Annotated in this window: 56 protein-coding genes; 39 read left to right on the top strand and 17 right to left on the bottom strand. The window is 57.8% G+C overall.

Annotated features, from left to right (window positions below; genetic code table 11):
• Positions 1–2: 2 nt before the first annotated feature.
• Complete coding sequence (locus CKK19_RS07105) at positions 3–362, bottom strand: DUF2500 domain-containing protein (protein WP_022649671.1); 360 nt, start codon at positions 360–362, stop codon at positions 3–5.
• A 129-nt stretch (positions 363–491) separates the two neighbouring features.
• Between CKK19_RS07105 and CKK19_RS07100 the strand changes: the two genes are divergently transcribed.
• Positions 492–1118 carry a lysoplasmalogenase gene (locus CKK19_RS07100; protein ID WP_022649672.1) on the top strand — a complete coding sequence of 209 codons (627 nt, stop codon included), beginning with the start codon at positions 492–494 and terminating at the stop codon, positions 1116–1118.
• Positions 1119–1194: 76 nt separating this feature from the next.
• A complete protein-coding gene (gene zntA, locus CKK19_RS07095) occupies positions 1195–3366 on the top strand; it encodes a Zn(II)/Cd(II)/Pb(II) translocating P-type ATPase ZntA (protein WP_063148116.1) in 2172 nt (723 codons plus the stop codon).
• A gap of 89 nt (positions 3367–3455) precedes the next feature.
• Here zntA and CKK19_RS07090 read toward each other — a convergent pair whose 3' ends face one another.
• The 4 genes from CKK19_RS07090 to tusA all read right to left on the bottom strand — a co-directional run bounded on the left by CKK19_RS07090 (position 3456) and on the right by tusA (position 6725).
• Positions 3456–4742, bottom strand: a complete 1287-nt coding sequence (locus tag CKK19_RS07090) for a TRAP transporter large permease (RefSeq protein ID WP_022649674.1) — start codon at positions 4740–4742, stop codon at positions 3456–3458.
• Positions 4743–4752: 10 nt separating this feature from the next.
• Positions 4753–5262: a TRAP transporter small permease gene (locus CKK19_RS07085; RefSeq protein ID WP_023298808.1), complete on the bottom strand. Its 510-nt coding sequence runs from the start codon at positions 5260–5262 to the stop codon at positions 4753–4755.
• A 12-nt stretch (positions 5263–5274) separates the two neighbouring features.
• Positions 5275–6246, bottom strand: coding sequence for a TRAP transporter substrate-binding protein (locus CKK19_RS07080; protein WP_022649675.1), 972 nt, complete (start codon positions 6244–6246; stop codon positions 5275–5277).
• A gap of 236 nt (positions 6247–6482) precedes the next feature.
• On the bottom strand, positions 6483–6725 hold the full coding sequence (gene tusA, locus CKK19_RS07075) for a sulfurtransferase TusA (RefSeq protein ID WP_000130627.1): 243 nt from the start codon (positions 6723–6725) through the stop codon (positions 6483–6485).
• A 169-nt stretch (positions 6726–6894) separates the two neighbouring features.
• Between tusA and CKK19_RS07070 the strand changes: the two genes are divergently transcribed.
• The 20 genes from CKK19_RS07070 (at position 6895) to acpT (ending at position 23546) form a co-directional block, all read left to right on the top strand.
• Positions 6895–7560: a 7-cyano-7-deazaguanine/7-aminomethyl-7-deazaguanine transporter gene (locus CKK19_RS07070; protein WP_022649676.1), complete on the top strand. Its 666-nt coding sequence runs from the start codon at positions 6895–6897 to the stop codon at positions 7558–7560.
• A gap of 72 nt (positions 7561–7632) precedes the next feature.
• On the top strand, positions 7633–8190 hold the full coding sequence (locus tag CKK19_RS07065; RefSeq protein ID WP_022649677.1) for a DcrB family lipoprotein: 558 nt from the start codon (positions 7633–7635) through the stop codon (positions 8188–8190).
• A 135-nt stretch (positions 8191–8325) separates the two neighbouring features.
• Positions 8326–9375 carry an AI-2E family transporter gene (locus tag CKK19_RS07060; RefSeq protein WP_003861270.1) on the top strand — a complete coding sequence of 350 codons (1050 nt, stop codon included), beginning with the start codon at positions 8326–8328 and terminating at the stop codon, positions 9373–9375.
• A 125-nt stretch (positions 9376–9500) separates the two neighbouring features.
• A complete protein-coding gene (locus tag CKK19_RS07055) occupies positions 9501–10223 on the top strand; it encodes a beta-ketoacyl synthase chain length factor (RefSeq protein WP_023307137.1) in 723 nt (240 codons plus the stop codon).
• Entirely contained in the window at positions 10220–11035 is an 816-nt protein-coding gene (locus CKK19_RS07050) for a lysophospholipid acyltransferase family protein (protein ID WP_058677289.1), read from the top strand. The genes CKK19_RS07055 and CKK19_RS07050 overlap by 4 nt, the downstream gene beginning before the upstream one ends.
• Complete coding sequence (locus CKK19_RS07045) at positions 11016–11273, top strand: phosphopantetheine-binding protein (RefSeq protein ID WP_003861263.1); 258 nt, start codon at positions 11016–11018, stop codon at positions 11271–11273. Before CKK19_RS07050 ends, CKK19_RS07045 begins: the two co-directional genes overlap by 20 nt.
• An 11-nt stretch (positions 11274–11284) precedes the next feature.
• Positions 11285–11536, top strand: a complete 252-nt coding sequence (locus CKK19_RS07040; RefSeq protein WP_003861262.1) for an acyl carrier protein — start codon at positions 11285–11287, stop codon at positions 11534–11536.
• Positions 11508–12107, top strand: coding sequence for a hypothetical protein (locus tag CKK19_RS07035; RefSeq protein WP_063853837.1), 600 nt, complete (start codon positions 11508–11510; stop codon positions 12105–12107). Before CKK19_RS07040 ends, CKK19_RS07035 begins: the two co-directional genes overlap by 29 nt.
• Positions 12100–13446 (top strand): AMP-binding protein, encoded by a 1347-nt coding sequence (locus CKK19_RS07030; protein ID WP_063853838.1) that lies wholly within the window; start codon positions 12100–12102, stop codon positions 13444–13446. Before CKK19_RS07035 ends, CKK19_RS07030 begins: the two co-directional genes overlap by 8 nt.
• Positions 13433–13783, top strand: coding sequence for a (3R)-hydroxymyristoyl-ACP dehydratase (locus CKK19_RS07025; protein ID WP_022649683.1), 351 nt, complete (start codon positions 13433–13435; stop codon positions 13781–13783). The genes CKK19_RS07030 and CKK19_RS07025 overlap by 14 nt, the downstream gene beginning before the upstream one ends.
• Entirely contained in the window at positions 13774–15465 is a 1692-nt protein-coding gene (locus CKK19_RS07020) for a glycosyltransferase family 2 protein (protein WP_045308781.1), read from the top strand. The genes CKK19_RS07025 and CKK19_RS07020 overlap by 10 nt, the downstream gene beginning before the upstream one ends.
• A 3-nt stretch (positions 15466–15468) precedes the next feature.
• Positions 15469–15891 carry an acyl-CoA thioesterase gene (locus CKK19_RS07015; RefSeq protein WP_023298814.1) on the top strand — a complete coding sequence of 141 codons (423 nt, stop codon included), beginning with the start codon at positions 15469–15471 and terminating at the stop codon, positions 15889–15891.
• Entirely contained in the window at positions 15888–16493 is a 606-nt protein-coding gene (locus CKK19_RS07010; protein WP_063150766.1) for an outer membrane lipoprotein carrier protein LolA, read from the top strand. Before CKK19_RS07015 ends, CKK19_RS07010 begins: the two co-directional genes overlap by 4 nt.
• Positions 16462–18783, top strand: a complete 2322-nt coding sequence (locus CKK19_RS07005; RefSeq protein ID WP_063853839.1) for an MMPL family transporter — start codon at positions 16462–16464, stop codon at positions 18781–18783. Before CKK19_RS07010 ends, CKK19_RS07005 begins: the two co-directional genes overlap by 32 nt.
• On the top strand, positions 18780–19358 hold the full coding sequence (locus CKK19_RS07000; protein ID WP_022651978.1) for a DUF3261 domain-containing protein: 579 nt from the start codon (positions 18780–18782) through the stop codon (positions 19356–19358). The genes CKK19_RS07005 and CKK19_RS07000 overlap by 4 nt, the downstream gene beginning before the upstream one ends.
• A 1-nt stretch (position 19359) precedes the next feature.
• The gene (locus tag CKK19_RS06995) at positions 19360–20526 is read left to right on the top strand and encodes a beta-ketoacyl-[acyl-carrier-protein] synthase family protein (protein ID WP_046620697.1); all 1167 of its coding nucleotides are present in this window, start codon (positions 19360–19362) and stop codon (positions 20524–20526) included.
• On the top strand, positions 20526–20999 hold the full coding sequence (locus tag CKK19_RS06990) for a 3-hydroxy-fatty acyl-ACP dehydratase (RefSeq protein ID WP_045308798.1): 474 nt from the start codon (positions 20526–20528) through the stop codon (positions 20997–20999). Before CKK19_RS06995 ends, CKK19_RS06990 begins: the two co-directional genes overlap by 1 nt.
• Entirely contained in the window at positions 20993–21724 is a 732-nt protein-coding gene (locus tag CKK19_RS06985) for a 3-ketoacyl-ACP reductase FabG2 (RefSeq protein WP_063853840.1), read from the top strand. The genes CKK19_RS06990 and CKK19_RS06985 overlap by 7 nt, the downstream gene beginning before the upstream one ends.
• A complete protein-coding gene (locus CKK19_RS06980) occupies positions 21721–22950 on the top strand; it encodes a beta-ketoacyl-ACP synthase (protein ID WP_023298820.1) in 1230 nt (409 codons plus the stop codon). Before CKK19_RS06985 ends, CKK19_RS06980 begins: the two co-directional genes overlap by 4 nt.
• A gap of 2 nt (positions 22951–22952) precedes the next feature.
• Positions 22953–23546 (top strand): 4'-phosphopantetheinyl transferase AcpT, encoded by a 594-nt coding sequence (acpT, locus tag CKK19_RS06975; RefSeq protein ID WP_022649693.1) that lies wholly within the window; start codon positions 22953–22955, stop codon positions 23544–23546.
• A gap of 59 nt (positions 23547–23605) precedes the next feature.
• Here acpT and CKK19_RS06970 read toward each other — a convergent pair whose 3' ends face one another.
• The gene (locus CKK19_RS06970; RefSeq protein WP_022649694.1) at positions 23606–24112 is read right to left on the bottom strand and encodes a phenolic acid decarboxylase; all 507 of its coding nucleotides are present in this window, start codon (positions 24110–24112) and stop codon (positions 23606–23608) included.
• Positions 24113–24211: 99 nt separating this feature from the next.
• Here CKK19_RS06970 and CKK19_RS06965 point away from each other — a divergent pair, with 99 nt between their 5' ends.
• The 3 genes from CKK19_RS06965 (at position 24212) to CKK19_RS06955 (ending at position 26689) form a co-directional block, all read left to right on the top strand.
• Complete coding sequence (locus tag CKK19_RS06965) at positions 24212–25093, top strand: LysR family transcriptional regulator (protein ID WP_023298821.1); 882 nt, start codon at positions 24212–24214, stop codon at positions 25091–25093.
• A 32-nt stretch (positions 25094–25125) separates the two neighbouring features.
• A complete protein-coding gene (locus CKK19_RS06960; RefSeq protein WP_022649696.1) occupies positions 25126–25920 on the top strand; it encodes an SDR family NAD(P)-dependent oxidoreductase in 795 nt (264 codons plus the stop codon).
• Positions 25921–26026: 106 nt separating this feature from the next.
• On the top strand, positions 26027–26689 hold the full coding sequence (locus CKK19_RS06955) for an HAD family hydrolase (RefSeq protein ID WP_063201337.1): 663 nt from the start codon (positions 26027–26029) through the stop codon (positions 26687–26689).
• An 83-nt stretch (positions 26690–26772) separates the two neighbouring features.
• Here CKK19_RS06955 and CKK19_RS06950 read toward each other — a convergent pair whose 3' ends face one another.
• On the bottom strand, positions 26773–27798 hold the full coding sequence (locus tag CKK19_RS06950) for a TerC/Alx family metal homeostasis membrane protein (RefSeq protein ID WP_063853841.1): 1026 nt from the start codon (positions 27796–27798) through the stop codon (positions 26773–26775).
• Positions 27799–28126: 328 nt separating this feature from the next.
• Here CKK19_RS06950 and CKK19_RS06945 point away from each other — a divergent pair, with 328 nt between their 5' ends.
• Entirely contained in the window at positions 28127–29461 is a 1335-nt protein-coding gene (locus tag CKK19_RS06945) for an MFS transporter (protein WP_045308786.1), read from the top strand.
• Positions 29462–29497: 36 nt separating this feature from the next.
• Here CKK19_RS06945 and CKK19_RS06940 read toward each other — a convergent pair whose 3' ends face one another.
• On the bottom strand, positions 29498–30235 hold the full coding sequence (locus tag CKK19_RS06940; RefSeq protein ID WP_032674096.1) for an IclR family transcriptional regulator: 738 nt from the start codon (positions 30233–30235) through the stop codon (positions 29498–29500).
• A 169-nt stretch (positions 30236–30404) separates the two neighbouring features.
• On the opposite strand from CKK19_RS06940, the gene CKK19_RS06935 reads away from it, so the two are divergent.
• Together CKK19_RS06935 and CKK19_RS06930 are read left to right on the top strand one after the other, a co-directional pair.
• Positions 30405–31097, top strand: coding sequence for an RraA family protein (locus CKK19_RS06935; protein WP_022649701.1), 693 nt, complete (start codon positions 30405–30407; stop codon positions 31095–31097).
• Positions 31097–32041: a hydroxyacid dehydrogenase gene (locus CKK19_RS06930; RefSeq protein WP_063853842.1), complete on the top strand. Its 945-nt coding sequence runs from the start codon at positions 31097–31099 to the stop codon at positions 32039–32041. The genes CKK19_RS06935 and CKK19_RS06930 overlap by 1 nt, the downstream gene beginning before the upstream one ends.
• Before the next feature lie 30 nt (positions 32042–32071).
• Here the strand turns inward: CKK19_RS06930 and CKK19_RS06925 are convergent, their stop codons facing one another.
• Entirely contained in the window at positions 32072–33268 is a 1197-nt protein-coding gene (locus CKK19_RS06925) for an NAD(P)/FAD-dependent oxidoreductase (RefSeq protein ID WP_063853843.1), read from the bottom strand.
• Positions 33269–33496: 228 nt separating this feature from the next.
• Here CKK19_RS06925 and pitA point away from each other — a divergent pair, with 228 nt between their 5' ends.
• The gene (gene pitA, locus CKK19_RS06920; protein ID WP_022649706.1) at positions 33497–34996 is read left to right on the top strand and encodes an inorganic phosphate transporter PitA; all 1500 of its coding nucleotides are present in this window, start codon (positions 33497–33499) and stop codon (positions 34994–34996) included.
• 54 nt (positions 34997–35050) lie between these two features.
• On the opposite strand, the gene uspB is transcribed toward pitA, so the two are convergent.
• On the bottom strand, positions 35051–35386 hold the full coding sequence (gene uspB, locus CKK19_RS06915; protein ID WP_003861224.1) for a universal stress protein UspB: 336 nt from the start codon (positions 35384–35386) through the stop codon (positions 35051–35053).
• A 283-nt stretch (positions 35387–35669) separates the two neighbouring features.
• On the opposite strand from uspB, the gene uspA reads away from it, so the two are divergent.
• Positions 35670–36107 carry a universal stress protein UspA gene (gene uspA / locus CKK19_RS06910; RefSeq protein WP_003861223.1) on the top strand — a complete coding sequence of 146 codons (438 nt, stop codon included), beginning with the start codon at positions 35670–35672 and terminating at the stop codon, positions 36105–36107.
• A gap of 92 nt (positions 36108–36199) precedes the next feature.
• Here uspA and rsmJ read toward each other — a convergent pair whose 3' ends face one another.
• A complete protein-coding gene (gene rsmJ / locus CKK19_RS06905; RefSeq protein ID WP_032671543.1) occupies positions 36200–36952 on the bottom strand; it encodes a 16S rRNA (guanine(1516)-N(2))-methyltransferase RsmJ in 753 nt (250 codons plus the stop codon).
• Positions 36953–36959: 7 nt separating this feature from the next.
• Positions 36960–39002: an oligopeptidase A gene (prlC, locus tag CKK19_RS06900; RefSeq protein ID WP_063163701.1), complete on the bottom strand. Its 2043-nt coding sequence runs from the start codon at positions 39000–39002 to the stop codon at positions 36960–36962.
• Between the two features lie 208 nt (positions 39003–39210).
• On the opposite strand from prlC, the gene CKK19_RS06895 reads away from it, so the two are divergent.
• The 3 genes from CKK19_RS06895 to CKK19_RS06885 all read left to right on the top strand — a co-directional run bounded on the left by CKK19_RS06895 (position 39211) and on the right by CKK19_RS06885 (position 43309).
• Positions 39211–40053: a 23S rRNA (adenine(2030)-N(6))-methyltransferase RlmJ gene (locus tag CKK19_RS06895; RefSeq protein ID WP_022649709.1), complete on the top strand. Its 843-nt coding sequence runs from the start codon at positions 39211–39213 to the stop codon at positions 40051–40053.
• A 71-nt stretch (positions 40054–40124) separates the two neighbouring features.
• Positions 40125–41477: a glutathione-disulfide reductase gene (gorA, locus tag CKK19_RS06890; RefSeq protein ID WP_022649710.1), complete on the top strand. Its 1353-nt coding sequence runs from the start codon at positions 40125–40127 to the stop codon at positions 41475–41477.
• A 182-nt stretch (positions 41478–41659) separates the two neighbouring features.
• Positions 41660–43309 carry an alpha,alpha-trehalase gene (locus CKK19_RS06885; RefSeq protein WP_063152548.1) on the top strand — a complete coding sequence of 550 codons (1650 nt, stop codon included), beginning with the start codon at positions 41660–41662 and terminating at the stop codon, positions 43307–43309.
• A gap of 110 nt (positions 43310–43419) precedes the next feature.
• On the opposite strand, the gene CKK19_RS06880 is transcribed toward CKK19_RS06885, so the two are convergent.
• Positions 43420–45006: an STY4199 family HEPN domain-containing protein gene (locus CKK19_RS06880; RefSeq protein WP_063853844.1), complete on the bottom strand. Its 1587-nt coding sequence runs from the start codon at positions 45004–45006 to the stop codon at positions 43420–43422.
• 146 nt (positions 45007–45152) lie between these two features.
• On the opposite strand from CKK19_RS06880, the gene CKK19_RS06875 reads away from it, so the two are divergent.
• Positions 45153–45692: a GNAT family N-acetyltransferase gene (locus CKK19_RS06875; protein WP_225455083.1), complete on the top strand. Its 540-nt coding sequence runs from the start codon at positions 45153–45155 to the stop codon at positions 45690–45692.
• 71 nt (positions 45693–45763) lie between these two features.
• Complete coding sequence (locus CKK19_RS06870) at positions 45764–46102, top strand: lysozyme (RefSeq protein WP_022649714.1); 339 nt, start codon at positions 45764–45766, stop codon at positions 46100–46102.
• Here CKK19_RS06870 and CKK19_RS06865 read toward each other — a convergent pair.
• On the bottom strand, positions 46081–46683 hold the full coding sequence (locus CKK19_RS06865; protein ID WP_022649715.1) for a response regulator transcription factor: 603 nt from the start codon (positions 46681–46683) through the stop codon (positions 46081–46083). The two genes, CKK19_RS06870 and CKK19_RS06865, sit on opposite strands and share 22 nt — an antisense overlap.
• Positions 46684–46857: 174 nt before the next feature.
• The gene (locus CKK19_RS06860) at positions 46858–47616 is read right to left on the bottom strand and encodes an SDR family NAD(P)-dependent oxidoreductase (RefSeq protein WP_023298834.1); all 759 of its coding nucleotides are present in this window, start codon (positions 47614–47616) and stop codon (positions 46858–46860) included.
• Between the two features lie 119 nt (positions 47617–47735).
• Here CKK19_RS06860 and CKK19_RS06855 point away from each other — a divergent pair, with 119 nt between their 5' ends.
• The 3 genes from CKK19_RS06855 (at position 47736) to CKK19_RS06845 (ending at position 51294) form a co-directional block, all read left to right on the top strand.
• Entirely contained in the window at positions 47736–48635 is a 900-nt protein-coding gene (locus tag CKK19_RS06855) for a LysR family transcriptional regulator (protein ID WP_045308794.1), read from the top strand.
• Positions 48636–48685: 50 nt separating this feature from the next.
• The gene (gene yhjD / locus CKK19_RS06850; RefSeq protein WP_022649719.1) at positions 48686–49711 is read left to right on the top strand and encodes an inner membrane protein YhjD; all 1026 of its coding nucleotides are present in this window, start codon (positions 48686–48688) and stop codon (positions 49709–49711) included.
• A gap of 260 nt (positions 49712–49971) precedes the next feature.
• Positions 49972–51294 carry an MFS transporter gene (locus CKK19_RS06845; protein WP_022649720.1) on the top strand — a complete coding sequence of 441 codons (1323 nt, stop codon included), beginning with the start codon at positions 49972–49974 and terminating at the stop codon, positions 51292–51294.
• Positions 51295–51387: 93 nt separating this feature from the next.
• Here the strand turns inward: CKK19_RS06845 and CKK19_RS06840 are convergent, their stop codons facing one another.
• Both CKK19_RS06840 and pdeH read right to left on the bottom strand, forming a co-directional pair.
• A complete protein-coding gene (locus CKK19_RS06840) occupies positions 51388–53430 on the bottom strand; it encodes an AsmA family protein (protein WP_063853845.1) in 2043 nt (680 codons plus the stop codon).
• Positions 53431–53495: 65 nt separating this feature from the next.
• Positions 53496–54269 carry a cyclic-guanylate-specific phosphodiesterase gene (gene pdeH / locus CKK19_RS06835; RefSeq protein WP_063853846.1) on the bottom strand — a complete coding sequence of 258 codons (774 nt, stop codon included), beginning with the start codon at positions 54267–54269 and terminating at the stop codon, positions 53496–53498.
• A gap of 230 nt (positions 54270–54499) precedes the next feature.
• On the opposite strand from pdeH, the gene CKK19_RS06830 reads away from it, so the two are divergent.
• Entirely contained in the window at positions 54500–55429 is a 930-nt protein-coding gene (locus CKK19_RS06830) for a sugar kinase (protein ID WP_063148101.1), read from the top strand.
• Positions 55430–55761: the final 332 nt, after the last annotated feature.

Here is a 55761-nt window from a genome sequence, read left to right as displayed (position 1 = left end):
AATTACTGCTCCGGTTCAAACCCTTCAAACCGCGACCCTTTGTAGCTCAGCGTGCCTTTCTCCCCCACCGTCAGCTGGTGGTACTGCTGCGCCTCCAGTCGGAAGGTCATCTCCAGCCCGCCGGTTTCCGGCTTAAAGCTCGCTTCATAGCGCATCGTTGTGCCCGCAGGCGTCACCTGCTGCTGGCGGGATCGGCGGTCATTAAGCGGTTTCTCGCGCTTGTTCGTCACCACCACGCGCTTTTGCATCAGCGGTGCGGCATCGTTGTCGGCCTTCTCACGGCGCTGCTGCACGAAGCGAAACGAGGCGGCAATGACGATAATCGCCAGCACGACAATAAAAAACAGCGGCATCTTGCTCATTGAAAAATCCCATCAGATTATGCGGAATTCAGGATACCTCGCCTGCCCCGGCATTGCCAAACGCCCGCTCGCGTCACTACACTGGATCAGAAACTGATCATTCAGCCTCAACAGTTACAGGGAGTTAATATGCTTTGGTCATTTATCGCTGTCTGTTTTTCCGCATGGCTTTACGTCGATGCGTCTTACCGTGGCCCAGCCTGGCAGCGCTGGTTGTTTAAACCCGTCACGCTATTGCTCCTGCTGTTGCTTGCCTGGCAGGCACCGATGTTTAACGCCATCAGCTATCTTGTCCTCGCGGGGCTGTGTGCGTCCCTGATTGGCGATGCCTTAACCCTACTGCCGCGCCAGCGTCTGCTGTACGCCGTGGGGGCATTCTTCCTGTCGCATCTGCTCTATACCATCTACTTTGCCAGCCAGATGACGCTCTCCATCTTCTGGCCGCTGCCGCTGGTGCTGCTGGTGATTGGCGCCCTGCTGATCGCGGTGATCTGGTCGCGTCTGGAAGAGATGCGTCTGCCGGTGTGTACGTTTATCGCCATGACGCTGGTGATGGTGTGGCTGGCGGGCGAGCTGTGGTTCTTCCGTCCGACAGCGCCTGCGATGTCCGCGTTCTTCGGTGCCGCACTGTTGCTTTTGGGTAACATCGTCTGGTTGGGCAGCCACTATCGCCGCCGCTTCCGTGCGGATAATGCGATTTCTGCCGCCTGTTACTTTGCCGGACACTTCCTGATTGTGCGTTCGCTGTATATCTAAATAACGCTTGACTCTGGAGTCGACTCCAGAGTGTATGCTGCGGTTAATGAGAAAATTATCATTACCGGAGACTGCCATGTCGACTCCAGAAATACCTAAAAAAGTTCCCAAATTCTCGGCACTTAAGCTCAGCCCGGTTCCGCCAAAAGAGGACTGCTGCTGCGAGGGCGCATGCGAAACGCAAACTCAAACGCTGCCTGAAAGCGGCAATCACTACAGCTGGGTCGTCAACGGCATGGACTGCGCGGCCTGCGCCCGCAAAGTGGAAAACGCGGTGAAGCAGGTGCCGGGTGTGAACCACGTTCAGGTGCTGTTCGCCACTGAAAAGCTGCTGGTCAGCGCCGAAAACGACGTCAGCAGACAGGTTGAAGCCGCCGTCAGCAAAGCGGGTTATACCCTGCGCAGCGAAACGGCGCCCGCAGAAAAAACGTCTCCGCTAAAAGAAAATCTGCCCCTTATCACCCTCATCATCATGATGGCCCTGAGCTGGGGGCTGGAGCAGATCAACCACCCGTTCGGCAACCTGGCGTTTATCGCCACCACGCTGGTTGGCCTGTTCCCGATTGCCCGTCAGGCGCTGCGTCTGATGAGAAGCGGCAGCTGGTTTGCCATCGAAACGCTGATGAGCGTGGCGGCTATCGGGGCGCTGTTTATTGGCGCGACGGCGGAAGCGGCGATGGTGCTGCTGCTGTTCTTAATTGGCGAACGCCTTGAGGGCTGGGCGGCGAGCCGGGCGCGTAAAGGGGTGAGCGCGCTGATGGCGCTAAAGCCGGAAACCGCCACGCGGGTTATTGATGGTCAGCGTGAAACGGTCGCCATCAACACCCTGCGCCCGGGTGACGTGATTGAAGTGCCCGCAGGCGGACGTCTGCCAGCCGATGGGGCCCTCGTTACCGCCACCGCAAGTTTTGACGAAAGTGCCCTGACCGGGGAATCCATCCCGGTTGCGCGCGCGGCGGGTGAAAAGGTGCCTGCGGGTGCCACCAGCGTCGACCGACTGGTGCAGTTGACGGTCCTTTCCGAACCGGGCGACAGCGCCATCGACCGCATCCTCAGGCTGATTGAAGAGGCCGAGGAGCGCCGCGCGCCGGTAGAACGCTTTATCGATCGCTTCAGCCGGATTTACACCCCCGCCATCATGCTGGTGGCGCTGCTGGTCACCGTCGTCCCGCCGCTGTTCTTCGGCGCACCGTGGGAGGGCTGGATTTACAAAGGGCTGACGCTGCTGCTGATCGGCTGTCCGTGTGCGCTGGTGATCTCCACCCCGGCGGCGATTACCTCCGGGCTGGCGGCGGCGGCACGTCGCGGGGCGCTGATTAAGGGCGGCGCGGCGCTGGAGCAACTGAGTCAGGTCCAGCACATCGCCTTCGATAAAACCGGCACGCTGACCGTCGGCAAGCCGCAGGTGACCGGCGTGTATCCGCAGGACATCAGTGAAGACGCCCTGCTGACGCTGGCCGCTGCCGTGGAGCAGGGCTCCACCCACCCTCTGGCGCAGGCGATTGTGCGTGAAGCGAAGGGCCGCGGGCTGAACATCCCTCCGGCAACGGCCCAGCGAGCGCTGGTCGGGTCAGGGATTGAAGCTGTGGTCGAAGGCAAAAAAGTGCTGATCGCCGCGGCGGACGCGCGCTCTACTCCACAGGTTGAGGCGCTGGAGCAGGCCGGGCAGACGGTCGTTACCGTGATGCAGGACGGTGTGTCGATGGGCATGCTGGCGCTGCGCGACACCCTGCGTGACGATGCGAAAGACGCCGTCGACGCGCTACACAGGCTGGGAGTACAGGGCGTGATCCTGACCGGCGATAATCCGCGCGCGGCGGCGGCGATTGCAGGCGAGCTGGGGCTGGAGTTTAAGGCCGGATTGTTGCCTGCGGATAAAGTCAGCGCGGTAACCGAGCTGAACAGCAACGCCCCGCTGGCGATGGTCGGGGACGGAATAAACGATGCCCCGGCAATGAAAGCTTCCACCATCGGCATTGCGATGGGCAGCGGCACCGACGTGGCGCTGGAGACCGCCGACGCGGCGCTGACGCACAACCGCCTGACCGGGCTGGCGCAGATGATAGAACTTGCGCGGGCGACGCGCGCCAATATTCGGCAGAACATCGGCATTGCGCTGGGTCTGAAGGGGATTTTCCTGATCACCACGCTGCTCGGCATGACCGGACTGTGGCTGGCGGTACTGGCGGATACGGGGGCGACGGTGCTAGTTACGGCGAACGCGTTGCGGTTGTTGCGTCAAAGGTAAAAGTGAAACGGCAACCGGGTTGCCGTTTCTCGTGTTTACCCCCTCTCCCCGCGGGAGAGGGCCGGGGTGAGGGCATCAGGCCGCACGCGTCACTGCATTCCTAACAGCCCCGGCAACCACAATGAAATCGCCGGAATGTACGTCACCATCCCCAGCACGACCAGCAACATACCGTAAAACGGCAGCATCGCCCGCACCACGTGTTCGATCTTCTGCTTACTCACCGCACTCGCCACAAACAGCACCGACCCGACCGGCGGCGTGATCAGCCCAATTCCCAGGTTAACCATCATGATCATCCCAAAATGCACCGGGTCGATACCCAGTGCATTGGTCACCGGCAGCAGCACCGGCGTCAGGATCAGGATGATCGGCGCCATGTCCATCAGCGTGCCAATCAGCAGCAGCATGATGTTGAGGTACATGAGGATCACGTACTTGTTATCGGAGAGCGATGTGAAGAATTCGGTGATGCGCATCGGCAGTTGCATGTAGGTCATCACCGCCCCAAACGCCGCGGCAAAGCCGATTAAAATCATCACGATGGTGACGGTTTTCACCGTGCGGCACATCAGCTTCGGCAGTTCGCTCCACTTGTAGTCGCGGTAGATAAACATGGTGACGAAGAACGCCCACAGGCAGGCCACGGCGGCAGATTCGGTGGCGGTAAAAATCCCGGACAAGATCCCGCCGAGGATAATCACCACCGTCATCAGCCCCCACAGGGCATCGAGCATAATTTTCAGCGCCTGCCTGAACGGGATTTTGTCCCCCTTCGGGTAGCCGCGCTTGCGGGCGAAGCACAGGCAGAGCACCATCAGGCTCACCCCCAGCAGCAGGCCCGGCAGCACGCCCGCGATAAACAGCGTGGCGATGGAGACCGTTCCCCCCGCCGCCAGGGAGTAAATCACCGAGTTGTGGCTGGGCGGGATCAGAATCGCCTGCACCGACCCGCTGGCCGTCACCGCCGCCGCGTATTCGCGCGGATAACCCTTCTTCTCCATCTCCGGGATCATCACGCTGCCGATAGACGCCGTATCCGCCACCGACGAGCCGGAAATCGCGCCGAAGAACGTCGAGGCGACAATGTTCACCAGCGACAGCCCACCGCGGATAAAGCCGACGAACACGTAGGCGAAATTCACCAGCCGTCGGGCAATGCCCCCTTCCGCCATGATCGCCCCGGCAAGAATGAAGAACGGGATTGCCAGCAGGGTAAATTTATTGACCCCGCTGGTGATCTGGATCATCAGCGCCTCCAGCGGCAGGTCAATCCACAGCGCGCCCGCCACGGCGCTTAAGCCGACGGCGAAGGCCACCGGCATCCCCAGCGCCAGCAAAATGGCGAGGGTGAATAACAAAACAAAAGCATCCATTGTTCACCCCTTAACTGTGATTGCCGATCAGCACGACCGGACGGTTTTCCTGCGAGCCAAACAGCAGGCGTTCAAGCACAAACAGGATCAAAATGGCCGACCCGACAGGCAGAGGCAGATAGCTTTCGCCGGAGGTCAAGAGCGGAAACTCCGCCACCGGCTGCTCCCACAGCTCAACGCACAGCCAGTAGCTGTACCAGCACATCAGGCCAGAAATAAGCAGCATCAGCAGATCCACTACCCGCGCGCACAGCCTTTGCAGCGACGCGGGCAGGCGGTCGGTAAGCATGTTGACCGCAATATGCGACCCGGCGCGGTAGCTCACCGCCGCGCCGATGAAGGTAAACGTCACCATGCAGATAATGGCGATCGGCTCCGGCCAGGATTCGCCGCGATTGAGCACGTAGCGTGAGAAGATGCCGATGGGGATGACAATCGTCATCACCAGCAGCGAGAGACCCGCCACCGCCATGGCGAGCAGGTACAGACGATCCATCCACTTCAGGTAGAGTTCGGACATACGTACTCCGGATTACTGAACGTCAGCGATGGCTTTCATCAGATCCTGATGCTTGTCGCCATACTGCGCGCGCACCGGCTCAGTGGCTTTGATGAACACCGTTTTGTCGATATCGTGGAACTTCACGCCGCCAGCCTTCATTTTTGCCAGCGCCTGGTCGTTATACGCATTCCACAGCTTGCGCTGCTCGAACTGCGCTTCGCGGGCCAGCGTCAGGATCTTTTGCTGTTCGTCAGCGCTCAGTTTGTCCCATTTCACTTTGGAGTAGAGCAGCATTTCCGGAGTGATAAAGTGGCCGCTCAGCGTGTAGTTTTTGGCGATCGGCATGTAGTTGTGGGCGATAAAGGTTGGCGGGTTGTTCTCCGCGCCATCGATCACCCCGGTCTGCATGCCGCTGTAAACCTCGCTGACGCCCATCGCCACCGAGTTCGCCCCCATCGCTTTCAGCGTGGCCAGCGCCACCGGGCTACCCTGAACGCGGATCTTCTTCCCTTTCAGGTCTTCCGGTTTAACGATTGGCTCTTTGGTGATCAGGTTGCGGGTGCCGGAATCCATCCAGCCGAGGAAGACCAGGCGCGATTTCGGGTTGGCGGTCAGCTTGTCGCCAATCTGCTTGCCGATATCCCCGTCGATCACCTTGTGCATGTGGTCTTCATCGCGGAATACGTAGGGCAGCGTAAACACTTCGATATCCGGCAGGATGGCGGCAACCGGCGCCATAGAGACGCGGATCATGTCTATCGCCCCCATCTGCGCCTGCTCAATCATCTGCTTTTCATCCCCCAGCACGCCGCCGGGGAAGACCTTAATCTCCAGCTTGCCATCGGTTTGTTGTTTGAGTTTTTCACCCATCTGCTGAACCGCCACCACGTTCGGGTAGCCTTCAGGATGCACATCGGCGGCTTTGATGGTCTGGGCAGAAACGGTGCAGGCAAAAGCAGACAGGCACAGAGCAGCCAGTAACGGCTTGAGGGTCGTTTTCATTGAGTCAACTCCAGGGTAGTGAAATAAGCGTTAAAACGATGTTTTAGTTTTTGACGTTTAAAAATTAGACTACGGCTGGAAAAAGGAGGGTGAAGCGCCTCACAAAAAGCGCGAAATTTTGAAACGATGGTTTAGAAAGGTTTTCGCCCTCTCACTTTGGGAGAGGGTTCCCCACAAATTAATGCGAGCACTGAGCAATCCCCTCGCCCCTCCGGGGAGAGGGTTAGGGTGAGGGCTTACCCCTTACGAATCAAATACCGGTACGGCAAGGTCTCGGTTTGCTGCGCTACCAGTTCATGTTCCATAAAGGTACAAAAACCGGGAATATCGCGGGTAGTGGCCGGGTCATCGGCGACGATCAGCAGCGTTTCGCCGCTCTGCATGTTACGGACGGTCTTACGCACCATCATTACCGGCTCCGGGCAACGGAGGCCCTGAGCATCAAGCGTGTGGTCTGGGCTGGAAAACAGGTCAGTCATGTTCTTCTCGTTCAGGTAAAAACGGCTGTAGTTTACGCCCCGCTATCGCCAATGCAAACCAGGTTAACGATTGCGTGAAAATTAGCCATTGCAAAGTGTCGTCAAAGCAGTATCATGCGGCGGCTTTATTGGGTTCCCTCACCCCAAATATTAATCAAAAAGGTACAATATGAACTCCTTTACACAATCGCAACGCGTCAAGGCGTTGTTCTGGCTTTCGCTATTTCATCTGCTGGTGATCATCTCCAGTAACTATCTGGTACAGCTCCCCATCTCCATTTTTGGTTTCCATACCACCTGGGGCGCGTTCAGTTTCCCGTTTATTTTCCTTGCGACGGATTTAACCGTGCGTATTTTTGGCGCACCGCTGGCGCGGCGGATTATTTTTGCGGTGATGATCCCGGCACTGTTTGTCTCCTACGCCATCTCCTCGCTGTTTTACATGGGAAGCTGGCAGGGCTTCGAAGCGCTGACGCACTTCAACCTGTTCGTCGCGCGTATTGCCGCCGCCAGCTTTATGGCCTATGCCCTGGGGCAGATCCTCGATGTCCACGTGTTTAACCGCCTGCGTCAGAACCATCGCTGGTGGATGGCACCAACGGCTTCCACGCTGTTCGGTAACGTGAGCGATACGCTGGCCTTCTTCTTCATTGCCTTCTGGCGCAGCCCGGACGCCTTCATGGCAGAACACTGGATGGAAATCGCTCTGGTGGACTACGCCTTTAAGGTGCTTATCAGCCTGGTCTTCTTCCTGCCGATGTACGGCGTGCTGTTGAATATGCTGCTGAAAAGACTGGCAGATAAATCTGAAATCTCCGCATTGCAGGCAGGTTAAGGGTTCGCTTTATCAGTTGTGATAAGATGAACGAATGAGCCGCTATGGCCGTTTATCGAAAGGAAGAAGTCAATGCGCAATCTGGTTAAATATGTCGGGATTGGCCTGCTGGTTGTTGGCCTTGCAGCCTGTGATAACAGCGACACCAAAACGCCTGCTCAGGGCGCGTCAGCAGAAAGCAACGCCACCGGTCAGCCGGTGAGCCTGATGGATGGCAAACTCAGTTTCTCTCTGCCCGCGGACATGACCGATCAGAGCGGTAAGCTGGGCACCCAGGCGAACAACATGCACGTCTACTCCGATGCCACCGGGCAAAAAGCAGTCATTGTGATTGTCGGTGACGATACCAGCGAAGATCTGGGTGTGCTGTCCAAACGTCTGGAAGATCAGCAGCGCAGCCGCGACCCGCAGCTTCAGGTGGTGACCAATAAGTCTATCGAGCTGAAAGGCCACACGCTGCAACAGCTGGACAGCATCATCTCCGCCAAAGGCCAGACCGCTTACTCCTCCGTGGTTCTCGGCAAGGTAGATAATAAACTGCTGACCATGCAGATCACTCTGCCTGCAGATAATCAGCAAAAAGCGCAGGCAACCGCTGAAAACATCATTAACACCCTCGTGATCCAGTAATCGTTCACCAGGATGACGTGGCCTCCGTCGCTTGCGCCGGGGGCCATTTTTTTTCCATGACTTTAAGACTAACGCTCCAGACGAAGCGAATCCGGCGCACTACAATTAGCAAGCCCCCCGGAAAAAGGAATTCTTATGACTGCCAGCCCGCCCGACAAAGCCGGACTTCATATTTTATTAAAACTCGCCTGCCTGGTGGTTATCCTTGCGGGTATCCATGCGGCGGCGGATATCATTGTTCAGCTTCTGCTGGCGCTGTTTTTCGCCATCGTCCTCAACCCGCTGGTGACGTGGTTTTTACGCCGGGGCATCAGCCGCCCGGTCGCGATTACCATTGTGGTGATGGTGATGCTGGTTGTCCTGACGGCGCTGTTCGGCGTGCTCGCCGCCTCGCTGAGCGAATTTTCCACCATGCTGCCGCAGTACAATAAAGAGCTGACGCGCAAGCTGGTCGATCTCCAGCGCATGTTGCCGTTCGTGAATCTGCATATCTCACCGGAACGGATGCTGCGCCGGATGGATTCCGAGAAGGTGATGACCTACGCCACCACGTTGATGACCGGGCTTTCCGGGGCAATGGCCAGCATTCTGCTGCTGGTGATGACGGTGGTGTTTATGCTGTTCGAAGTGCGCCACGTGCCGTATAAGCTGCGTTTTGCCCTGAACAATCCGCAGATCCACATTGCCGGCTTGCATCGCGCGCTGAAGGGTGTGTCCAAATATCTGGCGCTGAAAACGCTGTTAAGCCTGTGGACCGGCGTGATCGTCTGGCTGGGGCTGGTGCTGCTGGACGTGCAGTTCGCGCTGATGTGGGGCGTGCTGGCGTTTTTACTGAACTACGTGCCCAATATCGGCGCGGTGCTTTCTGCCGTTCCGCCGATGATCCAGGCGTTCCTGTTTAACGGTTTTTATGAGTGCATGCTGGTAGGGGCGCTGTTCCTCGTCGTGCATATGGTGCTGGGCAATATTCTCGAACCGCGCATGATGGGTCACCGTCTGGGCATGTCGACGATGGTGGTGTTTTTATCGTTACTGATCTGGGGATGGCTGCTGGGACCGGTGGGCATGCTGCTCTCCGTGCCGCTCACCAGCGTCTGTAAAATCTGGATGGAAACCACGAAAGGAGGCAGTAAACTCGCCATTCTGCTGGGTCCGGGTCGGCCAAAAAGCCGTTTGCCGGGATAACCGGGTGGAAAGGGTTAAAAGTGACGTTTATTCGCCAGCGCGACGACAACATTGTACGATGTGCGCAGCAAATCGCGCTGGCGAAGAAAAAGTCACAGAAACAGGTTTATCGCGGACGCGCGTAGATGAAATTTACACTTACCCTTATCGACTGGCAGGCAAGAGCGCCAGGACTCAGCGATGCCGACGAATGGCAGGCATGGTCACGCCGGTCTGACGCCATCGATCCTGATGCACCGCTGGCGAAACTGACCGATCTGCCGATGATGACCGCCCGCCGCCTGAATTCAGGCAGCAAGCTGGCCGTCGATCTTGGCCTGATGATGCTGCGCAAACACCGCATCGACGCCGTCGTCTACAGCAGCCGTCACGGGGAGCTGGAACGCAATTTTCGTATTCTCCAGGCCCTGGCGGCAGATCAGCCCGTTTCCCCCACCGATTTTGCCATGTCGGTACACAACTCGGCGGTCGGCAATCTCACTATCGCCGCGCGTCAGCCTGTTGTCTCTTCGTCGGTTTCCGCCGGTATGGATACCTTCCAGCAGAGCTTATGCGAGGTGCTGAGTCTGCTACATGCGGGCTACTCACGCGTGTTGCTGGTAGATTTCGACGGTCTGCTGCCGGAGTTTTATCACGCCGGGCTGCCGCCGCAGATGCCCGTCTGGCCCTACGCGCTGGCGCTGGTAATTGAGGCCGGAAATACGCTCAGCTGTGAAACGCACGCCAACCGCAGGCCTGAAGAGCCCGCGCTGCCGCAAAGCCTGCAGTTCCTGCGCCATTACCTGCGGGACGAGCGCCAGTTTACCCTGCCGGGCGAGCGCCTGCTGTGGCAATGGACGCGCCAATGAGAGGGTTACGTTCCCGCCTCGATCGGGTATGGCGCATGCTGATGACCGGATTGTGCTTCGCCCTGTTCGGCCTCGGCGGGCTGACGCTGTCGCTGGTGTGGTTTAACCTGCTGCTGATTTTCCAGCGTGACCGCACCCAACGTCGCCGCCTGGCACGCCGCACTATTTCTGCCAGTTTCCGCCTGTTCCTCGCGGTGGTACGCGGTGTAGGGGTACTGGATTACCGTTTCAACAACCTGGACGTTTTGCGCGCCGAGCGGGGCTGTCTGGTGATTGCGAACCATCCCTCGCTGCTGGACTACGTTCTGCTGGCGTCGGTGATGAACGAAACCGACTGTCTGGTGAAAAGCGCGTTGCTGCGTAACCCGTTCGTCAGCGGCGTGATCCGCGCGGCGGACTATCTGATTAACAGCGAAGCCGACACGCTGCTTGCCGCAAGCCAGCAGCGTCTGGCCCAGGGCGACACCCTGCTTATCTTCCCCGAAGGCACCCGCACCCGGGTGGGGGAAGCCATTACCCTGCAGCGTGGGGCGGCGAATATCGCCGTTCGCTGCAACAGCGCCGTGCGCGTGGTGGTGATCCACTGTAGCGAACGGATGCTGGATAAACAGAGCAACTGGTATAACGTGCCCCCCAACAAACCTGTTTTCACCGTGGATGTTCGCGAACGCATCAACATTCATGATTTTTATGATGCGAGTCAGCACGAACCCGCGCTGGCAGCAAGGCAGTTAAACCGGCATATGCAGCATCAGTTAACAACCGGTCTTCAATCTTTGTCAGGAACGAAAGATGCAAGCGCTCTATCTTGAAATTAAGAATCTCATTATCTCTACGCTGAATCTGGAAGAACTTACCCCAGAGGATATTGATACAGACGCCGCGCTCTTTGGCGACGGCCTCGGTCTGGACTCAATCGACGCCCTTGAGCTGGGGCTGGCGGTAAAAAATCAGTACGGCGTAGTGCTTTCTGCCGAAAGTGACGAGATGCGTCAGCACTTCTATTCCGTTGCCACGCTCGCGGCTTTTATTCATCAACAACGCGCCTGAGAATGACCGCTATGACAGAACAACAAACGATTTATCAGGAAGTCTCTGCGCTTCTTATTACGCTGTTTGAAATCGCCCCGGAGGATATTACCCCTGAGGCACGGCTTTACGAGGATCTGGATCTCGACAGCATTGATGCCGTCGATATGGTAGTGCACCTGCAAAAGAAAACGGGCCATAAAATCAAGCCCGAAACCTTCAAAGCGGTGCGCACGGTGCAGGACGTCGTGGACGTTGTGGAACAGCTTCAGCGCGACGCGTAACGTGCGTTCGATTCCAGTTCTTCCCGCCCTGACGGGGCTGATGCTGCTGGCATGGCCGTTTTTGATCGGCTTCGGGCTGGCGAATAATAGCCTGCACGGGATACTGCCCGTGATGGCGCTGGTGCTGCTGTTACGCGTCTGCCAGGCCCGTCGGCAGGGCGGTCCCCTGCGTTATCTTTTCGTGAGCGTGGCGCTGGCTGGCATAGCGCTTTGCGCGGCGAGCTACGTCCTGCACGCGCACCAGTGGGTGCTGTTTTATCCGGTGGTGGTGAATCTGGTGATGCTGGTGGTGTTTGGTGGTTCGCTGTGGACGGCAATGCCTGTCGTTGAACGGCTGGCGCGCCTGCGTGAACCTGATCTCTCCCCTGTCGGGGTACGTTACACGCGCCGGGTTACCCAGGTCTGGTGCGGCTTTTTTATTATTAACGGGGCGATCGCGCTGTTTACCGTATTACACGCCGATATCCGTCTGTGGACGCTGTGGAACGGGATGATTGCCTATATCCTGATGGGCACGCTGATGGCCGGCGAGTGGCTGGTGCGACAACGGGTGATGAAAAACGATGCTTAACCCTCTCCCGCTTAGCCAGTGGCTCAGTGCGCCCCGCCCTGACGACACCCCTGTCGCCTGGCAGGACAACCATCTCTGGACGCTTGGCGATCTGCGCCACGACGTCACTCAGTTGGTCGACACGCTGCGTGATGAAGAAGGCGAGCGCTGGGCGCTGTGCATCGAAAACGGCTATCTGTTTATTGTCGCGCTGCTGGCGACGCTGCATGCGGGTAAAACGCCGGTCCTCCCTGGGCACAACCGGGCGGCGCAGCTTAACGAACTGCGGGCGCTGTTCAGCGGCGTCCTGAGCGACACCACGCTCGATTTTCAGGGGCGACAGCTGCGGGTGGCTTCCGCTCAGCGGGCAGGCCATCCCTTTTCACCGCTGCCTGCCATCGATGAGATGCGCACGATCGAGCTTTACACCTCCGGCTCGACCGGCACGCCGCAGCGGGTGAGTAAGCCGGTGGTCAGCCTGGATCGTGAGGCTCGTCTGCTGGCGGAACATTTTGGCGATCGTCTGGCAGGCTGTCACGTCGTCGCTTCCGTGGTGCTGCACCACCTGTATGGCCTGACGTTTCGTGTCGTCTTACCCATGGCGCTCGGCCTGCCGCTGCACGCCAGCCTGCTCAACTATGCCGAGCAGCTCTCTGCCCTTCCCGACGATAAACGCTATCTTTTCATCAGCAGTCCGGCGTTTCTCAAGCGGCTGGACGCGTCACTGACGCCGCCCCCCGTCAACCTACTCTTCTCCGCTGGCGGCGCGCTGCCCTGGCAGGAGGTCGCCGCGGTTCAGGCCTGGCTCAACGTCTGGCCGGATGAAATATACGGCAGCACAGAAACGGGGGTTATGGCCTGGCGCTACCGTCAGGAGGAAAGCATCCGCTGGCAGCCTTTCCCCGGCGTGACGTTTCACGGCGATCGCGTGACGTCGCCGCTGATCCCCGAGGCGGAGGGGGTCCTGCTGGATGATATCCTGCACTTCACGGCTGACGGGCAGTTCAGCCTCGTCGGGCGCCGCGGTCGGGTGGTCAAAATTGAAGATAAGCGCATTTCGCTCGATGACATTGAGCGCCGCCTGCTGGCGCTGGACGGCATCCGCGAAGCCGCCGCGCTGACGGTGACGCGCGGCGGGCGTCAGGGTATTGGCGTATTGCTGGTGCTGAATAAAGCGGTGCGTCAGCAACACGAACAGAGCAAAAAAGCGCAGGAGCTCGCCTGGCGTCGCGCCCTTCGCCCCTGGCTTGAACCGGTTGCCGTGCCGCGCTACTGGCGGATCGTTGATGAAATTCCGGTCAACAGCATGAACAAGCGCGTAACTGCGCAGCTACAGGAGTTGTTTCATGAAAATCCCTGAAATCGAACGCCGCGAGCCTGGCCCCGGGTATCTGGAGATAACCCTTTATCTTGATCCTGACCTGCTCTGGTTTAAGGGACATTTCGCCGTACAGCCGCTGCTGCCGGGCGTAGCCCAGCTCGACCGGGTGATGCATTACGCCGCCGCGCTGGCGCCGGGCTACCGTTTTCACAGTATTCAGAACGTAAAGTTCGCCGCCCCGCTGTTACCGGAGAACACGGTCACGCTGCTCCTTGCCTGGCAGCCCGAACGCCAGATGCTGACCTTTAGCTACCAGCGCCATGCGGGTAACGAGCGTCACACCGCCAGCAGCGGGAAGATTCGCTTATGTCAGTAACCTTCCGTCCCTGCGTCCTGATCCCGTGCTACAACCACGGGGCGATGATGGCTTCGGTGCTGGCGCGCCTGGCGCCTTTCGATCTGCCCTGTCTGGTGGTGGACGACGGCAGCGATGAAACCACGCGCCGCACGCTTGAAGCGCTGGCGGCGGATCGTCCGCAGGTCAAGCTGCTGCGCCTCGCCGAAAACAGCGGCAAAGGCGCGGCAGTGATGCAGGGGCTGAAAGCCTGTGCCGATCGCGGCTTCACCCACGCCGTTCAGGTGGACGCTGACGGCCAGCACGCTATTGAAGACATCCCCAAACTGCTGGCGCTGGCCGAACGCCATCCCGATGCGCTCATTTCCGGTCAGCCCGTTTATGATGACTCGATCCCCCGTTCGCGCCTGTACGGGCGCTGGATAACGCACGTCTGGGTCTGGATTGAAACCCTCTCCCTGCAACTGAAAGACAGCATGTGCGGGTTTCGCGTTTACCCGATAGCGCCGGTAATGCGCCTGGCGGCGGGCACGCCGCTCGGCAGGCGGATGGATTTTGATACTGAAGTGATGGTGCGCCTCTACTGGCAGGGCAACACGAGCTATTTTCTGCCCACCCGCGTGACCTATCCGCCGGACGGGGTATCCCATTTCGATGCCCTGAAAGACAACGTGCGCATCTCGTTGATGCATACCCGTCTGTTTCTCGGCATGCTGCCGCGCATTCCTTCCCTGCTGATGCGTCGCCGCTCGCAGCACTGGGCGCAGCAGCAGGAGGTGAAAGGATTATGGGGCATGCGCCTGATGCTGCGCGTCTGGCAGTTGCTGGGGCGAAAGGCGTTTACCATCCTGCTGTGGCCGGTTACGGCCGTCTACTGGCTGACCGCCCGCGCTGCGCGTCAGGCGTCGCAGCAGTGGCTGACGCGGGTTAAAACGGTGATGGCACAGCGGCAAATGCCGCAACCCGTACGGCTTAACAGTTTTTCCCACTTCCTGCGCTTCGGTCATGCCATGCTGAACAAAGTGGCCAGCTGGCGCGGCGAAATGAAGCTTCATCGCGATCTGGTCTTTGCGCCAGGCGCGCAGGAGGCGCTGGGTCTTGACGATCCTCAGGGCAAACTGCTGCTCGCGTCGCATCTTGGCGATGTGGAAGCCTGCCGGGCGCTGGCCCAGCGCGAAGGGGCGAAAACCATCAACGCGCTGGTCTTTAGCGACAATGCTCAGCGTTTTAAACAGGTGATGGAGGAGATGGCGCCGCAGGCGGGCATTCACCTGATGCCGGTCACCGACATTGGCCCGGAGACCGCCATCCTCATTAAAGAGAAGCTGGATCGCGGCGAGTGGGTGGCGATCGTGGGCGATCGCATCGCCGTCACCCCGCAGCGCGGCGGCAGCTGGCGGGTGATATGGAGCGAATTTATGGGCCAACCCGCGCCGTTCCCGCAGGGACCGTTTATTCTGGCGTCCCTATTGCGCTGCCCGGTGGTGCTGATTTTTGCCCTCTGCCAGCAGGGAAAGCTGACCCTGCACTGCGAGCCGTTTGCCGACCCGCTGCTGCTGCCGCGCGGCGAACGCCAGCAGGCGCTACAGCAGACCGTCGATCGCTATGCGCAGCGGCTGGAGCATTACGCGCTCTTGTCGCCGCTCGACTGGTTTAATTTTTTCGATTTCTGGCAGCTGCCAGAGGTCAACGAGAAGGAGTAAAGGGTGCTGACCGATCCCCGCTTTACGGCTGAAGTTGAAATCACCGTGCCGTTCCACGACGTCGATATGATGGGCGTGGTGTGGCACGGCAACTATTTCCGCTATTTTGAGATTGCCCGCGAAGCGCTGCTCAACCAGTTTGATTACGGCTATCGCCAGATGAAAGCGTCCGGCTACGTCTGGCCGGTGGTGGATACCCGTGTGAAATACCGCGACGCGGTGACCTTCGAGCAGCGCATTCGCGTCCGCGCCCGCATTGAAGAGGTTGAAAACCGTCTGCGCATCGCCTATCAAATCTTCGACGCGCAAACCGGGAAACGCACCACCACCGGCTACACCATTCAGGTGGCGGTGGAAGAAGCAAGCCGGGAGATGTGCTTTGTCAGCCCGGCCATTCTGTTCGAACGCATGGGGATCGCGCCATGAAGTGGATAACGCTACTCGCGCTGCTGGTAAGCCCGCTGGTGAACGCGGTCACGCTGGATGAACTGCAACAGCGGTTTGCGGAGCAACCGGTGGTGCGCGCGCACTTCGAACAGACCCGCACGATCAAGGACATGCCTCAGCCCCTGCGCTCGCAGGGGGAGATGCTGATCGCCCGTGACAATGGCCTGCTGTGGGATCAAAAAGCGCCGTTCCCGATGACGCTGCTGCTGGATGACAAACGGATGGTGCAAATCGTCAACGGTCAGCCGCCGCAGACCATTACCGCCGACACTAACCCGCAGATGTTCCAGTTCAACCATCTGCTGCGGGCGCTGTTCCAGGCCGACCGCAAGGTGCTGGAAGAGAACTTCCGCATCGATTTCAAAGACCTGGGCGAAGGCCGCTGGTCGCTGGTGCTGACGCCTGTCACCACACCGCTGGACAAGATTTTCGCCACCCTTGATTTGCAGGGCGCGATCTATCTGGAATCCATTCGCCTGAACGATAAGCAGGGCGACACGACGGATATCGCCCTCTCCCGCCACCAACTGACGCCCGCCCGCCTGACCGATGCAGAACGCCAGCGCTTTGCCGCACCGTAACGCTCTGCGCCCGGCGCTGCTGTGGGCCGCGGTATGCCTGATCCTGCTGGGCGTGCTGCTGTCGCTGCTGCCCGGCGCGCGGCTGAACAGCAGCGTGCTCGCCATGCTGCCGAAACAGACGCTCGGCGCGATCCCTCCCGCCCTCAACGACGGATTTATGCAGCGCCTCGACCGCCAGCTCATCTGGCTGGTCAGCCCTGGTAAACAGCCGGACCCGCGCGTGGCGCAGCAGTGGTTAACCCTGCTGCAACGCAGCCAGGCGCTGAGTGTCGTAAAAGGTCCGCTGGATGCCGCCGGGCAACAGGCCTGGGGAGATTTCTTCTGGCAGCACCGCAATGGCCTGGTCGATCCGGCCACCCGCGCCCGCCTGCAAAACGGCGGTGAAACGCAGGCTCAGTGGATCCTGTCCCAGCTCTACTCCGCCTTTTCCGGCGTGAGCGGCAAGGAGCTGCAAAACGATCCGCTGATGCTGATGCGCGGCGCGCAGCTCGCGCTGGCGAAGAACAGCCAGAAGATGCAGCTGATGGACGGCTGGCTGGTGACAAAAGATGCGGCCGGGAACTACTGGTATCTGCTGCACGGCGAGCTGGCAGGCTCGTCGTTTGACATGCAGCAAACCCACCAGCTGGTGACCACCCTCAACGCGTTGCAGCAGACGCTGAAAAGCCAGTATCCACAGGCGCAGCTGCTCTCGCGCGGGACGGTGTTCTACAGCGATTACGCCAGCCAGCAGGCTAAAAAAGATATTTCCACGCTCGGCGTCGCCACGGTGCTCGGGGTGATCCTGCTGATTGTGTCGGTGTTTCGCTCCGTGCGTCCGCTGCTGCTGAGCCTGCTCTCCATTGCCATCGGCGCACTGGCGGGGACGGTCGTGACGCTCCTGCTGTTCGGTGAGCTGCACCTGATGACGCTGGTGATGAGCATGAGCATCATCGGCATCTCGGCGGACTATACGATTTACTACCTCACGGAGCGGATGGTGCACGGCGCGGAACACTCGCCCTGGCAAAGTCTGGCAAAAGTGCGTAACGCGCTGCTGCTGGCGCTGCTGACTACCGTCGTGGCGTATCTCTTCATGATGCTGGCCCCCTTCCCCGGCATTCGTCAGATGGCGGTGTTCGCCGCCGCAGGGCTGAGCGCCTCGTGCCTGACGGTAATTTTCTGGCACCCGTGGTTGTGCCGTGGCATGCCGGTTCGCCCGATCCCCCTGAGAGGGATGATGCAGCGCTGGCTGAACGCCTGGCGCGACAGCAAAGCCCTCTCCGTCGGGCTGCCGGTAGCACTGGCGCTGCTCTCCGCCATCGGGATCGCCAGCCTGCGGGTGGATGACGATATCGCCCGGCTTCAGGCGCTGCCGCAGGACATTCTGGCGCAGGAAAAAACCATCACCGCCCTGACCGGGCAAAATGTCGATCAGAAGTGGTTCGTGGTGTATGGCGCGTCGGCTCAGGAAACGCTGGAGCGGCTGGAGGCGTTTATCCCAGCGCTGGCGCAGGCGCAAAAAGCCGGAGAATTAACCCGCTGGCGCACCCTGCCGCTGAACTCGCTGGCGCGGCAGAACAGCGATCTGCAACTTCTGCGTAACGCCGCGCCGACGGTGACGAAAATGCTGCAAAGCACGGGGCTGAATGCCGTCGCCCCGAATCTGAACGCCATGCCTGTCAGCGTGGAGGCGTGGCTCGCCAGCCCGGCCAGCGAGGGCTGGCGTTTGCTGTGGCTGACGCTGCCGGACGGCAAAAGCGGTGTGCTGGTCCCGGTCGATGGCGTCAGAAACAGCGCTGCGCTCGGTGAGCTGGCCGCCCGCCATCCCGGAGTCGTCTGGGTTGACCGTAAGGCCAGCTTCGACAGCCTGTTTGCACTCTACCGCGCGCTGCTGACGGGGCTGCTGGGCGTGGCGCTGGCGGTGATAGCCTGCGGCGCGGTGGTGCGCCTCGGCTGGCGAAAAGGGCTGGTGGCGCTGGTGCCGTCCGTGCTGTCGCTGGGCGGCGGGCTGGCGGCGCTGGCCGTGACGGGCCATCCGGTGAACCTGTTTTCCCTGCTGGCGCTGGTGCTGGTCCTCGGCATTGGCATCAACTACACGCTGTTTTTCAGCAACCCGCGCGGCACGCCGCTGACCTCCATGCTGGCGATTACCCTCGCCATGATGACCACCCTGCTGACGCTGGGGATGCTGGTGTTCAGCACCACTCAGGCCATCAGCAGCTTTGGCATTGTGCTGGTGATCGGTATCTTCACCGCGTTCCTGCTCGCCCCGCTGGCGATGCCGACTAACAAAGAGAACTTACCATGACCCGTTTCATTCGCCTGGCGGCAGTGATGATGGCCCTGTTGCTGGCGGGGTGTAGCCATACGACGAACCGCGATGACGCGCGCCCTCAGGCCTGGCTCCAGCCCGGCACCCGCGTCACGCTGCCACCGCCGGGCATCACGCCTGCCATCCGCGCGCAGCAGTTGCTTACCGGCAGTTTTAAAGGCCAGACCCAGTCGCTGCTGGTGATGCTGAACGCCGATGGAAATAAAGTGACGCTTGCCGGCCTCTCCTCCGTCGGGATCCGCCTGTTCCTCGCCACCTACGACGACACCGGGATCCACACTGAGCAGTCGGTTGTGATGCCGCAGTTGCCGCCCGCCAGCCAGGTGCTGGCCGACGTGATGCTCAGCCACTGGCCGCTCAGCGCCTGGCAGCCGCAGTTGCCGAAAGGCTGGACGCTGAACGATACTGACACCAGACGCGAACTGCGCAACCCCGATGGCAAGCTGGTCACGGAAATTGCCTACCTGAACCGTAACGGCAGGCGCGAACCGATTAGCATTGTGCAGCACGCTTTTCACTACCACATCACCATTCAATATCTGGGTGACTGAGATGATTTACCTTTCTGCCGTTGGCATGGTCAACGCGCTCGGCAACTCGGCTGATGAAATAGCGGCAAACCTGAACGCTGGCGTGGCCCCCGGGATGCGCCAGCGTGCGGGCTGGCTACAGGGCTTACCCGAGGCCGTGCTGGGCGGGGTGGAGGGTGATCTTCCCCCTGTTCCCGGGTCTTTTTCTGCGCATCGAAGTCGCAACAACCAGCTGCTGCTGGCGGCGCTGGCGCAAATCCGGCCCGCCGTCGATGCGGCCATTGCGCGCGTGGGGCGCGACCGCGTGGCGGTGGTGCTGGGCACCAGCACCTCCGGACTGGACGAGGGTGATGAGTACGTGCGCCGCGCGCAGAACGGCGAGCGCAGCCCGCAGTGGCAATATCCGCAGCAGGAGCTGGGCGATCCGTCGCGCTTTCTCGCCAGCTGGCTTGCGCTGGACGGCCCGGCGTATACCATCTCGACCGCCTGCTCCTCCAGCGCACGGGCGATCATCAGCGGCCGTCGCCTGATCGACGCCGGTCTGGTGGACGTCGCCATCGTCGGCGGGGCCGACAGCCTGAGCCGAATGCCGGTCAACGGCTTCAACAGCCTGGAATCCTTCTCCCCGACCCTGTGCGAACCGTTTGGCCGCAACCGTCGGGGGATCACCATTGGCGAAGCGGCAGCATTGATGGTACTGACCCGCGAGCCGGGCGAGATTGCGCTCCTGGGCGCGGGGGAATCCAGCGATGCGTACCATATTTCCGCCCCACATCCGCAGGGCGAAGGGGCGATCCGCGCCATCACCCAGGCGCTGAACGAGGCGGGCATGACGGCGGCGGACGTCGGTTATATCAACCTGCACGGCACCGCCACGCCGCTGAACGATCGCATTGAGGCGCAGGTGATCCACGATCTCTTTGGCGACCGCGTGCCGTGCAGCTCCACGAAACATCTTACCGGCCACACGCTGGGCGCCGCGGGGATCACCGAGGCCGCCCTGAGCTGGTTGATCCTGACCCGAGACCTGCCGCTGCCGCCGCAGGATTTTTCCCGCTACGCGCCGGACGACACCCTGCCCGCCTTCGGCCTACTGCACCAGAGCGCACCGCTGAATAAACCAGTGATCCTGTCAAACTCTTTCGCGTTTGGCGGCAACAACGCCAGCCTTCTGCTGGGGAGAGTATGATGCGCTACTTACCACCCGGGGATTATCTTCCTCACGACACGCCGATGATGCTGCTTGAGAGCGTGGAAAGCGTCACCGATGACCGCGCCGTTTGCAGCGTGACGGTGAACGAACGGGGCGTTCTGGCGCCGTTTCTGGACGCAGGCGGCAACCTGCCCGGCTGGTTTGCGCTGGAGCTGATGGCTCAGACCGTGGGCGTCTGGTCTGAATGGCACCGGATGCAAAAAGGGCTGCCGCACTGTGCGCTGGGTATGGTGCTGGGCGCGCGCGAGCTGGTGTGCGACGCAGGGCATTTTGCCGCAGGCTGCACGCTGACCATCACCATCGAACGTCTGATGCAGGATGAGCGCTTTGGCAGCTTCGAGTGCACCATTCATGCGGATAATATTTCCCTCGCCACGGGCCGCGTAAACACCTTCCAGCCGAGCGAGGAAGAATTAACCACACTTTTTAACCAGGGAACACCATCATGAGATCCGTACTGGTCACCGGCGCCAGCAAAGGCATTGGCCGCGCTATCGCCCTTCAGCTTGCGGCGGACGGTTTCACCGTCGGCGTGCATTACCATCGTGATGAAGCGGGCGCGCAGGAGACGCTGGAGGCGATTGTCCAGGCAGGCGGCGCGGGCCGTTTACTCACCTTTGACGTGGGCAACCGCGAGCAGTGCCGTACGGTGCTGGAACAGGCGATCGCTGACCACGGCGCGTGGTATGGCGTGGTCAGTAACGCCGGTATTACCCGCGACGGCGCATTTCCGGCGCTCAGCGACGATGACTGGGACAGCGTGATCCACACCAATCTCGACAGTTTTTATAACGTCATTCATCCCTGCATTATACCGATGATCGGCACCCGCAAGGGCGGGCGGATCATCACCCTGTCGTCGGTGTCAGGCATTATGGGCAACCGTGGGCAGGTGAACTACAGCGCGGCGAAAGCCGGGATCATCGGCGCCACCAAAGCGCTCGCCACCGAGCTGGCAAAACGCAAAATCACCGTCAACTGCATCGCGCCGGGGCTGATTGATACCGGTATGATCGAGATGGATGAAGCCGCGCTGAACGCGGCGATGTCGATGATCCCGATGCAGCGTATGGGCCAGGCCGAGGAAGTGGCCGGGCTGGCGAGCTACCTGATGTCGGATAAAGCAGGCTATGTGACGCGACAGGTGATATCGATCAACGGAGGCATGCTATGACCCGCCGGGTAGTGATTACGGGTATGGGCGGCATCACCGCATTCGGCGAGGACTGGCCGACCATCTCGCGCCGTCTGCGCGAGTATGAAAATGCGGTACGTACCATGACGGAGTGGCAGGCGTATGACGGCCTGCAAACCCTGCTCGCCGCGCCGATTGAAGATTTCACCCTCCCCGCTCACTATACCCGTAAGCGCATTCGCGCCATGGGCCGCGTGTCGCTGCTCTCAACCCGCGCCACCGAGCTGGCGCTGGAGCAGGCGGGACTGATCGACGACGCGGTGCTGACCAACGGTCAGACCGGCATCGCCTACGGCTCGTCGACGGGCAGCACCGGACCGGTCAGCGAGTTTGCCTCCATGCTCACCGAAAAGCACACCCACAACATCACCGGCACCACCTACGTGCAGATGATGCCGCACACCACGGCGGTGAATACCGGACTGTTCTTTGGCCTGCGCGGACGGGTGATCCCCACCTCAAGCGCCTGTACCTCTGGCAGCCAGGCGATTGGCTACGCCTGGGAAGCGATTCGTCACGGCTACCAGACCGTGATGGTGGCAGGCGGCGCGGAAGAGCTGTGCCCGTCGGAAGCGGCGGTTTTCGATACCCTGTTTGCCACCAGCCAGCGTAACGACGCGCCCAAAACCACGCCGTCGCCGTTTGACGTTCAGCGCGATGGCCTGGTGATTGGCGAAGGGGCGGGCACGCTGGTGCTGGAAGCGCTGGATCACGCCAGAGCACGCGGGGCGACAATCTATGGTGAGATCGTGGGCTTTGCCACCAACTGCGATGCGGCGCACATCACCCAGCCCCAGCGTGAAACCATGCAGGTGTGTATGGAGCAGTCGCTGGCGATGGCGGGCCTTAGCCCTCAGGACATTGGCTACATTTCTGCCCACGGCACGGCAACCGATCGGGGTGATATCGCCGAGAGTCAGGCGACCGCCGCTATTTTCGGCGACAGCGTGCCCATTTCATCCTTAAAGAGCTATTTCGGCCATACCCTGGGTGCCTGCGGCGCGCTGGAAGCCTTGCTGAGTCTGCATATGATGCGGGAGGGCTGGTTCACGCCGACGCTCAATTTAAGACAACCGGATGAGCAATGCGGCGCTTTAGATTATATTATGGGGGAAACCCGCCCGATTGATTGCGAATTTATTCAGAGCAATAACTTTGCCTTTGGCGGCATTAATACCTCGATAATCATTAAACGCTGGGCGTAACTATGTACCAGTTTGTACTGGGAAAGATCTCCACCCTTAGCGCGGACCCCCTGGCGTCAACGCTCGCAGATATGGCACCTCAGGGTGCGCGATACGCTTCCTGGCTTGCAGGCCGGACGCTGCTCGCCAGAACTTTATCCCCCTCACCGCTTCCCGAGATAATCTACGGCGAGCAGGGAAAACCGGCCTTCGCTAACGGCCATCCGCTGTGGTTTAACCTGAGCCACAGCGGGGACGATATTGCCATGCTGATAAGCGATGAAGGCGAGGTTGGCTGCGATATCGAAGTGATCCGCCCGCGGGAGAACTGGCAGGCGCTGGCGAATGCCGTTTTCAGCCTCACCGAGCATGACGAGCTGGAGCGTGAAGCACCGGAAGAGCAGCTTTCCGCATTCTGGCGCATCTGGACGCGCAAAGAGGCGATCGTCAAACAGCGTGGCGGCAGCGCGTGGCAGATTGTCAGCATTGACAGCACCGCCCAGTCGCTCCCGGTCAGCCAGCTGCGCTTCGGCTCGCTGAGTCTGGCGGTCTGTACCCCTACGCCTTTCACCTTAACGGCGGAATCGGTGACTTACTCCGGTATTTCTGCGGCATAAAAAACGGCCATTCCGGTTAAAACCGAAATGGCCGTTGTGCATTTAACGCGTTGCTAAGCTTATTTTAAATTATCTGGAAAGTTTTTTGGCAACTCGCTGGCAGCACACGCAATAACGCTATCGTCATTCGCACCGCAGTCGCGTACAAAAGTAATCGTCGCAAATTCATCAATCACTTCGGTTGGATACGCTGGCCCGGCATCACGGTAGCTGTTCATCAGCGGAATGTGATCGTTCTGGAAGCAGACGGTTTTTTCCGGATTATTCATGACCCAGCGTGGGAAGAAGATGGTGCCGTGGAACAGGCGGTCGCCCAGGTTCACAATCAGGCTCACGTCGGTACCGGTTGGCTCCGTCCAGGAAATTTTATAGATGCTTTCCCCGACGCGGACAATGTAGGCCTGCTGATCTTTCACCCAACGATTGCCCACCAGACCACTGTGAATACGGTAGTCGAGCGTGTTCTCGTTTTTAACGTAAATTTCGTAGTTCCAGCCATTGTCGTAGGTATATACCAGATGTTTGCCGACGAAGCCGCTTAAATCATGTTTATCGAAGGTGCTCATAAGATGTCTCCTTTGTTTTGATGAGACGATCGTACCCCTTCAAAAAATGAATGAATAACGCTATGTTTGAATCAAATTCATCCAAAATTTAGATTAATCATGCACAAGACGACGCTCGAACAGTGGGCCTTGCTGGAAAGAGTCATCGAGGCTGGCAGCTTCGCTAAGGCGGCGGAAGAGACCCATCGCAGCCAGTCCTCGGTCAGCTATAACCTGTCGCTTTTGCAGGAGCGGCTGGGCGTAGCGCTCCTGATGACAGAGGGACGCCGTGCCGTGCTGACCCCGGCGGGTGAGCTGTTGCTGAACCAGGTTAAACCGCTGCTGAAAGCCTTCGCCTATGTTGAAACGCGCGCTGCGACCCTGCGCAGCGGGATGCGAACCCGTATCGACCTGATGGTAGACAGTATTTTTCCGCGCAGCCGGCTGTTCGCGATTTTGCGCCAGTTTCAGCAGCTGTACCCGCAAACGCAGGTGCGGCTTACCGAGGTGCTGGAAAACAGCCGCGCAGATGCGCTCAATGATGAGGCCGACGTGATGGTCTTAACCCGCCGCCAGGACATTACCGGCCTGGGCGAATGGCTGATGAATATCGATTTTGTTGCCGTCGCGCATCACGCGCACCCGCTGTTTGCGCTGGATACACCGCTTAACGACGAGATGCTTCGACCGTGGCCGCGCATTCAGATCGCAGACAGCCAGCCCACCGTTCGCCCCACCGGGGAGTCGTGGACATTCTCCACCATCGATGCCGCGATCGAAGCAGTGATGTATCAGGTTGGATATGGCTGGTTACCGGAAGAACGCATTCAGACCCCGCTCCAGCAGGGCATCCTCAAAATCCTGCCCCTCAGCCACGGCGTTCGACGCGCCACGCCGCTGCACCTCATCGTTAAACGCTCCCTCAGCCCGCTGGACGAGCAGGTTGAGACGCTGTTGCGCCTTTTTAAACAGGAGCCGTCATCGTCAACTGCTACGCTTTAAGTTTTGAACCATAAAACGACAAGGAGTGAACGATGAAAATCGATTTAACGGGGAAAGTAGCGCTGGTGACCGCGTCCACCGGCGGTATTGGGTTTGCCATCGCCCGCGGACTGGCGGAGAGCGGTGCGGAAGTGATCGTCAACGGGCGCAGCGTCGACTCGGTGAACAAAGGCATTCAGGCGCTCCAGCAGGTGGTGCCTGGCGTACAGGTCCGTGCCGCCATCGCCGACCTGAGCTCGCAGGAGGGCGTTGACGAACTGCTCAGGGTCGCCACGCACGTCGATATTCTGGTGAATAACGCCGGGATCTATGGCCAGCAGGATTTTTATTCCACCGACGACGAGACCTGGGAACGCTACTGGCAAACCAACGTGATGTCCGGCGTGCGCCTCTCCCGTGCCCTGCTGCCCGGTATGGTACAAAAAGGCTGGGGTCGGGTAGTGTTTATCTCGTCAGAATCGGCCTGCAATATTCCTGCGGATATGATCCACTATGGCGTGACAAAAACCGCCCAGCTCTCGCTGGCGCGCGGTCTGGCGAAGTTCGTGGCAGGCAGCGGCGTCACGGTGAACAGCGTGCTGCCGGGCCCGACAATGTCGGACGGTTTTGCCGCGATGATGAAAGACGAGATGGAGAGAACCGGCAAATCGCTGGAGCAGCTGGCGAAAGCGTTCGTGATGGAGAATCGCCCCAGCTCGGTTATTCAGCGCGCTGCAACGGTAGAAGAAGTGGCGAATATGGTGGTGTATGTCTGTTCCATGCAGGCCTCCGCGACTTCCGGCGCGGCGCTGCGCGTTGACGGTGGCGTGGTGGATGACATAGTTTGACCCGTCAGGCCACAGGTTCGAGAAAAAATGAGATCGGATAGAAGGACTGTGAAGGTAAAGCAGGTAAACTAGTGAACAGAATGTGTATTTCAGCTAAGACGTATTTATGACCAATATGATTGCCGACGAAGCCGTGGCGAAGTCCAGCGTGCTCTCTGTCTTTGACTTTGATGGTACGTTGACGCACCACGACAGTTTTATTCCGTTCCTGCGCTTTGCCTTTGGCAAGCGCTACTTTGCGGGTCGCCTGGTGCGCATGGCCCTGCCCACGCTGCACTGCGTGCGTCGCAAGCTGACGCGTGATGAGCTGAAAGAGGTGTTGATCAAAACCTTCCTGACGGGGGTGGATGAGCACTGGTTACGTCAGCAGGCAGAGGCCTTCTGTGAAAAATACTGGAACAAGCTGATGCGCCCGGAAGGGGTCATGGCTGTCGCCAACGAAGTTAATTCCGGTGCGGAAGTGACGATTTGCTCCGCCTCCCCGGCGCTGGTATTGCAGCCGTGGGCCGATAAGCTCGGCATTAAGCTGATTGGCACGCAACTGGAAGTGAAAGACGGCAAGCTGACCGGGCGGATCACCGGCAACAACTGCCGCTGCGCGCAGAAAGTGGCGAGGCTGGAAAAGGTGTATGGCGATCTGAACGCATATCACCTGCGCGCCTGGGGCGACACGCGTGGCGACCACGAGCTGCTGGCGGCGGCGCAGGATCCGCACTGGCGCCATTTCCATCATCCGCGCAAGCGCCGAAACTCACCGATAATAAAGTAGCCTTTTGCCGGGTGGCGGTTGCGCCTTACCCGGCCTACATCCCAATCGTAGGCCCGGTAAGCGAAGCGCCACCGGGCGATACATCAGGCCTCACGTTTCCCCGGGAACATCACGCTCGCAATAATCCCCAGCGCCAGTACCCCCAGCACCACAAACAGGCTTGCCGTGGCACCGATGTTATAACCGTGATGCCAGAAGTGATCGGTCGCATTCAGCCCCAGCTTGAACGCCACGAAGAACAGCAGTAACACTACCGCTTTCTCTAGATGCACCAGATACTGCTTCAGCGCTTCCAGCACGAAGTAGAGGGTACGCAGGCCGAGGATCGCGAACATCATGGAGCTGTAGATAATCAGCGGCTCGCGGCTGACGGCAATGATCGCGGGAACGGAGTCGAAGGCGAACATCACGTCGGACAGTTCTACCACCGCCACGCAGAGCAGCAGCGGCGTCGCGTAGCGCTTCGCCTTCTTCACACGACCTACCATCACATCCTTGTTTTCAGGCTTCTCCAGCTCGGCGTCCACCTCTTTTTGGGTCAGGATAAACGCGTGGCTGCTGATTTTTGGCCAGACCGGATAGAAGCGTTTTACCAGGCGGTACGCCAGATGGTTGGAGTAATCCTCGACTTCATCACTCTCGTCATTGCGTTTCAGCATCATCACCGCCGTCCAGCCGACGACCAGCGCAAAAATCACCTCAACGTATGGCCCCAGGCTCAGTAGGCTGGTGCCGATGGCAACAAAAATACCGCGGAACACAATCGCCCCCAGCACGCCCCAGTAGAGCACGCGGTGACGATACTTATCCGGCACGCCGAACCAGGCGAAGATCGCCATCATCACAAACAGGTTGTCGACGGAGAGCACCTCTTCCAGTGCATAGCCGGTGAGGAACAGACTGGCCATCTCCGCGCCGTGGTGCACGTATAAGAAGCCAGCAAACGCCATCGCCATCATGACCCAGAAGATGGACCACATGGCCGCGCTTTTCAGCGAGATCGGTTTATCGTGACGGTGCATGAAGAGGTCGATAAACATCGCCCCAACGGCCATCACCACAAAGACAACAACGGTTTCCGTCGGGAAACCGAGATGAGCAGCAGACATAGACAACCCTTTTAAGAAGACAAAACACAACACCATGCAGGCTGGCGTAAACCAGAAGTGAGAATGGGGGAGCGTGTTATTCGCCTATACCCCACAAAACCGCAGCGCTTTGGCTGCGCAAGGTGTGTACTTTACCTCACAACGAGGGGTGGCGCATCTGTCGTTTAGGCTCACGAGGTAAAGCCCGTTAACTGTGAGTCACGTCTTATTTACATCATTTAAACCTTCCATTAACTGGATAAAAAGAAGGCGCCGAAGCTATAGTGGTTTTGTTTAATAAAACCGAGTTGTACCTGATAAAACCAAGAACAGACCCTGCGAGGAACACATGACAGAACATATTCGTAATGGCACTGCCGCCACTGAGGACATAGAAAGAGAGACTATGCGCAAGGTGATCTGGCGTATCCTCCCGTTTCTGATAGTCAGTTATCTGGTCTCCATTATCGATCGCGGCAATATCGGCATGGCTTCGCTACAGATGAATGAGGATCTCGGTCTCAGCAAAGCGGCGTTTGGCTTCGCCAGTAGCCTCTATTTCGTGGCGTATTTTCTGTTTGAAGTTCCAAGCAATCTGGCAATGCAGAAAGTTGGCGCACGTCTGTGGATCCCCCGCATTATGATCAGCTGGGGGGTGGTATCCATGTGTATGGCACTGGTACAAAACACGACGTCGCTTTATATCGTGCGTTTTCTGCTGGGTGCCGCGGAGGCGGGCTTCTTCCCCGGCGTCGTACTCTTTCTGACCTGGTGGATCCCTTCCCGCTACCGTGCGCGAATTATCGCGTCCTTTATGGTCGCGATCCCGCTGGCCAATTTTATTGGCTCGCCGCTGTCCGGGTTGATTCTGTCGCTGGATGGATGGCTGGGTCTGCGCGGCTGGCATCTGCTGTTTATCATTGAAGGTTTACCCGCCGTCCTGCTGGGTATTGCCGCCTGGTTTGTTCTTCGCGATCGTCCGCACCAGGCTAACTGGCTTAACGCGGAACAGAAAAAATGGCTGGAAACGACGCTTGAAACCGAGCGTCAACAGCAAAAAAATATCGGACACCAGACGACATGGCAGCTGCTCAGGCATCGTCAAATCTGGCTGCTGGCGCTGATTTACGCAGGCGCGTCATCAGCGGGCACCACCATCAGCGTCTGGTCACCGCAGCTGCTGAAATCGTTCCACCTTGATAATCTGGAGACGGGTCTGTTCAACGCCATTCCTTACGGTCTGGCATCCGTACTGATGATTGTGTGGGGACGCAGTTCGGACCGAACCAACGAACGCCGCTGGCATACCGCTCTGACCCTTTTCATTATTGCCGCAGGCGTATTTGCCGCCTTTGTCAGCGTCTCTCTTTCCGCCACCATTGTTATCCTGAGCATCATGCTGATAGGGGCGTATTCAATGAAGGGGCCTTTCTGGGCGCTGGCGTCAGGCTGGATGAGCAGCACGTCGGCGGCTGCGGGCCTGGCTGCAATTGGCGCCATCGCTAACCTTATCGGCGGTGCGGTGATGGTCAACGCTTACGGTATTATCAACGAACGGACGGGTAGCCACACGCTGGCCATGCTTCCTCTGGCGGCGTTATGCGTCACGGGGGGTATCGCGGTATTGGTGATGGGACGCCAGGCCCGCAATGCTCAGTTGCATGAAAAGCAGGTCACCCATTAGACATAACAAAAGCGGGACGCACGTCCCGCTTTATGCTTAGAGACTCTCTTCCGCAGTATCCTGCGTTTCCCCATAAAACTGCTGGCAAAAAGGCTTACTGGCCCCCATTTTCTGTGACAGGCGGCTGGCGGTGGCATGCATTAGCTGGCTGATCCCCTGTTCACGGCGATCTTCAGTCAGTCTGGAGATGGGCCCGGTCAACGCCAGCGCCGCAATCAGCTTGTCATTGACGCCGAAGACGGGCATTGCGAACGCCGCAGTATGCGGGTCACGGGCGCCTGCGGTATAGAGCGGAACAGCGGGCTCCCCCTCTGGCAGCGCGTCATTAAGGCCCCAGTGGCGAAGCACTTTACTGATGGCAGAATCGTCCAGCGGAAACTGAGTACCCGGCAGATTGCTGTGACGCAACCCGTGCGATGCTTCTGCCCGGAACAGGCACAGACGTTGCCCGCCTTCTAACACATACCAGCTGGCGCTCTCCTGAGAGGCCTGTGATAACGCCTGAAGCTCAGGCTGCACCACCCGGGAAAGATGGAAAGATTGTTCATAAAGTTTGCCAAGGTAAAGCAGACGTGGGCCAAGCGCATAATTGCCGTCATCATGCCTGACGACATAGTTCATTCGCTCAAGCGAATTCATTAACCGGTAAACCGTGGTTTTGTGATAACCCGATAGCTGCGCCAGCGCGGTCAGCGTCAGGCTCTCATCGCCGGGACGGAAGCAATCCAGTAAAGCCAGCGCCTTTTCGACCGCTACAACGCCTTCGTTACCCATCATCATCTCCTTTTCTGCTCGGCAGTGAGTGTACCTCAATTTTTGTGAGTCACTTCGTGTTTACATCACAAACGCCATCGCAGATCTGGCTAATGGGAAAGTAACACCGCTATAGTTGTTTTGTATTGTACACCTGCATTGTACACAGTAAAACAATATGGAGGCATATATGTCCGTTTCTGAAAAATCATTGATTAATCGTCAGGTCGAACGCGTATCGGCTGAACAGGTTCACCAGGCTGCCGAGTATCAGGCCGCCATTCTGGCGGATGTTGCCGGTCGCCGCGGTACACTCCATGGTCGTATCAAACCGCTCGCGCCTCACATGGCCGTTGCGGGCCCGGCAGTCACCGTGGAGGTGCGCCCGGGAGATAATCTGGCCATCCATGCCGCAATGGCCGTAGCACAGCCTGGCGATGTGTTGGTTGTTGACGGGAAAGGCGACCTGACCTGTGCGCTGCTCGGTGAGATTATGGCGACGCAGGCCCAGGCAAGCGGTATTGCGGGCATCATCATTGACGGGGCGGTACGTGATGCCGATACCCTGAGTAAAGGGCACTACCCCGTCTTCGCCGCCGGTCTTAACCCCTGTGGCCCGACAAAATCCATTCCTGGCCGGGTTAATCACCCCATCTCTATCGCTGGTGCAACGGTACGAGCCGGAGATCTGGTGGTCGCGGATATCGACGGCGTGGTGGTGATCCCGCGTGATGAAGTGCAGGCCGTTATCGCCATGGCCAAAGGGAAACTCGAAACAGAGACCCGACGTCTTGCTGCTATTCGTGAGGGCGATTTACGTCCACACTGGCTTAACGACGCGCTGCGTAAGGCAGGCATGTTATCTGACGGGGAGACGCTGTAATGGAAGACAAACGCGTTGTACTGGTCACGGGATGCGACCTGGCGGACCAGGCTGTCAACATGCTGCGAGACTTTGACGTGGTGTATGCCGGTCACCAGCCTACAGAAGATCAGCTGGTTACGCTGTGCGAACGGCACAATCCTGTGGCCATCCTGGTGCGTTACGGCAAAATAACCGCAAGGATCATGGATGCAGCCCCTGCATTACAGGTTATATCGAAACACGGAAGCGGCATTGACGTGATAGACCAGCCAGCGGCAGCGGCGCGTAATATCGCCGTTCGTTCCGCCCCCGGCGCCAATGCGGCAGCGGTTGCAGAACATACCTGGGCATTGATTCTTGCCTGTGCCAAATCGGTGGTCACCCTTGATAAACGCCTGCGCGACGGGCACTGGGATAAAGCCACGCACAAATCTATCGAGCTGGAAGGCATGACGCTGGGGCTTATCGGTCTGGGGGCGATTGGCTCGCGGGTTGCGCTGGTGGGGCAGGCATTCGGCATGCAGATTTTGGCGTATGATCCTTACGCTAAAACGATGCCATCTGGTTGTGAACGGGCAAACACCTTACCCGACCTTTTATCCCGTGCCGATGTTATCTCATTGCATTGTCCGCTCACTGACGACAACAGAGGAATGATCAACGCAGACACGCTCGCGCACTGTAAACGTAACGCGATTCTGGTGAACACAGCGCGCGGCGGGTTAATTAACGATGAAGCCCTGTTACACGCGCTGAAGGATGGAACCTTGCACAGCGCAGCACTCGACAGCTTTAACAGCGAGCCACTGACCGCCCCGAACCTGTGGCAGACCGTCGATAACGTCATCATTTCGCCGCATATTGGCGGCGTCAGCGCAGCGTCATACATCAAGATGGGAACCGTGGCCGCCAGCAATATTCTGGACGTTGTACACCTGGCTGACGTCGCCGTCAGCCCCTGAAATGCAATGATGAATGACCGCGCCCGCTTGTCATTTACCCTCAGCCAGCGCCTGCGCGCATGCCCAGGCACTGGCCCACGCCCACTGGAAGTTATACCCGCCGAGCCAGCCGGTCACGTCCATCACTTCACCAATGAAATAAAGACCCGGCACGTTGCGGGCTTCCATCGTGCGGGATGAGAGTTCGTTTGTATCCACGCCGCCCAGCGTCACTTCCGCCGTGCGGTAGCCTTCGGTGCCGTTTGGCTGCACGCGCCAGTTCGTCAGCGTCTCCACCAGCGTGTCCTGCTCGCGGCTGTTGAGCTGCTTAAGCGCAACATCCGGAATTTGCTCTAACACCTGCAAGCACTCCACGAGACGCTTCGGCAGCTGCATCGCCAGGGTATTTTTCAGGCTTTGATTCGGGTGCGCGGCGCGTTGCTCATTGAGGAAGGCGTCCAGATCGCAGTCCGGCACCAGGTTTACGGAGACAAACTCCCCCGGCTGCCAGTAGCTGGAGATCTGCAATACCGCTGGCCCCGAGAGACCGCGATGGGTAAAGAGCAGGTTTTCGCGGAACACCGTGCCGTCTTCGGCCGTAATGACCGACGGCACAGACACGCCGGAGAGCGTCTGAAGCTGTTCCAGCAGCGGCTTATGCAGCGTGAACGGCACCAGCCCGGCGCGCGTGGGTAATACTTTCAGGCCAAACTGCTCGGCGATTTTGTAGCCGAACGGTGAGGCACCCAGCCCCGGCATCGAGAGGCCGCCGCTGGCGATCACCAGGTTATCGGCGCTGACGGTTTCGCCGTTGAGTTGCAGCGTGTACCCTTGCTCGTTACGGGCGACGTCCAGCACTTCGGTGCGCAGGCGCATGACTACGCCGCCTTTCTCGCACTCGGCCACCAGCATATCCACGATTTGCTGGGCAGAGTCGTCGCAGAACAGCTGTCCCAGCGTCTTCTCATGCCACGCGATGCCGTGTTTACCCACCAGTTCGATGAAATCCCACTGCGTGTAGCGCGCCAGCGCAGATTTACAAAAATGACGGTTCTGGCTCAAATAGGCCGCAGGCTCGACATAAAGATTAGTGAAATTGCAGCGCCCGCCACCGGACATCAGGATCTTGCGGCCAGGCTTTTTTCCGTTATCCAGCAGCAGCACACGACGACCCGCTTGTCCGGCCATTGCCGCACAAAACATACCCGCCGCACCGGCGCCAATTACTACGGCATCAAACCTTTCCACGTCAAAATCCTCTTCGTTAACTGCCGCGGATTGTAAAGTTTCCTCAGTGGTCGCACCAGCGTAAAAAGATATTACAAAGCCATTTCATTGATATTTAAAGATTATCTATTCAGGCACATTTCTCAAATCAGGTGGTATGTCAAAAAAAGTCTATATTTCACTTTGCCCGTTGCGCATTTGTCCTGGATAATGCGCCGCGTTCATGTCCTCAAAATGGCGTAACGTCCTATGCTACATTTGTTTGCCGGCCTGGATTTACATACCGGGCTTTTATTATTGCTTGCTCTGGTTTTTGTGCTGTTTTACGAAGCGATCAATGGCTTCCACGACACTGCAAACGCAGTTGCAACGGTTATCTACACTCGCGCAATGCGATCGCAGCTTGCGGTCGTTATGGCGGCGGTATTTAACTTTTTTGGTGTCCTCCTGGGCGGACTGAGCGTTGCCTATGCCATTGTGCATATGCTGCCAACGGATCTGCTGCTTAACGTGAGTTCCGGTCATGGCCTGGCCATGGTGTTCTCAATGCTGCTTGCTGCGATTATCTGGAACCTCGGTACCTGGTATTTCGGCCTGCCGGCATCCAGCTCTCACACCCTTATCGGCGCGATTATCGGTATCGGTTTAACTAACGCCCTGATGACCGGTACATCGGTTGTTGATGCGCTGAACCTTCCTAAAGTACTGGGTATTTTCGGCTCTCTGATCATCTCCCCTATCGTCGGTCTGGTGGTAGCAGGTGGATTGATTTTCATCCTGCGTCGCTACTGGAGCAACACGAAGAAACGTGCACGTATCCACCTGACGCCAGCAGAGCGTGAGAAGAAAGACGGCAAGAAAAAGCCACCGTTCTGGACGCGTATCGCGCTGATCATTTCCGCTATCGGCGTCGCCTTCTCTCATGGCGCGAACGATGGTCAGAAAGGTATCGGTCTGGTGATGCTGGTTCTGATTGGCGTCGCACCGGCAGGCTTCGTGGTTAACATGAACGCCTCTGGCTATGAGATCACCCGTACCCGTGATGCGGTAAACAACGTTGAGACTTACTTCCAGCAGCATCCTGATTTGCTGAAGAAAGCGACCGGCGTAGACCAGCTGATCCCTTCTCCTGACTCTGGCGCACTGACTGCACCGGGCGAGTTCCATTGCCACCCGGCAAACGCGATTAACGCGCTGGAACGTGCGAAAGGCATGCTGGCCGATATCGAAAGCTACGACAAACTGGCTGTAGAACAGCGTGGTCAGCTGCGTCGTATCATGCTCTGTATCTCCGACGTGACCGATAAAGTCGCGAAGCTGCCAGAGGTCAATGCTGACGATAAGCGTCTGCTGAAGAAACTGAAAGGCGATATGCTCAACACCATTGAGTACGCGCCAATCTGGATCATCATGGCGGTCGCGTTGGCGCTGGGTATCGGTACGATGATTGGCTGGCGTCGTGTGGCGACCACCATCGGTGAGAAGATCGGTAAGAAAGGCATGACCTATGCTCAGGGCATGTCCGCGCAGATGACGGCGGCAGTGTCTATCGGTCTGGCGAGCTACACCGGTATGCCAGTCTCCACCACCCACGTACTCTCTTCGTCCGTGGCAGGTACCATGATTGTTGACGGCGGCGGTTTGCAGCGTAAAACCGTGACCAACATTCTGATGGCCTGGGTGTTCACCCTCCCGGCGTCCATCCTGCTGTCTGGCGGTCTGTACTGGATTTCGCTGAAGCTAATTTAATCGGCTGAAGGCGACAAAAAAGCGGGTCAGGAAACTGGCCCGCTTTTTTTATGCTCAGTGCCATATCATCAGCGCAATCATACTCACCACAACCAGACCACACAGGGCGCTGGTCAAAATGAACTGACGACGCAGGCGCTCGCAGCGACGGATAAACTCTTCATCGTGGTGATCGCGGTAGCGCTGGTAGTAGATATACCCCACCAGACGCATCTGCTTGCTGGGCTGTCCGTGCGAGGTGAAGAACCCTCCACCGTCCACATATTGATAAAGCAACGGATCGCAACCACGAAGTACCACTAACAGCGCACGTAACGATGAGAAGTAGCGCGCCATATTCACTATGCAAACCACGCATAACGCCCAAAACAATGCGACGGTGCTAATCATACATCCTCCCCGGCGTCCACCCACGAAGCAAGGCTCCTGAGCTACCGCACCCCAATGCCCTGACAGACAGTTCAGTGAAAGAATGACTAAAAGTCGATCCGGTTCGCGTTTTAATATCCGAACGGCTCATTAAATAGTGTAGGAGATCCGTTAATTTTTTTGCCACAAGGTTAATCGTTATCAACACCAAAGCTTGAAAAATATGTTTAACTGGGCCGTAATGAAAGCATCAGACGACGGCTTTCCCATTTAGTCATCGATAACTTAAGGAAGGAGTAACACTATGGCTTACAAACACATTCTTATCGCGGTAGACCTCTCCCCGGAGAGTAAAGTGCTGGTTGATAAAGCAGTATCCATGGCACGTCCCTACAACGCGAAAGTTTCGCTGATTCATGTTGATGTGAATTACTCCGACCTCTACACCGGTCTGATCGACGTGAATCTCGGCGATATGCAGAAACGCATCTCCGAAGAGACTCACCACGCGCTGAGCGAGCTTTCTACCAACGCGGGCTATCCAATCACTGAAACCTTAAGCGGTAGCGGCGATCTGGGCCAGGTGCTGGTTGATGCGATTAAGAAATACGATATGGACCTGGTGGTATGCGGTCACCATCAGGACTTCTGGAGCAAACTGATGTCTTCCGCACGTCAGCTGATTAACACCGTACACGTGGATATGCTGATTGTTCCACTGCGTGACGAAGAAGACGAGTAAGTGCAAAAAAGCCCGGTGGCGCTAACGCATACCGGGCCTACAAGCGGCACTGAATGTAGGCCGGGCAAGGCGAAGCCGCCACCCGGCTTTTTTTATTCCGGCGTACCTGAGTAGATATCAAAGCGATGCCCTTTGGTGGTCACCGCGTTAGTGGTCGCAACGTCCGCCAGCGGCGGCGCATAGTCAGGACGTTTCACCACCACCCGCTTCGTCGCCAGTTGACGAGCCGGCTCCAGCAGGCCATCGGCATCTAAATCTGGCCCCACCAGCGACTGAAACACCCGCATCTCTTTCTTCACCAGCGCGCTTTTCTGCTTATGCGGGAACATCGGGTCGAGATAGACCACCTGCGGGCGCGGGGTGATATCGGTCAGCGCCGTCAGGCTGGAGGCATGAATAAGTTGCAAACGTTCCTGTAACCACGAGCCGATTTCCGGGTCCGCATAGCCTCGCGTCAGCCCGTCGTCGAGCAGCGCGGCGACAACCGGATTACGCTCCAGCATCCGCACACGGCAGCCCACCGAGGCCAGCACAAACGCATCGCGCCCCAGCCCCGCCGTGGCGTCCACCACGTCCGGAAGATAGCTCCCTTTAATGCCAACCGCCTTGGCCACCGCTTCGCCGCGACCGCCGCCGAACTTACGCCGATGCGCCATCGCGCCGCCGACAAAATCGACAAAAATCCCGCCAAGCTTTGGCTCATCGCGCTTGCGCAGCTCCAGATGTTCCGGCGTCATCACCAGCGCCATCAGGTTCTCTTCATCATGTTCCAGCTCCCAGCGGGCCGCCAGAACAGATAAGGCGCCGTCACCGGCGCCTGTTTCATCTACTAAGCAGATCTTCACGTAGCAATCAGCCTTTGATTCCGTAATGCTCCAGCATCGCATCCAGCTGCGGCTCGCGGCCACGGAAGCGTTTGAACAGCTCCATAGGCTCTTCTGAACCGCCGCGGGTCAGGATGTTGTCGAGGAACGACTGACCGGTTTCGCGGTTGAAAATCCCCTCTTCTTCGAAGCGCGAGAAGGCATCCGCCGCCAGCACGTCGGCCCACAGGTAGCTGTAGTAGCCTGCGGCGTACCCGCCTGCGAAGATATGGCTGAACGCGTGCGGGAAGCGTCCCCAGATCGGGCCTGGAATGACGGCAACCTGCTTTTTAATCTCAGCCAGGGTTTCGAGGATTTTCGCCCCCTGCTCCGGGCTGAACTCGGCGTGCAGGCGGAAGTCGAACAGGCCGAACTCCAGCTGACGCAGGATAAACATCGCCGCCTGGTAGTTTTTCGCCGCCAGCATTTTATCCAACAGTTCTTTCGGCAGCGGTTCGCCCGTTTCGTAATGACCAGAGATAAACGCCAGCGCGTCCGGCTCCCAGCACCAGTTCTCCATAAACTGGCTTGGCAGCTCGACCGCATCCCATGGCACACCGCTGATACCGGCGACACCAGCGGTTTCGATGCGGGTCAGCATGTGGTGCAGGCCGTGACCGAACTCGTGGAACAGGGTGATCACTTCATCGTGGGTAAACAGAGCAGGTTTGCCGCTCACCGGACGGTTGAAGTTACAGGTCAGGTAGGCAACAGGTTTTTGCAGGGAACCATCCGCTTTACGCATCTGGCCCACGCAGTCGTCCATCCACGCCCCGCCGCGCTTGTTCTCACGCGCGTAGAGATCGAGATAGAAGCTGCCGCGCAGCTCGTTGTTCTCGTCATACAGCTCGAAGAAGCGCACGTCCGGATGCCAGACCTCGATGTCGGTACGCTCTTTCGCGGTAATGCCGTAGATGCGCTTCACTACCTCGAACAGACCGTTGACGGCTTTGTTTTCCGGGAAGTACGGACGCAGTTGTTCGTCGCTGATGCTGTAGAGGTGCTGTTTCTGTTTTTCGCTGTAGTATGCGATATCCCACGGCTGAAGCTCGTCCACGCCGAACTCCGCTTTCGCAAAGGCGCGCAGCTGAGCTAACTCTTTTTCACCCTGAGGACGGGCGCGTTTCGCCAGATCGGTCAGGAAGTCGAGCACCTGCTGTGGGTTCTCGGCCATTTTGGTGGCGAGGGATTTATCCGCGTAGCTGTCGAAGCCCAGCAGCTGTGCCAGCTCGTGGCGCAGGGCGAGGATCTCCGCCATCACCGGGCTGTTATCCCACTTACCGGCATTCGGCCCCTGATCGGAGGCGCGGGTGCTGTAGGCGCGGTACATCTCTTCGCGCAGGGCCTGGTTGTCGCAGTAGGTCATCACCGGCAGATAGCTTGGGATATCCAGCGTTAACAGGAAGCCTTCCTGCTCTTTCGCTTCGGCCTGGGCTTTTGCCGCCGCCAGCGCACTTTCCGGCATACCGGCCAGTTCGGATTCATCGGTAATCAGCTTCGTCCAGCCCATGGTGGCGTCGAGGACGTTGTTGCTGTACTGGTTGCCCAGCTCGGACAGGCGCGCGGCGATTTCGCCGTAGCGAACCTGTTTTTCTTTTGGCAGGCCAATCCCGGACAGTTCGAAATCACGCAGCGCGTTATCAACCGATTTTTTCTGCGCCGTGTTCAGTTCGGCATAATGGTCGCCGTCGCGCAGGTCGCGGTAGGCTTTGTAGAGCCCCTCGTGCTGGCCGACCCAGGTGCTGTACTCGGAGAGCAGCGGCAGGGTCTGTTCGTAGGCTTCGCGCAGCTCCGGGCTGTTTTTCACCGAGTTCAGGTGGCTCACCGGGGAGAAAATGCGCCCCAGCACGTCGTCCACTTCGGCCAGCGGCTGACACAGATTTTCCCAGGTGTACGGCGCGCCCTGCGCGACCACGTTCTCTACCGCCGCGCGGCAGTTTTCCAGCGACTGGGTAACGGCTGGAACCACATGCTCAGGGAGGATTTTAGAAAACGGTGGCAACGAAAAAGGCGTCAGTAATGGATTGGTCATAAACGCTGTCCTGTTGAAATAGATGAATGAAGCGCGCATCCGGCGCTGTGCATATTGTTTTCTGTAATGGGGTTAAGTGTAGAGGATTTCAATGCCGGAGGTTGTCGAAAAACGCCCTGTGGCGCTGCGCTTACCGGGCCTACGGGTAATCTGTGCCGTTCTGCTGTAAACTGTGGCAAATCGTCAATTCAGCGGAAAATCATTACCCATGCTCAGTTATCGCCACAGCTTCCACGCTGGCAACCACGCCGACGTCCTTAAACACACCGTTCAGAGCCTGATCATTGAAGCGCTTAAAGAGAAAGACAAGCCGTTTCTCTACCTGGACACCCACGCGGGGGCGGGTCGTTATCAGCTGAGCGGCGAACATGCCGAGCGTACCGGTGAATATCTGGAAGGCATCGCCCGTATCTGGCAGCAGGACGATCTGCCTGCCGAACTGGAGCCGTACATCGGCGTGGTGAATCATTTCAACCGCAACGGCCAGCTGCGCTATTACCCTGGCTCTCCGCTGATTGCCCGCCAGCTGCTGCGCGAGCAGGACAGCCTCCAGTTGACCGAGCTGCACCCAAGCGACTTCCCGCTGCTGCGCGCTGAGTTTCAGAAAGATAACCGCGCCCGCGTGGACAAAGCCGATGGCTACCAGCAGCTAAAAGCCAAACTACCGCCGGTTTCGCGTCGCGGCCTGGTGCTGATCGACCCGCCGTACGAAATCAAAACCGACTATCAGGCGGTGGTGGCCGGTATCAACGAAGGTTACAAACGCTTTGCGACCGGAACCTATGCCCTGTGGTATCCGGTAGTGCTGCGCGCGCAAATTAAACGCATGATCAAGGATCTGGAGGCGACCGGCATCCGCAAAATCCTGCAGATTGAGCTGGCGGTGCGGCCCGACAGCGACCAGCGCGGCATGACCGCGTCCGGCATGATTGTGATTAACCCGCCGTGGAAGCTCGAAGCGCAGATGAACAACGTGCTGCCGTGGCTGCACAAAACGCTGGTGCCAGCCGGTACGGGCCACGCCACCGTAAGCTGGATCGTGCCGGAGTAATCGCAGCCATCGGTGGAACCTATTGATTTCAGGTATACAATCGCGGCAATTCACGATTAAGGACAAAAGCTATGACTAAGCATTATGACTACATCGCAATCGGCGGCGGCAGCGGCGGCATCGCCTCCATCAACCGTGCGGCCATGTACGGCCAGAAGTGTGCGCTGATTGAAGCCAAAGAACTCGGCGGCACCTGCGTAAACGTGGGTTGTGTACCGAAGAAAGTGATGTGGCATGCCGCGCAAATCCGTGAAGCTATCCATATGTATGGCCCGGACTACGGCTTTGACACCACCATCAACCACTTCGACTGGGATAAGCTGATCGCCAGCCGTACCGCCTATATCGACCGTATTCACACCTCGTACGATAACGTGCTGGGCAAGAATAACGTCGACGTGATCCGCGGCTTCGCCCGTTTCGTGGATGCGAAGACGATCGAAGTGAACGGCGAGACGATCACCGCCGATCACATCCTGATCGCCACCGGTGGCCGTCCGAGCCATCCGAACATTCCGGGCGCGGAATACGGCATCGACTCCGACGGGTTCTTCGAGCTGCCTGCTCTGCCAGAGCGCGTTGCCATTGTAGGCGCGGGTTACATCGCGGTTGAGCTTGCTGGCGTGATTAACGGCCTTGGGGCGGAAGCGCACCTGTTTGTGCGTAAACACGCGCCGCTGCGTAGCTTTGATCCGCTAATCGTCGACACGCTGGTCGAGGTGATGAACGCCGAAGGCCCAACCCTGCACACCAACGCCGTGCCAAAAGCGGTGGTTAAAAATGCGGACGGTAGCCTGACCCTGGAACTGGAAGATGGCCGCAGCCAGACCGTTGATTGCCTGATCTGGGCGATTGGTCGTGAACCGGCCACCGACAACTTCAACCTGGCCGCAACCGGGGTGAAAACCAATGAAAAAGGCTACATCGTCGTTGATAAGTTCCAGAATACCAGCGTACCGGGTATTTATGCCGTTGGTGATAACACAGGTGCCGTAGAACTGACGCCGGTTGCCGTGGCCGCGGGGCGTCGTCTTTCCGAGCGTCTGTTTAACAACAAGCCGGACGAACATCTGGATTACAGCAACATCCCGACCGTGGTCTTCAGCCACCCGCCAATCGGCACCGTCGGCTTAACCGAGCCGCAGGCGCGCGAGCAGTACGGCGACGATCAGGTGAAAGTGTATAAATCGGCGTTTACCGCGATGTATACCGCGGTCACCTCGCACCGTCAGCCGTGCCGCATGAAGCTGGTCTGTGTGGGCCCGGACGAGAAGATCGTTGGCATCCACGGCATAGGCTTTGGCATGGACGAGATCCTGCAGGGCTTCGCAGTGGCGCTGAAGATGGGCGCAACGAAAAAAGACTTCGATAACACCGTGGCGATCCACCCCACTGCGGCAGAAGAGTTTGTAACAATGCGTTGATATTGATGCCCCTCTTCAAAGGGGCATTTTTTTAACATTCATAAATCGTTGCAAAACGAATGCTCCGAAAATCGTGATCTACCGCACATATCCCTCCACATCCACCGAAGCGAATGTCTACGCTTATAAGACGCCCGGAAAAACCTGTCTTTTAGAACACACAACCGGAGGTCCTTATCACCATGTTCAACCAGAAACTACAGGCTACCGAGAACATCGAGTTCGAGATTGCAGAAGAGCTGCGCTACGAGACCGATCCCTGCGAGTTGAAACTGGATGAAATGATTGAGGCGGAGCCGGAACCCGAAATGATCGAGGGGCTACCTGCCTCCGATGCCCTGACGCCTGCCGATCGTTATCTTGAACTGTTCGAACATGTGCAGTCGACACGGCTGTTTGCGGACAGCAAAACTTTCCCAGACTGCGCGCCGAAAATGGACCCGCTGGATATCCTGATCCGCTACCGTAAAGTGCGTCGTCATCGGGATTTTGACCTGGCGCGCTTTGTGGAGAATCACTTCTGGCTGCCGGAGGACTACAGTAAAGAGTATGTCTCTGATCCCGGCTTCTCCCTGAAAGAACACATTGATAACCTGTGGCCGGTGCTGACGCGCGAGCCGCAGGATCACATCCCGTGGTCGTCGCTGCTGGCGCTGCCGCAGGCCTATATTGTGCCCGGCGGGCGATTCAGCGAGACCTACTACTGGGATTCTTATTTCTCCATGCTGGGGCTGGCAGAAAGCGGTCGTAACGATCTGCTGAAATGCATGGCCGATAACTTCGCCTGGCTGATTGAGCGCTACGGACATATCCCGAACGGCAACCGCACCTACTACCTCAGCCGCTCCCAGCCGCCGGTTTTTGCCCTGATGGTGGAGCTGTTTGAAGAGGACGGCGTGCGCGGGGCGAAGCGCTATCTTGAGCATCTCAAGATGGAGTACGCCTTCTGGATGGACGGGGCGGACTCGCTGCTGCTCAACCAGGCCTATCGCAGTGCGGTGCGCATGCCGGATGGCTCATTGCTCAACCGCTACTGGGACGATCGTGATACGCCACGGGATGAATCCTGGATTGAGGACGTTGAAACCGCCCGTCATTCCGGTCGTCCGCCGAACGAGGTGTATCGCGACCTGCGCGCCGGGGCAGCCTCAGGATGGGATTACTCGTCCCGCTGGCTGCGCGATCCTGCGCGGCTGGCCAGCATCCGTACGACGCAATTTATCCCCATCGATTTGAACGCATTCCTGTTCAAACTGGAGAGCGCTATCGCCAATATCTCAGCGTCGAAAGGGGATAAAGAGACGGCTGAACTATTCCGCCAGAAAGCCAGCGACCGGCGCGCGGCGGTGAACCGCTATCTGTGGGACGAAGAGAACGGCTGTTATCGTGATTACGACTGGCGCCGTGAAGCCCTGGCGCTGTTCTCTGCGGCCAGCATTGTGCCGCTGTATGTGGGCATGGCGACCCATGAGCAGGCTGAACGGCTGTCCGATGCCGTTAAAGCCCGTCTGCTCACGCCGGGCGGTATTCTCGCCACCGAATATGAAACAGGTGAGCAGTGGGATAAGCCGAACGGCTGGGCACCGCTACAATGGATGGCGATCCAGGGGTTCAAGCAGTACGGCAACGACTCGCTGGGGGATGAGATCGCCTGGAGCTGGCTGCACACGGTAAACCATTACTACAAAACCCATCATAAGCTGATTGAGAAGTACCACATCGCCAGCAGCACGCCACGCGAAGGTGGCGGGGGTGAGTATCCGTTGCAGGATGGCTTCGGCTGGACGAATGGGGTGGTGCGGCGGTTGATTGGGCTGTATGGGGAGCCCTGAGTCTCACCCCTCACCCTGACCCTCTCCCCTGAGGGGAGAGGGGACTTAACGGTGCGGCCTTTTCTCCCTCGCCCCTTTGGGGAGAGGGCCGGGGTGAGGGGGAAAAATAATCAGCGGATCACCTCATAAATGGCAGTCTGGATGGACTGCCATTTTTTTGTACTGGCATCGGGCTGCGTCTTCGCGCGGCGCGTTGCCATATCGGCGTCGTGCTGCTGACGTTTCACTACCGCCGGGACGGTACAGAATGCTTTCAGGTACTGCTTACGCATAGACGTCAGCGATTCGCCGTTCGCCATCGCATGGCTAAGCGTATTAATAAAGCGTCGGCAGGGCTTTTGCTCTGTCATTTGCAGGCGGTAGCGCAACATCACTTCCAGCACGTCATCGTAGCCTGCCGACAATGCCTCCTCCGTCCATGACATTTTCCAGTCCATGCCACCCTGCAAGAACAGGAGCGCCACGCGGGTATCATTGCGGCTAATCGCTGAACGGAAGTTGTTTTCATCCCAGGTGACACCCATGCGCGTCAGCGTTTCTCGCGAGGAAGGCGTTTCGCGCATCTCCTGCACCGGCGCGGGAGATGCCGTGCTGGCCACAGTCGGCTGCGGTTTACTGCTGGTTACCAGCCAGGCTCCTCCCACGACAATCGCGATAACCATCACGCCAACCGCTCCCCACAGCACGCCGGAAATCAGCTGTTCGCGCTGCTCTGGCGTACGCGCGGCGCGCTGAGTCGGTTTCTCTATGCTGTCACGCACTTCAAACAGATCGCCGCCTGTTGTGCGGTCTATTTTTTGCGCCTTTTCCCAGAATGCATGCAGCTCGCTTTCATCCACCGCCATCAGCGCCGCCGGGTTAACGCGTGTCCGCCCTTCCTCAAACGCGCGCTGAACGGAGCGGGTGATCTGCGTGTAATAGCTGTCGAGCAGCTGGATTTGCGCCCCGCTCAACGGCTGCTGCACGGTGATGCTGTTGCGGATTTGACGGATATCTTCGAGGAAGGTTTGCAGGGTTTTGCGGGGTTCTACCAGCAGCGTCAGCATGTCCGGGGCGTTAAACAGCGACGTGTAGTAGCGGCTAAATTCTTTCTTATCCACCAGCAGCTGGGCCAGCTCACTAAATAACATGCCGCTCAGAACATCATTAATTTCACCGTTTTTCAGCCAGCGACGCACACGTTCAGCATTAAACAAGGTCTTAAGATGATTATTCAGCCGCACCGGATCGGGCCATGCCTGCTGTATCAATCCTTTTATCATCAACTCAATGGCACGCACCTGTTTCTGCGCCTGGAGCTGGCTCGCCTTGTCTGGCACCCTCCCGGTATCGTAGGTCAGAAGGGGCTGTTGCAGACGCAGATATTCAAGGGATGTGACGAAGCGCATCGCCGCAATCAGCTGGTTTTCGCTGACATCCTGCCCGCTTTCATACTGGGGAACGCGCTGCTGAAGCAAGCGTAATTGCAGCGTAAAGGCCGTCATTTCCGCATCATTCAGGTTCAGCTTTCTGGCTACGGCACCCCACCCGCCCAGCCCCAGGCGGGCGCTATCCAGTTGTTCCAGAAACCAGCGTGGATCTTTTCCTTCAGAAACATGTACATTCAACAGAAGTAAGATTTCAACAGACGCCTGGCGGATCGCCGCCAGACAGTGTTCAAACTGTTCGCGGGTATGATGCGATGAGCTAATCATCATTGTGTTCCTTGAGAGACAACGAGTACCGCCAAAGCGGCAATAAAAGTCGTTTTTCTTTTTATTTATAGGAGGTTAAACATACCTGACTTTCTGTTGAAATAAAGTGACAACCCTATAATCATTTGCAATGTCTCCGGAGGATCGTCATGCCCGCCTTAACCACCGCGCGTCTCACCTGCTTGCCGCTGCAAGAGCAAGACTGGCCCTTTTTTCTGTCGCTACAGCAAAATCCTGACGTGATGCGTTTTGTCGCCCATGAGCGTAGCGAGGCTGACATTCGGGAGGCCTTTGTGTCTCGTCTGTTGCCGTGGGCACCGGGCAGCTCGCACTGGCTCTGCCTTGTGGTGCGTGAGACGGCCAGCCAGACGCCGCTGGGCGTAACCGGCTATGTGCACCGGGAAGCAGATTGTGCCGAAGTCGGTTTTCTCTTTGCGCCCTCTGCGCAGGGGAAAGGTTACGGCTTTGAATCTCTGCGGGCGGTGTGTGATTTCGCGCTGACCCAGGGCAATATCCGTCGGCTCACCGCGACCGTGACGGCGGGAAATATCGCCTCAAGGCGACTGCTGGAAAAAAAAGGTTTTCAGCTGGAAGGTGAGTTGCGCGAGAGTTATTTCCTTTCAGGGCAATGGCATAACGACTGGCTATTCGGTTTACTGAAAAAGGAATATCCGTTCAGTAAAACCTGATCAACGGCCATTTGGCGGATATTCCCCGGGCTGTTTTCCCTTTATAGTTCCGCCATAAAGAGGAAACGCTTATGACGGGTTATGCAATGCAGATATCTTCTGCTGCAATCGCATTAATTAAAAAACAGCAGGGTCTTTCCCTGGAGAAATACCGTGACGAAAAGGGAATATGGGTTATAGGTTACGGTCACGTGATTCGCCAGTGGGAAAAATTTAACGGCCTCATCACGCCGACTGAGGCGGAGAATTTGCTTTTCAATGATATTCATTTATGTGAGTCGCTGCTGCGGGAAATGAACAAACGCCCATTAACCCAACAGCAGCATGATGCACTGGTATTAACGCTCTTCAGTTTTGGGGAAGATTCCCCTCTGCCAGAGAAGATCCTTCAGGCCGTCGCCCGGGTATAGTACATCGCGGCCTGCGTCCGGTTTTTGACATCAAGACGACGGAAAAGCGTCTCAAGATGGGCTTTTACCGTTGCCGCACTGATATTGAGATTACGACCTATCTCTTTATTTGACTCTCCGGCCGCCAGTAATTTCAATACCTCACGCTGGCGCTCACTTAACAATGACAGCTCATCATGAGAGGAGTGCTGGTTCATCCACTCGCCGGGAAAACAGACCATCCCTCGCGATACAGAATCCAGCACGGCGGAAAAGCGTTCGGGATTCGCATTACGAGGGATTATTGCCACCACGTTGCGCTGTAGCATTTGCTCAACCCAGCGAGGCTCTTTTTTCGTTAACACCAGCACCACGCGCGCTGTTGGAAAACGATTCATAATCTCTTCCGGTAAAGCCACACCGTTATCATGAATTAAATACCCATCTATCATGACGATAGCGGAAGGTGACGCGGATAAGTGTGCCCATAATTCATCAGTCTGACGAGTTCCTGTCAAATCTATTTCCGGAATTAATTTCTGCAAACTGCACTTCGCTCCATGAATAAATAATGACTGCCTGTCAAACATGATTACTCGCATCGTATTACTCCTCTGAGAATAGCGAAGGGGGATTCTACAGAGGCATTTTTTAAGAAAAAACTCAATGAATGGAGAGGTTACAATTCACCCAGCTCTCTTTATATCTTTCATCATTTAGACACACCTGCTTTAAGGATTTCCTTAAGAGGGTTCCCTCCCCCTTAAGTCTGAACATTACAGGAACATACCGCCTGAAACTTCAATACGTTGCGCATTCATCCAGCCCAGTTTGTCACTGAGCAACGCCGCAATGGCGTCACCGATATCATCGGGCAGGCCCACCCGTCCCAGCGCCGTCTGCGAGGCCAGCAGCTGGTTAAGCTCCGCATTATCCCTTACGCGTCCGCCTCCAAAGTCGGTTTCAATCGCGCCAGGCGCGATGATATTGACGGAAATTCCGCGCACGCCAAGCTCTTTTGCCTGATAGCGGGTCAGCACTTCCATCGCCCCTTTCATTGCCGCGTAAGTCCCTGAACCTGGCTGAGTAAAACGGGCCAGTCCGCTTGAGACATTCAGGATCCGTCCTCCGTCTTTTATGAGCGGCAGCAGCTGTTGTGTGAGGAAAAACGGACCTTTGAAGTGAATATTCACCGCATCATCAAATTGCGCTTCTGTCGTCTCGGTATAGGGTGCGTATAACCCTGTACCTGCGTTGTTCACTAAATAGTCAAAGGTGTCACGTTGCCAGACGTGTGTAAGGGTTTCCTTCACCTGTTGAGCGAAGCGCGCAAAACTTGCCGTATCGCCGACGTTAAGCTGCAATGCTGCCGCTTTTCTACCTTTTCCCTCAATTTCGCGTACAACTTCCTGCGCCTCCTGCTGACTGCTGTTCCAGGTCAGGATGATATCTGTCCCTTCCGCAGCAAGCTTCAAAACCGCATTTTTACCCAGGCCGCGGCTACCGCCCGTCACTAATGCAATACGTTCACGCATAATTCACCTCGTTTCGACTGCGATGAAGATTGAGAATGAGCTTATTAGATGGTAGAAAATCAATAAATAGTGCCGCCAACGCTTCACTGTTTCATTTCAAACAACAATGACCCATATCTATGGATAAAATATACGCAATGCAGCTTTTCCTTCGCGTCGCGGAACTGGAGAGTTTTACCCGCGCGGCGGAGACGTTAAGCCTGCCGAAGGGGAGTGTCTCGCGGCAGATCCAGGCGCTGGAGAACGCGCTTGGCACTCAACTGCTGCACCGCACTACCCGCCGCGTCAGCCTGACGCAGGACGGCATGGTTTATTACGAACGCGCAAAAGATCTGCTGATGAATCTGGACGAACTGGACGGCATGTTTCTGCACGACCCTTCCACCATCAGCGGTCGGCTACGTGTGGATATGCCCGTTGCCATTGCACGAAATGTCGTCATTCCGAAACTGCCTGCATTTTTACAACAGTTTCCCGGCATTGAGCTTGAGCTAAGCAGCAGCGATCGTCTGGTCGATGTCATCCGCGAAGGATTTGACTGCGTGGTTCGCGTGGGAAACTTGAAGGACTCCGGGCTTATCGCCCGCCCGCTTGGGAAGCTTTCAGTGATTAACTGCGCCAGCCCGGATTATCTCACGCGATTCGGCTACCCTGAGACGCTGGATGATTTGGGCTCACACGCCCTCATTCATTACTCCGCCACGCTGGGCACCCGTCCTCTGGGTTTTGAGTATTTCAACGGCAGCGCGACCCAGTGGATAAAAACGGGAGGCGTTTTGACGGTGAACAGCACGGAAACCTACCAGGCCGCCTGTATCGCCGGGCTTGGCATTATTCAGGCTCCGCGCGTCGGGGTGCGTGATGCCCTGCGCACGAAAAAACTCGTTGAGATCCTGCCGCAATATCGGGCTGAACCAATGCCCGTCTCCCTCATTTATCCCCACCGCCGTAACCTCTCCCGTCGGGTGCATGTGTTTATGGAGTGGCTTACCGAACTCACAAAAAGTTACGTGGACTAGTCGCAAGCTATAATTCAGTAACATCCAGCTCAACGAAAAGGAAAATGCGCGTGACGCCGGAAAATAACCCGCAACGACCGACTCAACATTTAGATTATGAACCCATCAAAAAGATGGATAACGAGCCTGAAGCGCCGAAGGAGCCTGGAACGACCAGCAAAGCGCTGGGCACCGTGACCGGCATAGCCGAAAAAATTCAGCAGATACCAGCGATTGCTCACCTGATCCGCGCCGCTGAGCGCTTTAACGACCGTATGGGAAATCAGTTTGGCGCGGCGATCACCTACTTCTCTTTCCTGTCGATGATCCCCATCCTGATGGTGTCGTTTGCTGCCGCCGGTTTTGTGCTGGCGTCTCACCCGACGCTGTTGCAGGACATCTTCAATAAGATCCTGACCAACGTCAGCGACCAGACGCTCGCCACGACGCTCAAAAGCACCATCAACACCGCCGTGCAGCAGCGTACCACCGTGGGTATCGTCGGGTTGCTGATTGCGCTCTATTCCGGGGTTAACTGGATGGGCAACCTGCGTGAAGCCATTCGCGCCCAGTCGCGTGACGTCTGGGAGCGTACGCCGCAGGATCAAGAGAAGATATGGGTGAAGTATTTGCGCGACTTTATCTCGCTGATTGGTCTGCTGGTGGCGCTGGTCATCACGCTCTCTATCACCTCGGTCGCCGGTTCTGCGCAGCAGATGATTATCTCCGCGCTGTATCTGGACTACATTGAATGGCTGAAACCGGCCTGGCGCGGTATAGGGCTTGCTATCTCCATCTTTGCTAACTACCTGCTGTTCTTCTGGATCTTCTGGCGTTTGCCCCGCCATCGGCCGCGCAAGAAGGCGCTGATCCGTGGGACGTTGATTGCCGCCATTGGCTTTGAGGTGATCAAAATTGTGATGACCTATACGCTGCCATCGCTGGTGAAGTCCCCCTCCGGCGCGGCCTTTGGTTCGGTGCTGGGGCTGATGGCCTTCTTCTATTTCTTCGCACGCCTGACGCTGTTCTGTGCCGCGTGGATCGCCACCGCAGAGTATAAAGACGACCCGCGCATGCCGGGAAAAACCCACCACTGATGTCCTGTCGGGCTGATATTTCAGCCCGATTCATCATTTCAGCATATAAATCCAGACCGTAACTTTTATTTAACTCAAAACCAGTTTTAATGACTGATATTTAAAATGTGTGAAGCATTTCATGGAAGTGTTTTCGCTGGCCTGAAAATTATCCGCTTTTTGTTGCTTTTATGACCATGTCACGCCTTTGTTACAGATTGAAATGTCGCTTTTGCTGTGCCTAATATGGCCCTTCGTTCGTCCAAAAATAAGAAAATATTATGCAAGCAACAGCCACCACACTTAACGAAGGGGCGGAACACGTTCCGGTCAACTCCCGCAATAAAGTCGTCGTCGCATCGCTGATTGGCACCGCCATTGAGTTCTTCGACTTTTATATTTACGCCACCGCTGCGGTCATTGTCTTTCCGCATATTTTCTTCCCACAGGGCGACCCGACGGCAGCCACGTTACAGTCTTTAGCTACCTTTGCTATCGCCTTCGTTGCGCGTCCTATAGGTTCAGCGGTCTTTGGCCACTTTGGCGATCGCGTCGGTCGTAAAGTGACGCTGGTTGCCTCACTGCTGACGATGGGGATCTCCACCGTCGCCATCGGCCTGCTGCCGACCTATGAAACTATCGGCATTCTGGCGCCTGTGCTGCTGGCGCTGGCGCGCTTTGGTCAGGGCCTGGGGCTGGGCGGGGAATGGGGCGGCGCGGCGCTGCTGGCGACCGAGAACGCCCCGGCGCGTAAGCGTGCCCTGTATGGCTCTTTCCCACAGCTGGGTGCGCCGATTGGCTTCTTCTTCGCGAACGGCACCTTCCTGCTCCTCTCCTGGCTGCTGACCGATGAACAGTTCATGAGCTGGGGCTGGCGTATTCCGTTCGTCTTCTCTGCCGTGCTGGTGCTGATTGGCCTGTACGTGCGCGTGTCGCTGCACGAGACGCCGGTCTTCGCTAAAGTCGCCGCGGCGAAAAAGCAGGTTAAAGTTCCGCTGGGGACGCTACTGACCAAACACCTCCGCGTGACCGTGCTGGGTACGTTCATCATGCTGGCGACCTACACGCTGTTCTATATCATGACCGTGTACTCAATGACCTACAGTACCGCCGCCGTACCGGTCGGACTGGGCCTGCCGCGTAACGAAGTGCTGTGGATGCTGATGATGGCGGTTATTGGATTTGGCGTGATGGTGCCCATCGCGGGCCTGCTGGCGGATAAATTTGGCCGTCGTTCAAGCATGATCGTCATCACCTCGCTGATCATCCTGTTCGCACTGTTTGTCTTCCCGCCGCTGCTGGGTTCAGGTAGCCCTGCGCTGGTGATGGCGTATCTGCTGATTGGTCTGAGCCTGATGGGGCTGACCTTTGGCCCAATGGGCGCGCTGCTGCCGGAGCTGTTCCCGACTGAAGTGCGTTATACCGGCGCGTCGTTCTCCTATAACGTTTCGTCTATTCTGGGCGCCTCGGTGGCCCCGTATATCGCCACGTGGCTTCAGGCGAACTATGGTCTGTTCTATGTGGGTGTCTATCTGGCGGCAATGGCAGCGTTGACGCTGATTGCGCTGCTGCTGACGCACGAAACTAAGCATCAGACTCTGTAAGCGAATGCCGGGTGGCGGCTACGCCTTACCCGGCCTACGATCCACATGTAGGCCGGGTAAGCGCAGCGTCACCCGGCAAGAACAGGCCACACCTTACTTCTTCATCTGCGACAAAATCGTCCGACACTGATTCGCTTCGCCTTCTGACGGCGAAATCAACGCCAGCAGCGCCGCCGCAGGGGTGACCAGCGTGGCGAGGGCGGCGGCAACCGCACCGCGCGCAATCAGCGGCCCGGCCTTCACGCCCGCCTGCGGATCTTTGAAGGTCCCGCGAACGTAGAGCGGCGAGCGCAGGGTGATGATGCGAATGCCTTTACTTTCCGGATCGATGGTTAAATCCAGCTGCTCGGACGCCATGCTGGCGGTACCGGTGATGTTGATAACCGCGTTTTCCGTGTCGAATGCGAAAATCTGCGGACGCGCCACACCGTTGACCAGGTCCACGTTTGCCGCCGCGCAGTTCACGCGCACTTCATCGTCTCCGAAGATTTGTCCGACGATGAAGTTACCGACGTTCAGCCCCAGGATCTCCATCAGGTTACGGCTCACCAGCCCGTCGTTCATTAGCAGCTTCAGGTTGCCGTTTCCGCTGCCTAACAGCGCGGCCACAGAGTTACCCGTGCCGCGAATGTCCGCATCGCCGTTCATCTCACCAAGGGTTTTCTGCATCAACTCCACGTCCGGCATCAGCTCTTTCAGCTTCAGACGACGCGCCTGGATCTCCGCCCTTCCCTGCATCGGCTTTTTATCCCCCTCCAGGTGGATATTCGAGGAAATGGTTCCCCCGGCCATGCCAAACTTCAGCGGTTGCAGGCGCAGATCGGCGTTTTTCAGGATGATATGGGTCGAGAGGTTGCTCAACGGCAGCGTGCTGCCATGCTCAATTTTACGTCCTTTGAAGCGCACGTCCGCATCCATTACGTCCCACTTGTCGGTTTCGAAGCGGTCATAGGGCAGCACTTTACCCGCAGGCTGAGCGTCCTTTTTGACCTCTTTTGACTTCGTGCCTTTACCCGAATCTACGCCAATCAGCGGACCAAGATCGGCTAGACGCAGCTGGCGGGATTCAACGTCCCCCTCCAGTTTCGGGCGCGGTTTTCCGGTGGTGTAGGTCAGCGTGCCGTGTATATCGCTATCGCCGATGCGGCCGTTGAACCCCCGGTAGTCAAAGACGGACGATTTTTCAGCGTCGATTTTTGCGACCAGCCGCCCGTCCGTTTCAAACGGCGGGGTATCCGGCAGCAGCACGCCGGTGAGATCGTACAATTCACCCAGCGAATCCCCGGCAAACTTAAGCTGGAGGTCGACGCCGCCCATGTTCATCGGGTCGTTAACCGTGCCCACGAACGCCACGCGGGTATTGCCCGAGCGGAAGTCCGCCTGCACCGGGAACGGCGTGCCCTCACTCCTGAGCGCCAGCATGCCGCCGATTTTGCCTTTACCGGTCAGTGGCTGGCCGTTGTAGCGCCCTTTCGCTGTCAGGCCGAAGACGTAATCGCCAGCTTTGCTGTCATCGCCTTTGGCTTTGCTGCCCGTCACTTCGCTAAACGGCAGCGGCTTGCCCAGCGGATCGACGAGGATCTCCACGTCAGCCTTACTTACTTTATCGTCAATGGCGATCTGCCCCCGATCGAACAGAATATTGTCGAGGCGGAAAGACCACGAAGAGGGCTGCGCATTCGGATCTTTATCGCCGCTGCTGGCGAGATCGAACGTCCAGTTGTTGGTTTTCTCCGACAGGCGAATCAGCCGCGCGTCGGGCTGCTGAAGTTTGATCCACGGCAGATACACCGTTTTGGTTAACAGGGCTAACGGCGCCAGCGTGGCTTCCACGCGCGGCAGGTGGATCATGGTCACTTCGGGGATGTCCGGCGGGTTGCCAAGAATGATGTCGTCAGCGTGAACGTGCGGCCAGGGCACCCAGCTTCGCCAGCCGGTTTCCTCTTTCTGACGCTCCCACACGACCCCCAAATCGCCACGTATTGCGAAGGGGCGGTTTAGCTCGGTCGAGACTTTCTGGTTGATGGTCGGTTTGAGGCGGTTCCAGTCAAACGTGGCGATAATGATGATTAAGACCACGATCAGCAACAAGAAAATCCCTGCTGTCCAGGAAATCACCCTGGTTGTTTTTGTCATTGTTGTCCCCTTTCCTGATGAACTTGCCTTTAAAACTATAGTTCAGACAAAGGGAAGCGGGCAGATCAGAGGGTGGTTATCACCTTTTCCAGGGTATCCATGGGGACAGGACGAGAGAGGAAATAACCCTGTGCCGCCGCTGCCGGAGAATTTTGCACGTCGCGCCACTCTTCCAGCGTCTCTACGCCTTCCACAATGACGCCCTGGCAATAGCGGTTCATCAGTTGCAGGAGCATCGTAAACAGGTTCCGTCCTTCCGGTGTCTGGCGCAGCATGATAAACAGATCGCGGGCCACTTTGATGTAGTCATAACGCACTTCGCTCAGGGCGGAGAAGTTGGCCATACCGGTACCGAAATCATCCAGCCACAGCGGGCCAAACTCACACATCGAGGCAAATGAGGAGTCCTGCGGCAGCTGAACATGTTCCACCAGCTCGAAGCGCATCCACGGCAGGGTGGCAATCAGCGCCTGCAGCGTCGCATTCTGACGTAACGCCATCAGGGTTGGGCCATCCACGTTCACCGAAGCCAGAATACCGTGCTGCTCGAAGAACGCCTGCTTCGTCGCCAGCATTCTCAACTGCTCTTCCAGCACGTCGATGCGCTGACGCACGGCAACCTCCGCAAAATAGCGGTCCGGCGCGATACGCTGCGAAGGGTTCGATGGATGAGTGACGACCGTTAACACCTCAATTGCCATTAACCGACCGTCAGTACGGTAGATAGGCTGATAGGTGTACGCTCGCTCACATTGCAGCCAGCAGCGATGCTCCTGCAAGTTCTCAATACTTGCCTCAGGCGTAGTGCTCAGCCGCTGGATAACCTGCTCTGACTTCATTTCGGATGTCCTGTTGTATGGGATAGCCTTTCTGGACTCGTCACTGAGTTATCGGCCCGCCAGGTGAGAACTTTATGTTCAATTCAGCGGGAAAATGAAATTAAGATGACAGAAATATGCCGGAACACGCGCTGGCTCAAAAAAAATAATGGAACGTCGTTTTAATATGGTTGACCGTAAAAAACACACAGCGCACACTACCCTTAATTACTCTGTTCAGGTTCACGACTATGTCTAAGAAAATTGCCGTGATTGGCGAATGCATGATTGAGCTGTCCCAGAAAGGCGCGGAAGTCAGCCGCGGTTTTGGCGGCGATACATTGAACACCTCCGTTTACATTGCCCGTCAGGTCGCCCCCGACGCGCTGAGCGTGAGCTACGTTACCGCGCTGGGAACGGACAGCTTCAGCCAGCAGATGCTGGAGGCCTGGCAGGGTGAAAACGTTGAAACTTCGCTGATCCAGCGAATGGAAAACCGTCTGCCGGGTTTGTACTACATCGAAACCGACAGTACCGGCGAGCGCACCTTCTATTACTGGCGTAATGAAGCGGCTGCCAAATTCTGGCTGGAAAGCGATGCCGCCGCTGCGATTTGCGAAGAGCTGGCCACCTTCGATTACCTCTACCTGAGCGGGATCAGCCTGGCGATCCTGAGCCAGCAGAGCCGTGAAAAGCTGCTGTCACTGCTGCGCGAATGCCGTGCCAACGGCGGTAAGGTGATTTTCGATAACAACTACCGTCCGCGCCTCTGGGCCAGCCGTGAAGAGACGCAGCAGGTGTATCAGCAGATGCTGGAATGCACCGATATCGCCTTCCTGACGCTGGACGATGAAGATGCCCTGTGGGGTGAAAAGCCGGTTGATGAGGTCATCGCCCGGACACAGGCCGCTGGGGTCAGCGAAGTGGTGATTAAGCGCGGGGCGGAGTCTTGCCTGGTGGCGGTGGCGGGTGAAGCCGTGAAAGAGGTGCCGGCGGTGAAGCTGGCGAAAGAGAAAGTGATTGATACCACTGCGGCGGGCGATTCTTTCAGCGCGGGGTATCTGGCGGTACGTTTGACGGGAGGTACGCCAGAAGCGGCAGCGCAGCGCGGACACTTGACGGCCAGCACGGTGATTCAGTATCGCGGAGCGATTATTCCGCGCGAGGCGATGCCTGCTTAAGGAATGGGCGGGCTGATGCCCTCACCCTAACCCTCTCCCACAGGGCTGAGGGTTCCCCACAAATTAATGCGAGCACTGAGCAATCCCCTCGCCCCTCCGGGGAGAGGGTGAGGGTGAGGGGAACATACGGCGGTGGTGGTCATTCCGTTCACTTTATGTTCCTTGCTACTCTGTAACGACATGACCGGTGAACGTGCCAGGGTGGCTCAGTCGCCACCACCCTGGCGACCCGGGCTCCCGGCGGTAAATCGCCGCTTCGCGGTGACCTCGGCTTATTCCTTCCGGCTTATCGGGTACGGGCGGAGGCAACGTCCCTGTAAAGCCGCCCTCTC

Source organism: Enterobacter sp. CCUG 70166 (assembly GCF_020224095.1).
Classification (GTDB): Bacteria; Pseudomonadota; Gammaproteobacteria; order Enterobacterales; family Enterobacteriaceae; genus Enterobacter; species Enterobacter intestinihominis.
Note: the sequence above shows the minus strand (reverse complement) of the source record. Positions and strands in the feature narration are given on the sequence as shown.

Excerpts from the sequence above, each read along its gene's own strand:
- CKK19_RS07105 (WP_022649671.1), bottom strand. The coding sequence starts at position 362 with ATGAGCAAGATGCCGCTGTTTTTTATTGTCGTGCTGGCGATTATCGTC.
- CKK19_RS07100 (WP_022649672.1), top strand. The coding sequence starts at position 492 with ATGCTTTGGTCATTTATCGCTGTCTGTTTTTCCGCATGGCTTTACGTC.
- zntA (WP_063148116.1), top strand. The coding sequence starts at position 1,195 with ATGTCGACTCCAGAAATACCTAAAAAAGTTCCCAAATTCTCGGCACTT.
- CKK19_RS07090 (WP_022649674.1), bottom strand. The coding sequence starts at position 4,742 with ATGGATGCTTTTGTTTTGTTATTCACCCTCGCCATTTTGCTGGCGCTG.
- CKK19_RS07085 (WP_023298808.1), bottom strand. The coding sequence starts at position 5,262 with ATGTCCGAACTCTACCTGAAGTGGATGGATCGTCTGTACCTGCTCGCC.
- CKK19_RS07080 (WP_022649675.1), bottom strand. The coding sequence starts at position 6,246 with ATGAAAACGACCCTCAAGCCGTTACTGGCTGCTCTGTGCCTGTCTGCT.
- tusA (WP_000130627.1), bottom strand. The coding sequence starts at position 6,725 with ATGACTGACCTGTTTTCCAGCCCAGACCACACGCTTGATGCTCAGGGC.
- CKK19_RS07070 (WP_022649676.1), top strand. The coding sequence starts at position 6,895 with ATGAACTCCTTTACACAATCGCAACGCGTCAAGGCGTTGTTCTGGCTT.
- CKK19_RS07065 (WP_022649677.1), top strand. The coding sequence starts at position 7,633 with ATGCGCAATCTGGTTAAATATGTCGGGATTGGCCTGCTGGTTGTTGGC.
- CKK19_RS07060 (WP_003861270.1), top strand. The coding sequence starts at position 8,326 with ATGACTGCCAGCCCGCCCGACAAAGCCGGACTTCATATTTTATTAAAA.
- CKK19_RS07055 (WP_023307137.1), top strand. The coding sequence starts at position 9,501 with ATGAAATTTACACTTACCCTTATCGACTGGCAGGCAAGAGCGCCAGGA.
- CKK19_RS07050 (WP_058677289.1), top strand. The coding sequence starts at position 10,220 with ATGAGAGGGTTACGTTCCCGCCTCGATCGGGTATGGCGCATGCTGATG.
- CKK19_RS07045 (WP_003861263.1), top strand. The coding sequence starts at position 11,016 with ATGCAAGCGCTCTATCTTGAAATTAAGAATCTCATTATCTCTACGCTG.
- CKK19_RS07040 (WP_003861262.1), top strand. The coding sequence starts at position 11,285 with ATGACAGAACAACAAACGATTTATCAGGAAGTCTCTGCGCTTCTTATT.
- CKK19_RS07030 (WP_063853838.1), top strand. The coding sequence starts at position 12,100 with ATGCTTAACCCTCTCCCGCTTAGCCAGTGGCTCAGTGCGCCCCGCCCT.
- CKK19_RS07025 (WP_022649683.1), top strand. The coding sequence starts at position 13,433 with ATGAAAATCCCTGAAATCGAACGCCGCGAGCCTGGCCCCGGGTATCTG.
- CKK19_RS07020 (WP_045308781.1), top strand. The coding sequence starts at position 13,774 with ATGTCAGTAACCTTCCGTCCCTGCGTCCTGATCCCGTGCTACAACCAC.
- CKK19_RS07010 (WP_063150766.1), top strand. The coding sequence starts at position 15,888 with ATGAAGTGGATAACGCTACTCGCGCTGCTGGTAAGCCCGCTGGTGAAC.
- CKK19_RS07005 (WP_063853839.1), top strand. The coding sequence starts at position 16,462 with ATGCAGAACGCCAGCGCTTTGCCGCACCGTAACGCTCTGCGCCCGGCG.
- CKK19_RS07000 (WP_022651978.1), top strand. The coding sequence starts at position 18,780 with ATGACCCGTTTCATTCGCCTGGCGGCAGTGATGATGGCCCTGTTGCTG.
- CKK19_RS06995 (WP_046620697.1), top strand. The coding sequence starts at position 19,360 with ATGATTTACCTTTCTGCCGTTGGCATGGTCAACGCGCTCGGCAACTCG.
- CKK19_RS06990 (WP_045308798.1), top strand. The coding sequence starts at position 20,526 with ATGCGCTACTTACCACCCGGGGATTATCTTCCTCACGACACGCCGATG.
- CKK19_RS06980 (WP_023298820.1), top strand. The coding sequence starts at position 21,721 with ATGACCCGCCGGGTAGTGATTACGGGTATGGGCGGCATCACCGCATTC.
- acpT (WP_022649693.1), top strand. The coding sequence starts at position 22,953 with ATGTACCAGTTTGTACTGGGAAAGATCTCCACCCTTAGCGCGGACCCC.
- CKK19_RS06970 (WP_022649694.1), bottom strand. The coding sequence starts at position 24,112 with ATGAGCACCTTCGATAAACATGATTTAAGCGGCTTCGTCGGCAAACAT.
- CKK19_RS06965 (WP_023298821.1), top strand. The coding sequence starts at position 24,212 with ATGCACAAGACGACGCTCGAACAGTGGGCCTTGCTGGAAAGAGTCATC.
- CKK19_RS06960 (WP_022649696.1), top strand. The coding sequence starts at position 25,126 with ATGAAAATCGATTTAACGGGGAAAGTAGCGCTGGTGACCGCGTCCACC.
- CKK19_RS06955 (WP_063201337.1), top strand. The coding sequence starts at position 26,027 with ATGACCAATATGATTGCCGACGAAGCCGTGGCGAAGTCCAGCGTGCTC.
- CKK19_RS06950 (WP_063853841.1), bottom strand. The coding sequence starts at position 27,798 with ATGTCTGCTGCTCATCTCGGTTTCCCGACGGAAACCGTTGTTGTCTTT.
- CKK19_RS06945 (WP_045308786.1), top strand. The coding sequence starts at position 28,127 with ATGACAGAACATATTCGTAATGGCACTGCCGCCACTGAGGACATAGAA.
- CKK19_RS06940 (WP_032674096.1), bottom strand. The coding sequence starts at position 30,235 with ATGGGTAACGAAGGCGTTGTAGCGGTCGAAAAGGCGCTGGCTTTACTG.
- CKK19_RS06935 (WP_022649701.1), top strand. The coding sequence starts at position 30,405 with ATGTCCGTTTCTGAAAAATCATTGATTAATCGTCAGGTCGAACGCGTA.
- CKK19_RS06930 (WP_063853842.1), top strand. The coding sequence starts at position 31,097 with ATGGAAGACAAACGCGTTGTACTGGTCACGGGATGCGACCTGGCGGAC.
- pitA (WP_022649706.1), top strand. The coding sequence starts at position 33,497 with ATGCTACATTTGTTTGCCGGCCTGGATTTACATACCGGGCTTTTATTA.
- uspB (WP_003861224.1), bottom strand. The coding sequence starts at position 35,386 with ATGATTAGCACCGTCGCATTGTTTTGGGCGTTATGCGTGGTTTGCATA.
- uspA (WP_003861223.1), top strand. The coding sequence starts at position 35,670 with ATGGCTTACAAACACATTCTTATCGCGGTAGACCTCTCCCCGGAGAGT.
- prlC (WP_063163701.1), bottom strand. The coding sequence starts at position 39,002 with ATGACCAATCCATTACTGACGCCTTTTTCGTTGCCACCGTTTTCTAAA.
- CKK19_RS06895 (WP_022649709.1), top strand. The coding sequence starts at position 39,211 with ATGCTCAGTTATCGCCACAGCTTCCACGCTGGCAACCACGCCGACGTC.
- gorA (WP_022649710.1), top strand. The coding sequence starts at position 40,125 with ATGACTAAGCATTATGACTACATCGCAATCGGCGGCGGCAGCGGCGGC.
- CKK19_RS06885 (WP_063152548.1), top strand. The coding sequence starts at position 41,660 with ATGTTCAACCAGAAACTACAGGCTACCGAGAACATCGAGTTCGAGATT.
- CKK19_RS06880 (WP_063853844.1), bottom strand. The coding sequence starts at position 45,006 with ATGATGATTAGCTCATCGCATCATACCCGCGAACAGTTTGAACACTGT.
- CKK19_RS06875 (WP_225455083.1), top strand. The coding sequence starts at position 45,153 with ATGCCCGCCTTAACCACCGCGCGTCTCACCTGCTTGCCGCTGCAAGAG.
- CKK19_RS06870 (WP_022649714.1), top strand. The coding sequence starts at position 45,764 with ATGACGGGTTATGCAATGCAGATATCTTCTGCTGCAATCGCATTAATT.
- CKK19_RS06865 (WP_022649715.1), bottom strand. The coding sequence starts at position 46,683 with ATGCGAGTAATCATGTTTGACAGGCAGTCATTATTTATTCATGGAGCG.
- CKK19_RS06860 (WP_023298834.1), bottom strand. The coding sequence starts at position 47,616 with ATGCGTGAACGTATTGCATTAGTGACGGGCGGTAGCCGCGGCCTGGGT.
- CKK19_RS06855 (WP_045308794.1), top strand. The coding sequence starts at position 47,736 with ATGGATAAAATATACGCAATGCAGCTTTTCCTTCGCGTCGCGGAACTG.
- CKK19_RS06845 (WP_022649720.1), top strand. The coding sequence starts at position 49,972 with ATGCAAGCAACAGCCACCACACTTAACGAAGGGGCGGAACACGTTCCG.
- CKK19_RS06840 (WP_063853845.1), bottom strand. The coding sequence starts at position 53,430 with ATGACAAAAACAACCAGGGTGATTTCCTGGACAGCAGGGATTTTCTTG.
- pdeH (WP_063853846.1), bottom strand. The coding sequence starts at position 54,269 with ATGAAGTCAGAGCAGGTTATCCAGCGGCTGAGCACTACGCCTGAGGCA.
- CKK19_RS06830 (WP_063148101.1), top strand. The coding sequence starts at position 54,500 with ATGTCTAAGAAAATTGCCGTGATTGGCGAATGCATGATTGAGCTGTCC.